This is a genomic window from Pseudoduganella flava, from assembly GCF_007830495.1.
Taxonomy (GTDB): Bacteria; Pseudomonadota; Gammaproteobacteria; order Burkholderiales; family Burkholderiaceae_D; genus Rugamonas; species Rugamonas flava.
This window is the reverse complement of sequence record NZ_VLKW01000007.1, coordinates 229,178-272,575: the sequence shown is the minus strand read 5'-3', so window position 1 is coordinate 272,575 and position 43,398 is coordinate 229,178. Positions and strand designations below refer to the sequence as shown.

Below are 43,398 nucleotides of genomic sequence, written 5' to 3'. Positions count from 1 at the left end.
GGCACCGACCTGGTGAACGTCGCGTTCACGGCCAAGGGTACGTACGCGATGACGGAGAACGTCGAGAACGCAACCGTCACGGCGGCCGCTTCGATCACCGTGAACGTCACGGGCAATGCGCTCGACAACGTCATCGTCGGCAACGATGCGGCCAATGCACTGACCGGCGGCGACGGCGACGACGTGCTGAACGGCGGCAAGGGCAGCGACACGTTGACGGGCGGCGCCGGCGACGACACGTTCTATGTCGATGCAGCGGGCGACAAGGTGCTCGACGACAGCGGCGTGGACACCGTGATCACCACGCTGGCCAGCTACACGCTGACGACGGGTATCGAGAACCTGAGCTACGACGGCAAGGCGGCATTTACCGGTACCGGCAATGCGCTCGCCAACGTCATCGCGGGTAACGCCGGCAACGATGTGCTGAGCGGTATGGATGGCGACGATGTGCTGGCTGGTGGCGCGGGCAACGACCGGCTCACCGGCGGCAATGGCGCCGACACCTTCGTGCTGGGCCAGGGCCTGGACACGGTAACCGACTTCAAGACCGGTGTCGACAAGCTGGCCATCGCACTGAAGATCGGCGACCGCGATACCGTCATCGAGGATGCCGAAACGAAGGCCGCGCCGGGCGGCTTCTCGGCCGACGCGGAATTGGTGGTCTTCACGCAGAACGTGACGAGCCTGACGACGGCGAATGCGGCCAAGGCGATCGGCAGCGCGGCGGGCGACTACGTGCAGGGCGAGACGGCACTGTTCGCGCTGCACAGCGGGACCACGACGGCGCTGTACCTGTTCACCAGCAGTGGTGTCGATGCCGTCGTCAGCGCGGGTGAGCTGACGCAGATCGCCACGGTGACGGGCGTGCCGACCGCGGCGGACTTCGCGTTCGTCGCATAACAGACGCGCAGCTGCCCGCCACAGCGGCCACGTAAAGCCGGCGCCCGCGCAAGCGGGGCCGGCTTTTTTCGTCCACCGTCCCGCTCAATCCAGCACGAACCGCTTCTGCGCCGGCAGGCAATGCCGGCGCAGGTCGTAGCGGTCGACGATCGTGGCGCGGGCGGCCGCGCGCAGGTGCGCCAGGTCGGCGCGCCGCTCCAGCGCGTCGGCCACGGTGTGCGCCAGCGCCTGGTGGTCGAAGAAGTCCGTCAGCAGGCCGTTCTCGCCGTGGCGGATCACTTCCTGCAGAGGCGCGGTGCGCGAGCCGACGATCAGGCAGCCCGTGCTCATCGCCTCCATCAGCGACCAGGACAGCACGAACGGATACGTCAGGTACGTGTACACGGCCGACACCTGCATCAGCTGCGTCAGCAGCGCGTGCGGCAGGCGGCCGACGAAGTGCACGCGGCGCATGTCCAGCCGTGCCGCCACCTCGTCGCGGAAGATTCCCTTCCACGTCTTGCCCTGCGGCGGCGCGGCGCCGTAGCTGACGCCGTCGCTGCCGACGATCACGATACGGGCGTTCGGGCGCAGCCGCTGCAGCTCTGGCAGCGCGCGCATGAAGATGTGGTAGCCTCGATAGGGTTCCAGCTGGCGCGAGACGAACGTCACCACCTCGTCGCCCGGTTTCATCGTGATGCCGGCCGAGGACAGCGACACGCGGGCGTTCGGGTCGGGGCGGAACCGCTCCGTGTCGATGCCGTCGTGGATCACCGAGATCCGCTCGCGGAACCAGTCCGGATGGCGGTCGCGCTGGAAGGTCGTCGGCGACAGCCCCGCATCCGCGGCGGACATCGCATGCAGCAGATGGGTATTGCGCAGCCGCAGGCGCTGCAGGCTGGCCAGGTCCGGCGCGCTGGAGAACTCGGGATCGAAGTGCGAGTCGCCCCCCTCGCCCTGGTAGTAGTACTCGGCGTAGATCAGCATGCGGGCGCGCGGGAACACGTCCTTCACGTACAGCGCTTCGCCCCAGCCGGGGTGGACGAACACGATGTCCGGCGTGAAGCCGTCCTGCTTGAGCCGCAGCAGTGCCGCGGCGGCGGATTCGCCGCGCAGCACCTTGCTGTACAGGTCCTTCAATTGCGGTGCCTGCTGCCGCGCGTCGGCCGGCACGCGCGCCTGGTGCACCACGTAGCGCACACCCGGCAGCGGCTCCGCCTTGTCCGTCATGCCCAGCGCGACGACATCGTGGCCGTCGGCCGCCAGGGCCGGCGCCAGGTAGCGGAACTGGCCGGGGAAATTCTGGTGAATGAACAGGATGCGTGCCACTTACTGCCCTTTCGCCGGAGCCTGCGCCGGTTGCCCGGTCTCCGCTTCATGCCGCGCGATCGCTTTCGCAAAGTCCGCGTTCAGCGCATTCGGCACGGCCATCGACAACTGGTAATGCTCGATCAGGAAGCTTTGTCCCGTGTTGCGCAGCACACCGCTGGCCTGGCACGTGCCCATCTGCGTGGTCAGCTGCTCGTCGAACCACACGTAGCGGCGGTCCGGCGAGAAGTACACGTTGCGGCGCTGCGCCGTGAAGCTCCATGCCTTGCCGCGCTCGAAGTAGGGCCGGGCCCACGTACGGAACTGGTCGCGCGTCCAGACTTCCGTCTTGTCCGTGCCGATGTACACGCCCTGCGGCGCCATCTTGTCGAAATAGGCGGGGCGGGCGTGGGCCGCATCGTCGTGCCAGCCGTCGACGAATGCGTTCACCCGCCGCGTGAACGCGGCCGCGTCCTCGTCGGCGGCCAGGGCAAGCGCGGGCACCGCGGCCGCGCACAGCAGGACAACTGCGCCTGAAATGGCAGGCAGTGACTTCATCGTATCCTCCGGTAGAGCAGAACGCGCAGAATACACCAGTGCCGGGGCGCCGGCCATGCTGCCTGTATAATCGGCGGCTTCACTGCTACCCTAGAGATCCATGGCTTCATCCAACGACAATGTCAGCATGGCGCTGTTCTGCGACTTCGAGAACGTCGCGCTCGGCGTCCGCGACGCGAACTACGAAAAATTCGACATCAAGCCCGTGCTGGAACGCCTGCTGCTCAAGGGTAGCATCGTGGTCAAGAAGGCTTACTGCGACTGGGATCGGTACAAGGCCTTCAAGAGCCCGATGCACGAGGCGAATTTCGAGCTGATCGAAATCCCGCACGTGCGCATGTCCGGCAAGAACTCGGCCGACATCCGCATGGTCGTCGACGCGCTCGATCTGTGCTACACGAAGTCCCACGTGAACACGTTCGTGATCATTTCCGGCGACTCAGATTTCTCGCCGCTGGTGTCGAAGCTGCGCGAGAACGCCAAGAAGGTGATCGGCGTCGGCGTGAAGGATTCCACGTCCGACCTGCTGGTGGCCAACTGCGACGAATTCATCTTCTACGACGACCTGGTGCGCGAGATCCGCCGCCAGCGCAAGGATGCGCGCGACCAGCAGCAGCCGAAGCGCTCGCCGGAAGAGGAGAAAAAGAAGCGCGAGGAGATGGACCGCCGCCGGGGCGAGGCCGTCGACATCGCCTTCGAGACGTTCGATGCGCTGATCGCCGAACGGGGCGACAGCGGCAAGATCTGGGCGTCCGTGCTGAAGGAGGCGATCAAGCGCCGCAAGCCGGACTTCAACGAGGCGTATTACGGCTTCCGCACGTTCGGCAACCTGCTCGAGGAAATGAAGGCGCGCGGACTGCTGGAGTTCGGCCGCGACGAGAAGTCCGGCGCCTACGTGTACCGGGGCAGCGTGGTGGCCGTGCCCGCGGCGGCGGGCGAATCGGTGGACAGCGATGTCGCCGAAGCACCGGCAGCGGACGCGCAGGACAGCCAGGACAAGCGCGAAGGCCGGCGTGGCCGCGGCAACCGGGGCGGCCGCAACCGCCGCGGCGGTGCCGCCGAGCCGGTCGAGGCGCTGGATCATGCGCAGCCGGTGACGGATATCGAGGCTGACGAAGTCGCCGTGGCGCTGGAAAGCGCGGCGGCGGACTACGCCAGCGAGCTGCAGTCGGCCGAGGCAGCGCTGCACGAGATGGCTCGCGACGTCCGCGAGGCGCGCCGCGCGCGCGACGCGGCGGCCGCGCAGCCCGCCCCGGAGGCTGACGCGGAAGAGGAAGCAGCGCCGGAACAGCAGGCCGAGCCCGCGGAAGGCGAAGCGGCGGCCGCAGCGCCCAAGCGCAGCCGGACGAGCGCCCGCAAGCCGGCGGCAGCGAAGAAGCCCCGCGCGAAGAAGACTGCTGCGGCTGATGCGGATGCCGCTGCCGATGTTGAAGCAAGTGCTGCGGAAGCTCCTGCCGCGGCGGCGGAACCGCAGGAGGAAGCCGCTGCGCCGGTGGAGCCGGCCGAATCGGCCCCTGGCGGTGACGACGAAGGCGCAACCGCCGCAAGCAAGCGCGCGAAGAAGCCGGGCACCCACAAGGCGCCCGCGCGCAGCAGGCTGCCGCGCAAGCCGAAGGCCAAGGCCGAAGGCTGATGCCTGGCGCGGAAGGCCTCCCAGGCCTTCCGCGATTTACTGCCGGTCGCTTTGCTGCCATACTTCACGGTATAGAAGAACATATGGCGGCACGTCCATGGCTATCCTGTCCGAAATCACCCTTTATCCGATCAAGTCCTGCGGCGGCATCGCGCTGCAATCGGCCACGCTGACGCGGGCGGGCCTGATGACCGAGCAGATCTACGACCGGGAATGGATGGTCGTCGATGCCGCCGGCATGTTCATGACGCAGCGCGAACACCCGAAGATGGCGCTGATCGCTCCCCGCCTGAAAGCCGATACGCTGGAGCTGCGCGCCCCCGGCATGCTGCGGCTCGAGATTCCACTCGGCCTGCCGGACCCCGTCACGGCGCCGACGCTGACGGTGCAGGTGTTCGACCACACGCTGAAAGCCTACGACTGCGACGAGCTGACGGCCGCTTGGTTCAGCAATTACCTCGGCGTGCCGTGCCGCCTGGTGCGCTTCCACCCGGACGTGCAGCGCCTGGCCAATCCGAAATGGACGGGCGACGTGGAAGCGCCCACGCTGTTCTCGGACGGCTACCCGGTGCTCGTGATCGGCGCCGAATCGCTGCGCGACCTGAACGAGCGGCTCGTGCGCGCCGGCCGGGAACCGTTGCCGATGAACCGCTTCCGGCCCAATCTCGTCGTCGACGGCATCGGCGCCTACGAAGAGGATTACGTGGACACGTTCCGCGCCGGCGCGGCGGTGCTGAAACCCGTCAAGCCGTGCCCGCGCTGCCCGATGCCGTCGATCGACCAGGCCACCGGCCAGTTCGGCCCCGACCCGATGGACATCCTGCAGGGCTACCGCGCCAAACCGGAAGTCGATGGCGGCATCTGCTTCGGCATGAACAACATCCTGCTCGAAGGCGACGGCCAGCAAGTGCGCGTGGGCCAGGACATCGACGCCGAACTGGCCTTCTGAGCTGCCGCCGATGACGCAATCCCTGCACAGCGACGCCGAGCGCGCCGCCGAACTGGCCGCGGAAAACCGCGCGCTGCGCGCCAGGATGGCCTACATGCTCGAACAGGCCGAGCGCAATCACGAGATCATGATGCGGCACCAGGCGTTCGACCTGGAGATCGTCGGCGCGACCAGCTTTCCCGATCTCGTCGGCAGCATCTTCCGCACGCTGCCGGCGATCTCGGAACTGGAGAGCGTCACGCTGGCGCTGGTGGACGAGGATGCGGACATCCGCACCGTGATGGAAAAGCTGGGCGTCGATTTCGCCGCCTTCCCGGACCTGCTGTTCGTCTCCGGCATCGACCAGCTGGGCTTCGAGGTCGGCGCCCGCTTCGCGCACGCGAGCGCGCCGAAGCCCGTGCTGGGCATGTTCGACGCGGCGCGGCACGGCCGCCAGTTCCCGCAGCCGGGCAAGCGCCTGCAAAGCGTGGCGATCGTGCCCCTGCTGCGCAACAAGCGCATCATCGGCAGCCTGAACCTGGGCAGCGTCGACCCGACACGCTTCACGCCCAGCCTGGGCACGGACTTCGTCGAACACATGGCATCGATCATCGCGATCTGCCTGGAGAACGTGATCAGCAACGAGATGCTGAAGTACATCGGCCTGACAGATTCGCTGACGGGCGTGTACAACCGCCGCTACATCGACCGCCGCCTGCTCGAGGAAATCTCGCGGGCCCGGCGCCAGCAATACGACATCTCGTTCATGTACATCGACATCGATCACTTCAAGCGTGTCAACGACACGCTGGGGCATGGCGGCGGCGACGAAGTGCTGCGCGAGGTCGCCAACCGCATCAAGGGCGAGCTGCGCCTGTCCGACGCGCTGGCGCGCTTCGGCGGCGAGGAATTCGTCGTGCTGCTGATCGATGCGGACCTGGACAGCGCGGCGTTCGTCGCGGAACGCATCCGCGCCGCCATCTCGGCATCGATGATCGCGCTGTCCGGCGGCCTGCAGGTGTCGATCACCGGCTCGGTGGGCGTTGCCAGCCTGTCCGGCACCGGTGAGGCAACGGCGGAGGCGGCCGCGAAGGAACTGATCGCGCATGCCGACGAGGCGCTGTACCAGGCCAAGTCCGGTGGGCGCAATCGGGTTGTCCGTTACAGCGCCGAATAACAACAGGGAGTTCCGACAATGACAAAACGAGTCCTGCGGCACGGTGCCGTGATGCTGGCGCTGCTGCCTGTGCTGGCAGTGGCGCAAACGAAGCCCGTCGCCGACCTGAACGCGTGCGAGAGGCCGGTCTGGCCGCGCGAGTCGCTACGCTTCGAGCAGCAGGGCGCCGTGACGATGGCCTTCCTGGTCGGTGAGGATAGAGCGATAAGGGAGGCGAAGATTGTCGAGACGAGCGGCTTCCCGCTGCTCGATGCCGCGGCGCGCGACGGTGTTGCGAAATGCCGCTTCAAGCCGGCGATGGTCGACGGTAAGCCGCAGGCAGCCTGGATGAAAATGCAGTACGTGTGGACGCTGGAAGGCGACACCATGTCGCCGGTGGACAAGGCTTACGCCGCCGCGCCACCGGAGCAGAAGAGCGGTGTGGCCGCTGCAGCCGATCTGGGTTTGCCGGATGCTATCGCCCTGCTGACCAGCGCCGCGGTGCGGGGCGACGCGGCCGCGCAATACTGGCAAGGCACCCGGTACGAGGCCGGCAAAGGGGTGCCGGCCAACCGGGTAGCCGCATTGTTCTGGTACCGTAAGGCTGCAACGTCCGGTGACCAGCGCGCCGCGGAGGCGCTGGCGCGGCTCGATACCACGGCGCAGCCCCCGGCGAAATAACGCCCGGGATGCCTCACGCCCTGGGCTGCAGCGCGATCACCGCCATGCCGCCCAGCGCCAGCACCGCGCCCAGCACATCCCAGCGCGTCAGCGCAATGCCGTCGATGACCCGCAGCCACAGCAACGCGACGGCGATGTACATTCCGCCATACGCCGCATAGGTACGTCCCGCCGCCGTCGGGTGCAACGTGAGCAGCCAGGCAAACAGCGCGAGCGATCCTGCCGCCGGCAGCAGCAGCCACGCGCTGCGCTCTTGCTTCAGCACGAGCCACGGCAGGTAGCAGCCGACGATTTCCGCCAGTGCCGTCACGGCGAACAGGCTGGCGATGCGCAACACTTCCATGTCAGCCCTGCAGACGGTGCTCGGCCCGCGCCACCGCTTGCGCGTTCCCGCGCAGGACGATGACGTCGCCGGCTTCCAGCATGGTGTCCGCCGATGCTTCCAGCCGGTCCTTGCCGCGCCGGATGGCGGCGATCTCCGCACCGTCCAGTTCCAGGTCGGCGACCGTCCTGCCGACCGCGCCCGACACATCCGTCAGCGTCACCGAATGCAGGCGCGCCGTGTCGGCGTCGTCGCCGACGTCGCTGATGCCGTGGAAGTAGCCGCGCAGCGATGCGTAGCGTTCCTCGCGCGCGGCCTGCACGCGGTGCACCACGCGGCGCAGCGGCACGCCGAGCATCACCAGCGCGTGCGAGGCGAGCATCAGGCTGCCCTCCATCAGTTCCGGCACCACTTCGGCCGCACCGGCCGCCTTCAGCCGGTCGAGGTCCGAATCGTCGTGGCTGCGCACGATCACCGGCAGCGTGGGCGCCAGCTCGTGAACCAGGTGCAGCACCTTCAGCGCCGAGTGCGTGCTCGCATAGGTGATCACGAGCGCGCTGGCGCGATAGATGCCGGCGGCAATCAGGCTTTCGCGCCGGCCCGCGTCGCCGTACGACACGCTGGCGCCGGCCGACTGCGCCTCCTGCACGCGGCTGGGATCGAGGTCGAGCGCGTGGTAGTCGATGCCTTCTTCCTGCAGCAGCGTGGCGAGGCTCTGGCCGCTGCGGCCGAAGCCCGCCACGATCACGTGCTTTTGTGTGGACATCGTGCGCGCTGCGATCTTCGTCAGGTTCAGCGACTGCATCATCCATTCGTTGCTGGAGAATTTCAGCACCAGCTTGTCGGACTGCTCGATCAGGAACGGCGCGGCCAGCATCGACAGCACCATCGATGCCAGCACCACCTGGATGACGAACGGATCGACGAGCTCCATGCCGCCGGCCACGTTCAGCAGCACGAAGCCGAATTCGCCCGCCTGCGCCAGCGCGAGGCCGGTGCGCATCGCGGTGCCGTCGGAAGCGCCGAACAGCTTGGCCAGGCCGGCGATCAGCGCGAACTTCATCAGCACGGGGAACACGAGCAGCACCAGCACGAGCCACCAGTTATCCAGCACGATGCGCACGTTCAGCAGCATGCCGACCGTGATGAAGAACAGCCCGAGCAGCACGTCGCGGAACGGCTTGATGTCTTCTTCCACCTGGTGCCGGTATTCCGTCTCGGAGATCAGCATGCCGGCGACAAACGCGCCCAGCGCAAGCGACAGGCCGGCGCGCTCGGTGATCCAGGCGGCGCCCAGGGTGACCAGCAGGAGGTTCAGCATGAACAGTTCCTGCGAGCGGCGCTTCACGACAATGGTGAACCAGCCGCGCATCAGCTTCTGGCCGAACACCAGCAGCACCGAGAGCACCAGCACGGCCTTCAGCGTGGCCCAGCCCAGCGTCACCAGCAGGTTGTCCGGGTTCTTCGTCAGCGCAGGGATCATGATCAGCAGGGGCACCACGGCCAGGTCCTGGAACAGCAGGATGCCGATGATCTTGCGGCCATGTTCCGATTCCAGCTCGAGCCGTTCGGTGAGCATCTTGACGACGATCGCGGTGGACGACATCGCCAGCGCGCCGCCCAGCGCGAACGTGGCCTGCCACGACAGGTGGATGAACGGCGGCAGCGCGCGTTCGATCAGGAAGCCGAACAACACGGTCGCGGCGATCGTCAGCACCACCTGGGCGAGCCCCAGGCCGAACACGTCGGCCCGCATCGACTTCAGCTTGGGGAGGGAGAATTCGAGGCCGATCGAGAACATCAGGAACACGACGCCGAATTCGGCCAGGCCGTGGGTGGCCTGGCTGTCGCTGGCAAGGCCCAGCGCGTGGGGACCGATCAGGATGCCGACGGCCAGATAACCGAGCATCGGCGGCAGATGCAGCATGCGGAAGGCGACGACGCCAAGCACCGCGCTGCCCAACAACAGCAGGGTCAGTTCAAGGGGAGAGAACACTATCGAGTCCCTGAGCCGGCCGCCGGATGGGCGTGGGACGCGTGCGCGTCCTTTTGTTCCTCAGTCCGTTTGTTCCTCATTCTGTAACATCTGGCAAGTTTTTTGCTTTCCCAATTCGGCTATACTTTCGGCATGAGTGTAACCCATGAAAAAACAATGCTGAAAGCTTTTGATGCAACAACCGCAAGCCGCGCGCTGGAACTGGCCCGCGAGGCACTGCAAATCGAGGCGGACGCGCTGACCGCCCTGCACGCGCGCCTGGCAACGGACGAGAGCGTGGGCAAGGCCGTTTCCCTGCTGCTGCAATGCAAGGGGCGCGTTGTCGTGTCCGGCATTGGCAAATCCGGCCACATCGGCCGCAAGATCGCCGCCACGCTGGCGTCGACCGGCACCCCGGCCCTGTTCGTGCACCCCGCCGAGGCGGCGCACGGCGACCTGGGCATGGTAACCCCGGAAGACGCGTTCATCGCGATCTCGTATTCCGGCGAGAGCACCGAGCTGATGGCGATCCTGCCCGTCGTGAAGCGCATGGGCGGCGTCGTCATCTCGATGACGGGCAAGCCCGAGTCGAGCCTGGCGAAACTGGCGGACGTGCACCTGGACGTCTCGGTGGCGAAGGAAGCCTGCCCGATGAACCTGGCGCCGACCGCGTCGACGACGGTCACGCTGGCGCTGGGCGACGCGATCGCCGTGGCGCTGTTGGACCTGCGCGGCTTCAAGGAAGAAGACTTCGCCCGCTCGCACCCGGGCGGCGCGCTGGGCCGGCGCCTGCTGACGCACGTGCGCGACATCATGCGCACCGGTGCGGCGATCCCCGCCGTCACGACCGACACGCGGCTGCCGGACGCACTGATGCAGATCACACAGAAGGGCATGGGCATGACGGCGGTCGTCGATGCACAATACCGGCCGGTGGGCGTGTTCACCGACGGCGACCTGCGCCGCATGATCGACAAGGTGCAGGACTTTTCCAAGGTCGTCATCGGCGACGTGATGCATGCGAACCCGCGCACGATCGGCCCGGAGAAGCTGGCCGTGGACGCCGTGGCAGTGATGGAAGAACACCGCATCAACCAGATGCTCGTCGTCGACGAAGACGGCAAGCTGGTGGGCGCGCTGCACATCCACGACCTGACCCGCGCGAAGGTGATCTGATGAGCCAGACCTACGATGTGGCCAACGTGGAGCGTGCCGCGAAGGTCAAGCTGTTCATCTTCGACGTGGACGGCGTGCTGACGGACGGCAGCCTGCACTACGGTGCCGAAGGCGAGGCGTTCAAGACGTTCAACGTGCAGGATGGCCTGGGCATCAAGCTGCTGCAGGAATCGGGCGTGCAGACGGCCATCATCAGCGCGCGCCGCTCGCCGCAGGTCACGGCCCGCGCGAAGGACCTGGGCATCGAATTCGTGCACCAGGGCGGCCATGACAAGCTGACACCGTTCAAGGCGCTGCTCGCGCAGCTGGGATTGACGGAGCAGCAGGTGGGCTTCATCGGCGACGACGTCGTCGACCTGCCGATCCTCGCGCGTGCCGGCTTCGCGGTGGGGGTGCCGAACGGCCGGCCCGAGGTGCTTGCGCGCGTCCATCACGTGACGCAGAACGCCGGCGGGCGCGGTGCGGTGCGCGAGGTGTGCGAGTTCGTGCTGCGCGCGCAAGGCAATTACGACCGTATCATGGCCCAGTTCCTCGTCTGAGCATAGGAGAGCCCATGCGCAACCAACGAATCGCCCACCGCTATCGCGTATCGATCGGCATGCTGCTCGCGCTGTTCGGCGCTCTCGGCAGCTTCTGGCTGCTGCAGCTGATGAACCGCGCCGGCGAAGAGATGGAGGCGGGCATCAAGATCGACGAGCCGGATTACATCGTCGCGGGCTTCTCGTTCGTGCGCATGACGAAGGACGGCCGGCCCAGCTACATCATCTCGGGCGACAAGCTGACGCACCGGCCGTCGGACGACTCGTCGCTGATCGACAAGCCGGTGGTGCGCAGCCTGTCGGGCGACAAGCCGCCGATGGACATCCGCGCCGAACGGGCGCGGGTCGACCAGGAGAACACGCGCGTGACCTTGCAGGAGAACGTGCGCATCAATCGCGCCGCGGAAGGCACGTCGCGCGAAATGGAAATGACGACGCAGGCGCTGACGATCTTCCCGGAAGAAGACCGGATGGAGACGGACAAGCCGGTGCACCTGCGAATGGGGAACGCCACGGTGACGGGCGCCGGCATGAAGGCCAACAACGCGACGCGCCAGGTGGCGCTGCAAGGGCGCGGCACGCTGGTGTATCCGCCCCGCGGACGCTGAAACTATAGGAACCGAATATGCAGAAAATCATACTGTCGGCAGTACTGCTGCTGGGCGTGGCAGGCTACGCCGCGGCCGAGAAGGCCGACTCGTTCAAGCCCACCCAGATCGACTACGACAAGCTCGACGTCGACGACGTGAAACAGGTCTACACCGCCACCGGTAACGTCGTGCTGACGCGCGGCACCCTGCTGATGAAGGCCGACAAGGCCGTCGTCACGTACAGCCCGGACGGCTACCAGGTCGCGACCCTGACGGGCGGCGGCAAGAAGGTCACGTTCCGCCAGAAGCGCGACGGCGAAGGCGACCAGTGGATGGAAGGCGAGGCCGACCGCATCGAATACGACGAGCGGGCCGAGCTCGTGAAGATGTTCTCGCGCGCGAAGATCCGCCGCCTGGAAGGCACGAAGCCGAGCGACGAAGTCGAGGGCGAATTCATTTCGTACGACAGCCGCAAGGAGTTCTTCAGCGTGCGTAACACGAACACGGGCGCCGACAAGCCGGGTGGCGGCCGCGGCACGATGGTGATCCAGCCGAAGCGCACCGAGCCTGCGCCGGCGCCGGCCACCCCGGCAGCGGAGAAATAACATGGCGGAGCAAAGCTGCGGCAGCACGCTGATCGTGCGTGGCCTGCAAAAGAGCTACGGCAAGCGCCAGGTCGTGCACGACGTGTCGCTGCAGGTCGAATGCGGCGAAGTCGTCGGCCTCCTGGGCCCGAACGGGGCGGGCAAGACGACGTCGTTCTACATGATCGTCGGCCTGGTCGCCTCGGATGCGGGCACGATCGACATCAGCGGCGTCGACATCTCGAGCCTGCCGATCCACAAGCGCGCGACCCTGGGCCTGTCCTACCTGCCGCAGGAAGCTTCGGTGTTCCGCAAGCTGACCGTGGAGGAAAACATCCGCGCCGTGCTGGAGATCCAGAAGATCGACGGCAAGCCGCTGACGAAGGCGCAGATCGACGAACGGCTGAACGAACTGCTGGCCGACCTGCAGATCGAGAAGCTGCGCGAGAACACGGCGCTGTCGCTGTCGGGCGGCGAACGCCGCCGCGTGGAGATCGCGCGCGCGCTGGCGACCAACCCGCGCTTCGTGCTGCTGGACGAACCGTTCGCCGGCGTCGACCCGATCGCCGTGATCGAAATCCAACGGATCGTGCGCTTCCTGAAGGAACGGCAGATCGGTGTGTTGATCACGGATCATAACGTGCGCGAAACGCTGGGCATCTGCGATCGCGCGTATATCATCAATCAGGGGAGCGTACTGGCATCGGGCCGGCCCGACGACATCATTGCCGACGAGTCAGTACGCCGCGTTTATCTGGGTGAACACTTCCGCATGTGACCGGCCATGAAACAGTCTTTGCAACTGCGAACGTCGCAGCATCTCGCGCTGACCCCGCAGTTGCAGCAGTCGATCCGCCTGCTGCAATTGTCCACGCTGGAGCTGCACCAGGAACTGGAACAACTGCTGACGGATAACCCGCTGCTGGAGCGGCTCGACGATCCGCTCGACCGTTCCGTGCGCCTGCTGGCCGACGGAGCAATCAACTCGACGCCCGCTACCCCGGAAGCGCCGGCCGAAGGGCCGCCGCAGGAAGGCGCCGCGCCGGCCGAGCCGGAACCGTACGAGGGCGGCGAGGGCGATGCGCCCGAAGGCGATCACGACTGGAGCGACGCCAGCCGCGGCAAGGGCCCGGACGACGACGACGCCCGCCCGCAGCTGGAAGCGAGCCACGGCAGCCTGCGCGACCATCTGATGGAACAGATGCGCGTCACGGTGCAGGAACCACGTGACCGTGCGCTGATGGAACTGATCATCGACGCGCTCGACGACAACGGTTATCTCGAAGAGAGCCTGGAAGAGATCCACGCGCGCTTGCCGGAAGAGCTGGAGATCGAGCTCGACGAGTTGCGCACGGCGCTGAAGCTGCTGCAGAATTTCGACCCAGTCGGCGTCGGCGCGCGCAACGCGTCCGAATGCCTGGCGCTGCAGATCCGGCGCATGCCGCACGTGCCGATGGTGACGCGCCGCATGGCGCTGTGCATCGTCGAGAAACACCTGCAGTGGTTCGCGCAGCGCGACTTCAACAAGCTGAAGAAAGCCCTCGATTGCGACGACGAAGACTTGCGCGAAGCGCAGGCCGTTATCCGCCAATGCAACCCGCACCCGGGCGCCGCGTTCGCGCGTGACGTGTCAGACTACGTGGTACCCGATGTGATCGTGAAGAAAGGCCGCACCGGCTGGATTGTCACGCTGAACAACGACGTGATGCCGCGCCTGCGTGTGAATGCCCTGTACGCCAGCCTGCTCAAGCAAGGCAAGGGCGAGGCGCAGATGAATGCTCAGCTGCAGGAAGCGAAGTGGCTGATCAAGAATATGCGTCAGCGTTTCGACACGATCCTGCGCGTCGCCCAGGCCATCGTCGAGCGGCAGAAGAACTTTTTCTCGCATGGCGCTGTGGCAATGAGACCCCTTGTGTTGCGCGAAATAGCTGATACACTGGGACTACACGAGAGCACTATCTCTCGGGTAACAACTCAAAAATATATGCTGACCCCGCATGGCATGTTTGAGTTGAAGTACTTTTTTGGCAGCCATGTCGCAACCGAAGCTGGTGGGGAAGCTTCCTCGACTGCGATCCGTGCGCTGATCGTGCAATTCACAGGAGCCGAAGACCCCAAGAACCCTTTATCCGACAGTAAGATTGCGGACATGCTGGGTGAACAAGGCATGGTGATTGCGCGACGAACTGTTGCCAAATATCGCGAAGCATTGAAAATCCCCCCAGTCAGCCTCCGCAAGTCCTTGTAGCAGTAGTGCTTGGGTTCCTCTGCGCCGCCGTTCTTTCAGGCGGAGCCCGTATGAACCTGCAATATCTTCTTTAGGAGTGTGTGTATGAATCTGACCATCAGTGGACACCATATCGACGTGACGCCGGCCATCCGCGAATACGTGCAGAACAAGCTGGAGCGCGTCAAGCGGCACTTCGATCATCTGATCGATGTTAGTGTGATCCTGAGTGTAGATAACCTCACCGAGAAAGAGAAAAGGCAGAAGGCGGAAATCAACCTGCGAATGTCCGGCAAGACCGTGTTCGTGGAAAGCGTTGCGCAAGACCTGTATGCGGCGATCGACACGCTGATCGACAAACTGGACCGCCAGGTCATGAAGCACAAGGATAAAGTGCAGAACCATAATCACGAAACCATCAAGCACCTCGCCGAAAGCGAGAACCCGGCGTCAGCGGCATAACGTCGGCAAGGCTGCAAGAACAAGGGCGCGTTGGCGCCCTTTGTTATTTCAACGCGCATTTTCCGCGCGCATTTTTCAACGCTCATTTTCGACGGTTGCTTGCGACCCACCTCGTTACCGTACCGCGCTTTGTGATCATCGCGTCCTTCGCTAGAATGGACGGCGATAACGACAACGATGCGAGACCCCATGAGCGAGAACGTGCACTGCAAGGTGAGGGGCGGTACCGGCTTCCTTACGCTCGACCGGCCCCAGGCGCTGAACTCGCTGTCGCTCGAGATGATCCGTGCGCTGACCGCCACGCTGCGGGCCTGGCGCGACGATCCCGCCATCGCGGCAGTGGTACTGCGCAGCAGCAGCGAGAAGGCGTTGTGCGCGGGCGGCGACATCCGCTTCTTCCATGCCGTCGGGCGCAGCACGCCGCAGGGCGGCAGCGCGCTGCTGGACGACTTCTTCAGCGAGGAATACGCGCTCAACCATCTCGTGCACTGCTATCCGAAACCGTATGTGGCGCTGATGGATGGCGTCGTCATGGGCGGCGGCATGGGCATTTCCCAGGCCGGGTCGCGCAGCGCCGTGCGCATCGTGACGAACCGCACGCGCATGGCGATGCCCGAAGTGAACATCGGCTTCTTCCCGGACGTGGGCGGCAGCTGGTTCCTGTCCCGCGCGCCAGGCAGGCTCGGGTTGTACCTGGCGTTGACTGGGCTGACGATCGGCGCGGCCGATGCGCTGTACTGCGGCCTGGCCGACCATTACGTGCCCGAGGCCGAGCTGCCGCTGCTGGCCGACCTGATCGGCTCGACGGCGGGCGCGGGCCTGCGCGAAGCGATCGCTACGTTTGCCCGGCCGTTGAAGGAAGAGGCGGGGCATGCGGAACTGCAGGCGCACCGCGCCCTGATCGACCGCCATTTCGGGCACCGTTCGGTGGTGGAGATCATCGCGTCGCTGCGCAGCGACGATCATCCTTTTGCGCGCAAGGCGCTGGCAGCGATGGAGCAGCGTTCGCCGTTGATGATGTGCGTGACGTTCGAGCTGCTGCAGCGCGCCGGCACGCTGCCGATCGCCGACTGCCTGCGGCTCGAACGCAACCTGGCGCGGCGCGCGTTCGAGCACGGCGAAGTGATCGAAGGCGTGCGCGCGCTGGCGATCGACAAGGACAATGCGCCGCGCTGGAATCCGCCGTCGCTCGCTGCCGTGACGGACGAGATGGTGGCGCGCTTCTTCGAACCCGCGTGGCCCGCCTGGGCGCATCCGCTGCGCGACCTGTGAGGCCACCATGGACCGCCGCTCCTTCCTGACCCTTGCCGCCGCCAGCCTCGCGCTGCCGGCGCGGGCATTCGACGTTTCAGCCGCATCGGCCGCCACCGATGCGCCCGTGGCCGATCACCACCAGCACCTGTTCAGCCATGCGATCGCGCGGCTGCTCGATACCGGCGCCGGCGGCCCGCCCGTCATCACGGCGCAGGATGTCGTCGCGTTGCTCGACGAGGCGGGCATCCGCCGCGCGCTGCTGCTGTCAGCGGCGTACGTGTGGGGCAGCCCGTCACGCCGCATCGAAGACGAGTACACGAAGGTGCGCGCCGAGAACGACTTCAATGGCGCGCAGGCCGCGCCGTACCCGGACCGGCTGCGCGCGTTCGGCAGCTTCAATCCGCTGAAGGACTATGCGCTCGACGAGCTGGCCCGCTGCGCCGACGTGCCGTCGCTGAAGGGGGGCATCAAGCTCCACTTCGGCAATTCCGACGTGCAGCTGGAGCTGCCCGAACATGCCGCGCGGCTGCGCCAGGTGTTCGCGGCCGCGAATGCGAAGAAGATGGCGATCGTCGTGCACCTGCGCGCTTCGGTGTCGAAACACCGGCCGTATGGGGCGGCGCAGGCGCGCGTCTTCCTCGACGAACTGCTGCCCGCCGCGCCGGACGTGCCGGTGCAGGTCGCGCACCTGGCCGGCACGGGGCCGGGCTACGGCGACGCGCCGGCGGACGAAGTGCTGGGTGTGCTGGCCGCGGCCGTGGCGGCAAAGGACGCGCGCACGCGCAAGCTGTGGTTCGATGTCGCGACGGTGGCCAATCCCGAGATCACGCCGGAACAGCAGGCGAAGGTGGCGCAGCGCATCCGCGAGATCGGCGTGGAGCGCATCCTGTTCGGATCGGACGCGGCAGCTGGCAAGAACCTGCGGCCGCGCGAGAGCTGGGCGGCGTTCAGGAAGCTGCCGTTGAAGGAAGAGGAGTTCGCGCGGATTGCGCGGAATGTGGCGCCGTATTTTCGCTGAGGACGAGGCGGGCCGGCGGGAGCCGCCGGCTGCGTGCGCGGCTGAACAAGGTGGGGAAAGCGCGGCGGACTACGGCCGCTCTCTATGCCGCAGCACCACCCGCTCCGACTCGTTGAAATGCCGCGCCAGGCGCTCGGCCATGTACACCGAGCGGTGCTGGCCGCCAGTGCAGCCGATGGCCACCGTCAGGTAGCTGCGGTTGTCCTTCTTGAAGGCGGGCAGCCATTTCTCGATGAACGCGCGGATGTCGCCGAACATCTCCTCGGCGCTCGGTTGCGCGTCGAGGAAGGCGATCACCGGCGCGTCGCGGCCATCGAGCGGGCGCAGTGCGTGGTCGTAATACGGGTTCGGAATCGCGCGCACGTCGAACACGAAGTCGGCGTCCTGCGGAACGCCGACCTTGAACGCGAACGACTCGAAGAACAGCGTCAACGGCGCGTTCTCGCTCTCGACGAGGTCCTTGATCCAGCCGCGCAGCTTGTTCGCCGAGATCTCCGACGTGTCGATCACGTGGCCCAGCTGTTCGATGGGCGCGAGGCGCTCGCGCTCTTCCTGGATGCATTCGATCAGCGTGCGCCGGCCGGCGGGGTTCTGGCCCGGGTGCAGCTCGTGCGACAGCGGGTGGCTGCGGCGCGTTTCCGAGAAGCGGGCCACGAGCGAGTGCGTGTTCGCGGTCAGGAACATGATCTTCACGTCGTGCCCGAGTTCGCGCAGCGTGCGTACGTCGCCGGGCAGGCTGGTCAGCGAGGCGGCGCTGCGGGCGTCGACGGCCACGGCCAGCGCCTCCGTCCCTTCCTCGGCCAGGGTCGACACGAGATTGGCCAGCAGGGCTGGCGGCAGATTGTCGACGCAATAGTAACCGGTGTCTTCGAGAACGTTCAGGGCCACCGATTTGCCCGAGCCGGAAATACCGGTAATGAGGACGATACGCATGGCGCGATGATACCTGAAAACGCCGCCGGCCCGCCCGCGCGCTCAGGTGCGCCAGAAACGGTCCAGCAGCGGCGTCACGCTGGTGCCGTGGATCACGATAGACAGCATGATGACGGCCGTCGTAATGCTGATCAGGTCGCGCGCCAGCTCCGTCGGCAGACCATGATTGATCGCGTACATCAGGTAATACAGCGAGCCGATGCCGCGTACGCCGAACCACGCGATGATCGCTTGCGCGCGCGGGCTGCCGCCGCCACCGAGCGCGATCAGTACGCTGGCGGGCCGCGCAATGAAGAACAGGAACAGCGCCGTGATCCAGCCGCGCCAGTCGTCCAGCCAGAACACGGTGGCGCCACCCAGCAGCAGCACGAGCGTCAGTTCCGACAGGCGTTCAAGGTGTTCCTTGAACAGCAGCGAATTCGCCGAGATGGTGTCCTGCGCGGGCAGCACGCCCTGGTCCGTGACGACCGTCCTGCCGCTGCGGGCGGCGAGCTTCAGCTCGGTCTGGCGCAGCGCCACGCCGGCCGCGAACACGGCCAGGAAGCCCCAGGCCGATGCCGCCACCGCGAGGCCGTAGGCGACGGCGATCAGGCCAAGGCCCATCAGGTCGTCCAGCACTTCGTGCTTGGGCCGGTGCAGGCGCAGTTCATGGCTCAGCCGCGCCAGCCCGGCGCCGCACGCGACGCCGATCGCGACGCCGCCGACCGTCCCCCACAGCAGTTCGACGGTGAACCAGCGCAGGCCGTTGTCGCCGAGGTCGTGCAGGCCGAGCAAGCCGAGGCCCAGCATCACGAACGGAAAGGCGCTGCCGTCGTTCATGCCGGCCTCGCAGCTGAGGGCGAAACGCAGCGGATCCTTGTCGCCCGCGTGGCGTAGTTGCACGTCGGACGCGAGCACCGGATCGGTGGGGGCGAGGATCGCACCGAGCAGCACGCCTGCGCCCAGCGGCATGCCCAGCAGGTAGTGGGCGAACAGCGCGATCAGCAGGATCGAGATCGCCATCGCGAACCAGGCCAACCGGATCGGCGCCATCCACCGCGCCAGCAGGAACGGCACGGGCATCTTGATACCGGCCGAAAAGAGCGAAATCAGCACGGCGACTTCCGTCAGTAACTCGAGCAGCGGGGCAGCCTCGTACAGATCGAACGAGAAAATCCGCAGCCCCATCGGCCCGAGCACAAGCCCGACGCCAAGGTAGATCATCGCGGAAGTGAACGGCAGATGAGCGATCGGCGTGCCCCACAAGCCACGGGCAAGCATCAGGCAGCCGATCAGCAGGAACCACTGGTAAGTTGCCATGGAAGAGCGCGCCTGGGCGCGCTACGAGTGATGGTGACCGCTGCATCATAGCGAGACATTGCCCATCGCGGCGCAAGGGTGCTCCACGACAACACATAGCGCCGAGCCTGTGTCCAGCTTGGAGGGAAGGCAGGGGGCCGCGCGTTGCACCGCTTCGAGCCTGCCGAACGGAGTTGCGCTGCGGGGCAGCGCCTGTCCCACCCCGAAAAGTGGACACGGGCTCGGCTTTGACACGCCTGACCCGCGTGAAGAAGCAATGGATGAGGCCGTGTCACTGGTGCCAGGCACCAGTGACACAAGCGCAGCAGTAGGGCGGATGGTTCGGGCTGATGTGGCCGTGTCCCCTGGTGCCAGGCACGAGGGGACATGTCTCCTCGTGCCTGGCACCAGGGGACATGAGCTCAACAGTAACTGGGTGGGTTTCGACGAGCATGCTCGTCGCCGACGAAGCGGTGCTCGCTTGCAAGCGAGCACTCCTTGGCAGCACTTCAATGAGTGGCGATCAATCGCCGCTCATTGCCTGACGCTGCCGCTCCATGAACTCCTGCAGCGTATCGATCCCCCGCAGCTGCAGAATCGTATTACGCACTGCGGCTTCCAGCAGCACGGCGATGTTGCGGCCGGCGGCGACGGGGATCACGACTTTGCGGATCGGCAGGCCCAGCACGTCTTCCGTCGGGAACTGGAACGGCAGGCGTTCCACTTCTTCTTCCAGCGCCGAGCGGCGCACGAGGTGGACGATCAGTTTCAGACGCATCTTGCGGCGCACGGCCGTCTCGCCGAAGATCGCCTTGATGTCCAGCAGGCCCAGGCCGCGCACTTCCAGCAGGTTCTGTAGCAGTGGCGGGCAGCGGCCTTCGATCATGTTCGGGGCGATGCGCGAGAACTCGACCGCGTCGTCGGCCACGAGGCCATGGCTGCGCGAGATCAGTTCCAGGCCCAGCTCGCTCTTGCCGAGGCCGGAATCGCCCGTGATCAGGACGCCCACGCCCAGCACGTCCATGAACACGCCGTGCATGATGATGCGCTGTGCCAGCTTCTTCGACAGGTACACGCGCAGGAAGTCGATCACCTGCGCGGCCGGCAGCGGTGTCGAGAACAGCGGGATGTTTTTTTCGTCGCAGATCGCGAGGATGTCCGGGGGCGTTTCCAACCCCTGGGCGATGATCAGCGCCGGCGGACCCCCGGCGATCAGTTCGCCGATGACGTGGGCGCGCGTCAGCGCCTTCAGCCGGTGGTAGTAATTGATTTCCTGGTGGCCGAACACCTGGATGCGGCCGGGGTGGATCGTGTTCAGGTGGCCGACCTGGTCGGCCGCCGAGGCCGCATCGCCCGAGATCGTCCGTTCGCCGCCCGGAAAACCGGCGAACCACCCCAGCTGCAACGTTTCCCGATTGTCGTCGTACAGGCGCTGGATCGTCAGTGGGGTTTGCAGCATGGGTTTTTGCCTAAGGAAACGATTGAAACCTTAGTTTAACCCGCCGCCTGCAAGCTAGGTTGCCAGTTCACGATGCGGCGGTACACGGAACGGGGATCGGGATCGGTCGCCAGCGCCTGGCGGAAAGTGTCGTCCGAGAACATCTCGGCGATCTCGGACAGGATCTCCAGATGCTGTTGCGTCACGTGATCCGGAATCAGCAGGAAGAACAGCAGGTTGACGGGCTTGCCGTCCGGCGACTCGAATGGAATCGGCTCGGCCAGCCGCACGAATGCCGCCAGCGGCGACTTCAGGCTCTTCGACCCCTTGATGCGACCATGCGGAACAGCAACGCCATGACCCAGGCCCGTCGAGCCCAGGCGTTCGCGGGCAAACAGATTGTCCGAAACGGTGGAGCGGGCGATGCCGCAGTTGTTCTCGAAGATCAGGCCTGCTTGCTCGAAAGCGCGCTTCTTGCTGGACACTTCCAGGTCCAGCTGAACGTTCTCGGGCGAAAGGATTTTACTCAGGTTGTTCATAACGCGACGTAATTGGTGCGGCGCACAAAGGTGGCTGGCGAGCAGAATTATAGGCCTGTTTGTGCGCCGTGTAACTCGAAATTGCTCGGGCCGGCATGTGCCGTGAGGAATGCTGGAGTGGCTCCAAAACTGATAGGAATTGCAACAACGGCGCCAGACGCTATTTCCACGTCAAAAGCCGGCAGAGCGCCGATTTTTTGCCCGGCGCGAACACGGTTTGGCCAATTATTGCGCGTTCCGGGCGAACGTGCCGCGTGCTATCTGCAGCTCAGCACAAAACCGGAATGCGCGCTTTGAGATGGCGCAATCATTGTCTTGCGTTGCGTAAATTCGACGGCCTTCCCGCCTTCGTGAAGTTGCTGCGCCAGGGGTTGATGTCGAGGCCGCCACGGCGGGTGTAGCGGGCATACACGGTCAGGTGCGAAGGCTTGCACTCGCGCAGGATGTCGACAAAGATCCGCTCGACGCATTGCTCGTGGAACTCGTTGTGCTCGCGGAAACCGATCAGGTATTTCAGCAGGCTTTCCTGGTCGATCTGCGGCCCCGCGTAGCTGATCTGCACGCTGCCCCAGTCGGGCTGGCCCGTCACCAGGCAGTTCGACTTCAGCAGGTGCGACACCAGCGTCTCCTCGACGGGCAATTCGTCGAAGTTCGCCTTCAGGATCGATGGTTGCGGCGAATAGTTGTCGACTTCGATATCGAGCCGGTCCAGCAGCAGGCCGTCCAGTTCGCCCATCTGCAGCTTGCCGAACTCTTCCTGCAACGTCAGCGTCACTTGCACGTTCGCGCCGACGGCCGCCGACAGGTCCTGCTGCAGCAGTTCCCGCAACGCCTCCGGACCGCCCAGGCGGGTCTGGTTGAACGAGTTCAGGTACAGCTTGAAGGACTTCGATTCGACGATGTTCGGCGAGTCCGCCGGCACCGTGATGCGGGCCACGGCCACCTGCGGCTTGCCGCGCATGTTCAGCCACGACAGTTCGTAGGCATTCCAGATGTCGACGCCGAAGAACGGCAACGTGCCGGCCAAGCCGAGCTCGTCCCGCTTGCCTTGCCGCGGGATCGGAAACAGCAATTCCGGCGCGTAGTCGGTGCGGTAAGCGGAGTTCTTGCCGAGCGGTGAATGTTCGGGGGAGTTGGACATGGCGGACCTTGCCTTTGAAACGGGAAAGCCCGCCATGGTAGCGGAAAAAACCAGCGGTGTCAGACACCGGTGTCTGACACCAGGGGTTACAGGAACAGCTTGTAGACGGGATTCTGCGTCTCGTCCCAGTAGCGATACCCCAGCGTGGCGAGGAAGCGGGCAAAGGCTTCCATCTCTTCCGGCGGCACCTGCAGGCCGATCAGGATGCGGCCCACGTCGCCGCCTTGCGAGCGGTAGTGGCACAGCGAGATGTTCCAGTTCGGCGCCATGCTGTCCAGGAAGCGCATCAGCGCGCCCGGGCGCTCGGGGAATTCGAAGCGGTACAACAGCTCGTCCTTCGCCAGCGTGCTCTTGCCGCCGACGAGGTGGCGCAGGTGCGTCTTGGCCAGTTCGTCGTGTGTCAGTTCCAGCGTCTTGAAGTCGTGTTCCTCGAAGCGCCGCGCCAGCGCGTTCGACTCGCCGCGGTCGGCGATCTGCACGCCGACGAACACGTGGGCCTGCTCCTTGTCGCTGATCCGGTAGTTGAACTCGGTGACGTTGCGCGGCCCGATCAGCGAGCAGAAGCGCTTGAAGCTGCCGCGCTGCTCGGCCATCGTGACGGCAAAGACGGCTTCGCGGAATTCGCCCAGCTCGGCGCGCTCGGCCACGAAGCGCAGCCGGTCGAAGTTCATGTTGGCGCCGGAAGCGATGGCGATCAGCGACTCGTTGCGCACCGGGTTCTTCGTCAGTGCCGCGCGCTCGATGTAGGCCTTGGCACCGGCAATGGCCAGCGCGCCCGAAGGTTCGAGGATCGAGCGGGTGTCAGTGAACACGTCCTTGATCGCCGCGCAGAGCGCATCCGTGTCGACGATGATCACCTCGTCCACGTACTGCTGCACCAGGCGGAACGTTTCCTCGCCGACCAGGCGCACGGCGGTGCCGTCGGCGAACAGGCCCACGTCCGGCAACGTCACGCGTTCGCCCGCCTTCAGGCTGCGCGCCATCGCGTCCGAATCCATCGTCTGCACGCCGATCACGCGGATGTCCGGGCGGATCTGCTTCACGTACGCCGCCACGCCCGAGATCAGGCCGCCGCCGCCGATCGACACGAAGATCGCATGGATCGGCGCCGCATGCTGGCGCAGGATCTCCATGCCGATCGTACCCTGGCCGGCGATGACGTCCGGGTCGTCGAACGGATGCACGAACGTCAGCTTCTGTTCCTTCTCCAGGGTCAGCGCGTGGTTGTAGGCATCCGTGTACGACTCGCCATGCAGCACCACTTCCACGCTGTCGCCGCCGCGCGCCTTCACCGCTTCGATCTTCAGCAGCGGCGTCGTCGTCGGCATCACGATGACGGCGCGGCAGCCCATGCGGGCCGCGGACAGCGCCACGCCTTGCGCGTGATTGCCGGCCGAAGCGCAGATGACGCCGCGCTTGCGCTGCGCATCCGTCAGGTGCGCCATCTTGTTGTAGGCGCCGCGAATCTTGAAGCTGAATACGTCCTGAATGTCCTCGCGCTTGAAGTAAATTCGGTTCTCATAGCGGGCCGACAAGGTCGGCGCCAGCTCCAGCGGCGTTTCACGGGCGACGTCGTAGACGCGCGCGGTCAGGATCTTCTTCAGGTAGTCGATAGTCATGGTCGTCAAGCAAAGTGGGGCCAGGGCGGCGGGTGGTTGATCGACGGTGGTAACCGCGGAGATGCGCGAAGGAGGGCAGGTGGCGCGGGGTGGGCGCGGCCGTTCATTCGTGCGGGATGCGTCAGGGTCGCTTCATTATAATGGGAAGCTCAAGCCACCCGCCAAATCTTCGATGATCGAATCTGCAATAGCCTGGCTGCTCGCCTTCCTGGCGGCGCCGGAAGTGGGGCTGACGTCGGTCTTCATCATCAGTTTCGTCTCCGCGACCCTCGTTCCGCTCGGCTCCGAGCCCGCCGTCTTCGCCGTCTGCAAGGCAAACGAAGACATGTTCTGGCCCGCCATCCTGGTCGCCACCTGCGGCAATACGCTGGGCGGCGCCGTCGATTACTGGATGGGGTACTACGCGAAGGAAGCCTTTGCGAAGGAGCGCTCCAGCCGCTGGTTCGCGTGGCTGTCGCATTACGGCGCGAAGACGATGCTGCTGTCGTGGGTGCCTGCCATCGGCGACCCGCTGTGCACATTGGGGGGCTGGCTGAAGCTGCCGTTCTGGCCCGCGATCGGCTATATGGCGATCGGCAAGTTCGCCCGCTACCTGACGATGACGGCGGCGCTGCTGTACGTGCCGGACGGCTTCTGGCGCTCGCTGGCCCATGCGCTTGGCGGCTGATCCGCCGCCCCAAACCCGTGGTTGAATAGTCACACTTTATTTTGCCTTCGCGGAATGCGCGCAATTTTTGCGTTGTTTTGGCTGAATCGGCCGTACGGCCGAGAGCGCAAACCCGGCGGCGGCCGAATGATATTTCATTGGTTGACGTTAACGGAACCTGGCAAAAATCAGGGGCTCTGGGGCGTTGTGCGCCGCAATACGCTAGAATGGACCCTCTTGGTGTCTTCTGTTTCCCCGCACAATGAACGCCCCAGCACAAATCCAGGCCCTGCTTGCCGAGACGCCCGACGGCCATGCGCCGACCCGTGTCCGTGAAATTCCGTACAACTACACGTCGTTCTCCGACCGCGAGATCGTCATCCGCCTGCTGGGCTCGGAGGCGTGGCAGCTGCTGGACGAGCTGCGCGGCGCCCGCCAGACGGGCCGCTCCGCGCGCATGCTGTACGAGGTGCTGGGCGATATCTGGGTGGTGCGCCGCAACCCGTACCTGCAGGACGACCTGCTGGACAATCCGAAGCGCCGCCAGGCACTGATCGACGCGCTGCATCACCGCCTGTCCGAAGTCGACAAGCGCCGGCTCGCCGTCGATGCGGACGAATCCGGCGAGGTGGCGGCAAAGCGCCGCGCCAACGTCGAGAAGCTGCTGGCCGCCGCCAACAAGGCCGTGGCCGACTTCGGCGAAGAGTTCCGCCAGATGTACGACCTGCGCAAGCGCGCCGTCAAGGTGCTGGGCCGCTACACGACGAAGCACAACATCCGCTTCGACGGCATGAAGCGCATCACGCACGTGACCGACGCCACCGACTGGCGCGTCGAGTATCCGTTCGTCGTGCTGACGCCCGATACGGAAGACGAGATCGCCGGCCTCGTGAAAGGCTGCATCGAACTGGGCCTGACGATCATCCCGCGCGGCGGCGGCACCGGCTACACGGGCGGCGCGATTCCGCTGTCGCCGCTGTCGGCCGTCATCAACACGGAAAAGCTGCTGGGCATCGGCCCTGTCGAAATGAAGGTGCTGCCGGGCGTGGACCGCGAGTACGCGACGATCTTCACCGAAGCGGGCGTCATCACGAACCAGGTCTCCGGCGCGGCCGAGAAGGCCGGCTTCGTGTTCGCCGTCGATCCCACCTCCGCGCACGCATCCTGCATCGGCGGGAACATCGCGATGAACGCGGGCGGCAAGAAGGCCGTGTTGTGGGGCACCGCGCTGGACAACCTGGCATCGTGGCGCATGGTCGACCCGAACGGCGACTGGCTCGACGTCACGCGCCTGGACCACAACCTGTCGAAGATCCACGATACGCCGCTGGCTCGCTTCAAGCTCGAATGGACGCACCCGAACGCGAAGGGCGAAGCGAAGGGCACGCCGTTCAAGACGGAGATCCTGGAGATCGAAGGCCGCAAGTTCCGCAAGGAAGGCCTGGGCAAGGACGTCACCGACAAATTCCTCGCCGGCCTGCCGGGCGTGCAGAAGGAAGGCTGCGATGGCCTGATCACGTCGGCGCGCTGGATCCTGCACAAGATGCCGAAGCACACGCGCACCGTGTGCCTCGAATTCTTCGGCCAGGCGCGCGATGCGATTCCGTCGATCGTCGAGATCAAGGACTACCTGGACGGCTTGCCGAAGCAGGGCCCGCAGTTCGAAACGCTGCGCCTCGCCGGCCTGGAACACCTGGATGAGCGCTACCTGCGCGCCGTCGGCTACGCCACCAAGTCGAAGCGCGGCGTGCTGCCGAAGATGGCGCTGTTCGGCGACATCGTCGGCGACGACGAGGATGCCGTCGCGATGGCCGCCTCCGAAGTGGTGCGCCTGGCGAACACCCGCGTCGGCGAAGGCTTCGTCGCCGTCAGCCCGGAAGCCCGCAAGAAATTCTGGCTGGACCGCGCCCGCACCGCCGCGATCGCGAAGCACACCAACGCGTTCAAGATCAACGAGGACGTCGTCATTCCGTTGAACCGGATGGGCGAATACACGGACGGCATCGAGCGCATCAACATCGAGCTGTCGATCAAGAACAAGCTGCAACTGGCGCAGGCGCTGCGCGAGTACGTCGAGGCGGGCAACCTCCCGATCGGCAAGAGCGACGACGCCACCGACGACAAGGTGGGCGATGCGGAGATGCTGGGCGACCGCCCGCAACAGGCGCTGGCGCTGATCGAGCAGGTGCAGGAGCGCTGGACCTTCCTGCTGGCGAACCTGGACAAGCCGCTGGCCGACGTGCGCGTCGACCTGGCGGGCCTGGGGCTCGGTGAGCTCGACCTGGCGTTTGCCGAGCGTCTCGGCCGCCAGCCGCAGGCAACGCTGTTCGACATCGTGCAGGACCGCACCGTGCGCGTCAGCTGGAAGCAGGAACTGCGCGCCCCGCTGCGCCAGATCTTCAACGGCGCCGCGTTCAAGCTGATCCTCGACGAGGCCCAGGCGATCCACAAGCGCATCCTGCGCGGCCGCGTGTTCGTGGCGCTGCACATGCACGCCGGCGACGGCAACGTGCACACGAACCTGCCGGTGAACTCGGACCATTATGAGATGCTGCAGGACGCGCACAAGGCCGTCGCGCGCATCATGCGGCTGGCCCGCTCGCTGAACGGCGTGATCTCGGGCGAGCACGGCATCGGCATCACGAAGCTGGAGTTCCTGACCGAGGACGAGATCGGGGACTTCCGCAAGTACAAGCAGCGCGTCGATCCGGAAGGCCGCTTCAACAAGGGCAAGCTCCTGAACTTGCCGGGCATGGAAGCGGACCTGTCGAACGCGTACACGCCGTCCTTCGGGCTGATGGGCCACGAGTCGCTGATCATGCAGCAAAGCGACATCGGCGAGATCGCCAACAGCGTCAAGGACTGCCTGCGCTGCGGCAAGTGCAAGCCGGTGTGCTCGACGCACGTGCCGCGCGCGAACATGCTGTACTCGCCGCGCGACAAGATCCTCGCGACGTCGTCGCTGATCGAAGCGTTCCTGTACGAAGAGCAGACCCGCCGCGGCATCTCGATCCGCCACTGGGAAGAGTTCGAGGACGTGGCCGATCACTGCACCGTATGCCACAAGTGCGTGACGCCGTGCCCCGTGAACATCGACTTCGGCGACGTGTCGATGAACATGCGGAACCTGCTGCGCAAGATGGACAAGCGCTCGTTCAACCCGGGCAAGGCGGCGTCGATGTTCTTCCTGAACGCGACCGATCCGGGCACGATCAATGCCGTGCGCTCGTCGATGATCGGCTGGGGCTACAAGGCCCAGCGCCTCGGCAACGAAGTGTTCAAGAAGGTGGCGCGCCAGCAGACCAAGGCACCGCCGCCGACGACGGGCAAGGCGCCGATCCGCGAGCAGGTGATCCACTTCGTCAACAAGAAGATGCCGGGGAACCTGCCGAAGAAGTCCGCGCGTGCGCTGCTGGACATCGAGGACAACAAGATGATCCCGATCATCCGCGATCCGCAGAAGACCAACGCCAACACGGAAGCGGTGTTCTACTTCCCGGGCTGCGGCTCGGAGCGGCTGTTCTCGCAAGTCGGTCTCGCCACCCAGGCCATGCTGTGGGAAGTGGGCGTGCAGACGGTGCTGCCGCCGGGCTACCTGTGCTGCGGCTATCCGCAGCGCGGCTCGGGCGACTACGAGAAGGCCGAGAAGATGATGACGGATAACCGCGTCCTCTTCCACCGGATGGCCAACACGCTGAACTACCTGGACATCAAGACGGTGCTCGTGTCGTGCGGTACCTGCTACGACCAGCTGGCCACGTACGAGTTCGAGAAGATCTTCCCTGGTTGCCGCATCATGGACATCCATGAATACCTGCTGGAGAAGGGCGTCAAACTGGAAGGCGTGACGGGCACGCGCTACATGTACCACGACCCGTGCCACACGCCGATGAAGCTGCAGGATCCGGTCAAGACGGTGAACGCGCTGGTCCAGACGCATGACAGCGTCAAGATCGAGAAGAACGACCGCTGCTGCGGCGAGTCGGGCACCCTGGCCGTCACGCGGCCGGACATCTCCACGCAGGTGCGCTTCCGCAAGGAGGAGGAGATGGTCAAGGGTTCGGACAAGCTGCGCGCCGACGGCTTCGACGGCAACGTCAAGATCCTGACGAGCTGCCCGTCCTGCCTGCAGGGCCTGTCGCGCTACAACGAGGACTCCGGCACGACGGCCGACTACATCGTCGTGGAAATCGCCAAGCACCTGCTGGGCGAGAACTGGCTGCCGGATTACGTGAAGCGCGCCAACGACGGCGGCATCGAGCGGGTGCTGGTGTAAGCCATGGAAAAAGCTGCCTGCGACCTGTGCAAGCTGCTGGCGGCACCCCCTGAGGGTGTCGTCATCTGGGCCGACGACGCGCTCACCGTCGTCGCCGTCGACGAACCGGGCTACCCCGGCTTCACGCGCGTCGTATGGAACGCGCACGTGAAGGAGATGACGGACCTGGCGCCGCATGAACGCGAGCGCGTGATGCGCGCCGTATGGGCCGTCGAACAGGCGCAGCGCGACGTGCTGGCGCCGCACAAGGTCAATGTCGCCAGCTTCGGCAACATGACGCCGCACGTGCACTGGCACGTGATCCCCCGCTATGCGGACGACATGCATTTCCCGAACCCTACCTGGGGCGCGCGCCAGCGCAGCATCGACACAAACAGTGATGCGGCGGCCGTCGCCGTACGCACCGCGCTGCTGCCCGAGCTGCATCGCACGATCAAAGAACGTCTGGAAGAATCACATCATGGCTAATCCTACCGCCATCACGCTGCACAACAAATCGCGCACCCTGGAGATCGCCTTCGACGACGGCGCGTCGTTCAACATTCCTTATGAGCTGTTGCGCGTGTATTCGCCGTCCGCCGAAGTGCAGGGCCATGGCCCCGGCCAGGAGACGCTGCAGGTCGGCAAGCGCGACGTCGGCATCACGGACCTCGAACCGGTCGGCCAATACGCGCTGAAGCCCATCTTCACGGACGGCCACGCATCGGGCCTGTACACGTGGCAGTACCTGTACGAACTCGGTGCGAACCTCGACGCCCGCTGGCACGACTACATCGGCCGCCTGCATGCCGCCGGCTTCTTCGGCGACACGGGCCGCGAACCGGGTGCCAAGCTGCACGGTGCGCAGGACCACCACCACCACGGCGGCTGCGGCCACCGCCACTAGCCAGACCGTTGCCTGAAAAATGGGGACAGGCCCCATTTTCCGGGCAATAAATCGCGGCGACAATTTCTCTACAGACTTGATAGTTGGTAACGTGTAACGTCACGGCTTTTTGTTCGTGAGGTTCCGATGTTTCCTGCCCGCCTGGCGGTCGCCGCACTGTCTGCCGCGGCGTTCAGCACCGCCGTCTGCGCAGGCGAGCGTTACGGCCGCCTGACGGTCGACGTGCTGATCGACGGGCCGGGCCAGAGCCGCGCGGGCCCCGATCACGCGACATACGTCACCGCGCAGTCCGTGCACATGGCGTTCACGCTGCTGGCGTCCAGCGCCGGCGACGCCATCCACTATTCCCCCACCAATGCCTGCAACGGCGAGTTCGCCGCGACGATCGACGACAGCGTCGCCGGCCTGTTCGTGGACGGCGGCGAGATGCGCCAGTTCGCGGGGCGCACAACCGCGCGCGTGAAAGGCGATGCGCTGCAGGTCTCCACGATGTGCAGGGGTACCGTCACGATCGACCGCGCCGGCAAGCTGTCTGCGCGCCTGGCGCTGCCGCGTATCGACGGCCACGTCGTCAACACGGAAGCGGGGCGGGTCGTCTACGCGTCCCGATCGGAAGTGCTGATCGACCAGCAGGCATGGAAGTGGGCCGTGGCGCAGTTGCAGGGCGCGGCGCGCGGCGGCGTCCAGCGCACGGTGCTGAAGGTGCCGGCCGGCGGCACGATGGGCGGCAAGGGCGAGCACCAGTTGAACGTGCAGGTGCGCTGGGCGTTTGCCCCGAAATGAGCCTCGGCGTGCCTGAATGGCATTGACGATGTCGTCAGTCGAGATTCATAAGACAATAATCTGTTGCTTTGAGGATACTCAACCGTCAGTTACTTATTGTGCGCGCCGTATTGCGGCAGGACAATAGCGAGTCCGTGACTTTCCGTTTGCAGGAAGAACCCATGCCTAAACTTTCCGTCCGCCTCACCCTGATGGCTTCGCTGTGCCTGTTCGCCGCCATGATCGCCATCGGCGCCGCGCTCGGTGTGTTCATGATCAAACGTTCCAACGAAGCGCTGTCGCTGGTGCAGGACATCGCGCTCGAGACCCAGGCGATCAACGAGGTGTACAAGGATACGACCCGCGCCCGCACCAGCCTCAATCGCGCCTATTCGGAGCTCAAGGATGGCGCGCAGGGCCCGTCCACGGGCGACGCGATGCAAAACGTGCAGAAATACCAGGACCGTATCCGCAAGGCGCTCGACGCGTTCGCCGCGGCCGCGCCGTCGCCGGGCAGCGATGTTCAGCTGCGCAAGGACCTGATCGACTCGGTCCGTCCCGTGATCGCCTCCGTCGACGAGGCGGCAGCGGCGCTGGCGAAGCAGGATACGGCGGCCTTTGCCGCGATTAGCAGCCGCAAGCTGGCACCGGAAGGGGCGAAGTTCTCGTCGCAGCTGGAAAAGTTCCAGAAGCAGAACAGCGAGCACGGCGAGGCGCTGATGGCCGAGCGTAACAGCGAATACCGGCTCGTGCTGTGGCTCGTCGGCATCGGCCTGGTGGCCGCGCTGGCGCTGGTTGTCGGCATGCACTTCTTCCTGCGCAGCCTCGTCATCGCACCGCTGGAGCGGGCCGTGGAGCTGCTCGACGGCGTCGCCCATGGTGACCTGACCGCCCGCGTCGATGCGCAGGGCGACAATGAAATCGGCCGCCTGATGCGCGGCATCGCGAAGATGCAGCAAAGCCTGATCGAAATGGTGTCGAACGTGCGCAATGGCGCGCAGGCGATCGGCACGGCGGCCAACGAAGTCGCCACCGGTAACCTGGACCTGTCGTCGCGCACCGAAAGCCAGGCCAGCTCGCTGCAGCAGACGGCGGCCACGATGGAAGAGCTGACCAGCACGGTGCAGACCACCGCGGAGAACACGCTGCAGGCGAAGGAACTGGTCGAAGCGACGTCGACCAAGGCCGCCGCGGGCGGTGCCGTGATGGGCCAGATGGCCGAGACGATGACGGCGATCGACGCCTCGTCGCGCAAGGTCGTCGACATCATCGGCGTCATCGATGGCATCGCGTTCCAGACCAACATCCTCGCGTTGAACGCGGCCGTCGAAGCGGCCCGTGCGGGCGAGCAGGGCCGCGGCTTCGCCGTGGTGGCGTCCGAAGTGCGCACGCTGGCACAGCGCAGCGCCGCGGCGGCGAAAGAGATCAAGGCGCTGATCGACGATTCCGTCAACAAGGTCGGCTCCGGCAGCATGCTGGCCGAGCAGGCCGCCCAGGCGATGAACGAGATGGTCACCAGCGTCGAGCGCGTGACGGGCATCGTCGTCGACATCGCCGAGGCAAGCCGCGAACAGAGCGACGGCATCGCCCAGGTGAACCAGTCGATCGCGCAGATGGACGAAGTCACGCAGCGCAATGCTGCCCTCGTCGAGGAAGCGGCGGCGACGACGCAATCCATGAAGGACGAGACGGATGCGCTGCTGCGCGCCGTCAGCGCGTTCAAGCTGTCGGGCGATACGGCCGGCGTCCGTGCCGCGGCACCGGTCGCGGTCAAGCCGGCAGCATCCGCCACGCGTGCGCCCGCTGTCGTGCAGCGCGCCGCCGCGAAGCCGGCCGTGACGCGCACTCAGCGTGCGGCGCCCGCGAAGGCACCTGCAGCGGACGAGTGGGAAGAGTTCTGATCCGCTCAGCGATGAATCACGAGGGGAGCCTGGCGCTCCCCTTTTTTTGGCGCTGTCACCCGAGCTTATGGATGGCCTCGGTTGCTCGGTTGATTTGCGGACTAGTTCACGGCGGGACGGCCGGCACCGTCCTGATGCCCAGCGCCGCGGCCAGCAACACGGCTGGCGTTGCGATGCTGCCGCCATCGAGCGCGTAACGCCAGCCGAGGTAGTTGACCAGGTAGCGGCTGGCCACGCCCCGGAAGGTCCGTAGCCACTGGTGCAGCCGGCTGTGGTAGGCATTCACGCCTTGCACATGATAGATACCACGCACCCGGATGCCGGCCCGAACGTTGACCGCCTCGTGGCGGATTCCGGTGGCGGCGGCGAAGCTGTGATACGCCGCCGCACCATCGGAGACCAGCACGGCGGAAGATGCCAGCGCCGGCCGCAACCAACGCTGCAATTTCGCTGTCGTGATCTGGCCGCGCCCTGCCACCCAGTCGCAGGTGCCGCCGCCGCGCTGGCGCGCCACGAGTAGGCAGTCGTGTTCGTTCGTAATGCCGCGCGAGTGCGCCACACCGCCCCGCCGGCGTGCCGGCCGGGTCAGATGGCGCGAGCCTTTCTGCGATTCGAGCAAATAAGTCTCGTCCGCCTCGACGATGTGTTTCAGCTCCTCGGGCCGGTCATTGCGCGCCTCCGTCAGGAACCGGTGGCGCCAGCGAAAACTCGTGTTGCGGTGGATGCCAGTGCCGGTGGCGGCGGCGCGCACAGTGCGCGAGTCGAGCATGCTTTGCAAATACGGCAGCCAGGCGTCGCGCCGGCGCAGGAATGCCAGCGGCGTGTTGGTCAGCGCGTTGAAGCTGCGCTGGCATTCCCGACAGCGGTAGCGTTGCAACCCGCTGACGATGCCGTGCCGGTACAGCCGCGCATCCCCGCAGTGGGGGCAGCACGTGACAGGCCGCAGCTGGGCGATCAGTTGCAGGCATTGCGCCAGCGCCGCGCAGTTGTCGAGCAACGCCCGCAAGCCCGCGCGTTGCGCATCGGTCAGTGCGGGCAGCCAACTGCGGACGTGTGCGCAGGCCTTTGCATAGCGTTTGGTCTCCATCGCTTCTCCCGTTGTCTGTTGGTATGACAACGGATGAGCCGAATGGTTCCATCAGCTCGGGTGACAGCGCCCTTTTTTTCGTCTGTTGGGGACGCGGCAGCGCGCGTCAGGCGCGGCGAAGGGTAGTGCGGATCACGAGCGCAAACGCCGAAGAGGCACGGCGTCGGCTGACGCGGCGCACTGCTCGGCTTGCTGGAAGGACAGGGGGGAGTCGGGGCGGCCGCGGACGCAGCCTGCCCGGCAGAGGGCGAGAAACGCCGTCAGTTGGCCATCCGGTGGCGCAGCACGAATTCTTCGTAGCGGCGCTGCTCGCGTTCCCAGATGTAGCGGAAAGCGGCGCGGGCGGCCGGCGGCAGCGTACGGATCGCTTCTGCGTTAAAGCTCATCGGTGCGGGCGGCTTGTCGCCTTGCGCGCGGCGCGCTTGCGCGTCCGTCGCATCGATCATCTCGCGCGTTGCCTCATCGATCTCCGGGAAATAAATATCCTTGGGGAGTTGATGTTGGAGCTGCTGCATGGTCTTCCTCCGTAGCGGAACTATTACTGAGTTACTTGAACATTTGCACGGTTTTACATACCGGCCTGCTCGCTTAACGCAGCCTTACGAAAGGCGGTTGACACGATTTTGAAAAAGTGTTGGAAATTGCGAATTAGACAAGCAAGTCCGCTGCGGCGCCCCTGTCGGAATGACGCTTGTATAATGCCCGCAGATCAACCCGCCCATCGCGCATTTACTAATGACCAACACCACCCACTTCGGTTACAAAACCGTCAACGAGGACGAGAAAGTTAAGGAAGTTGCCAAGGTCTTCCATTCCGTCGCCGCCAAGTACGACGTGATGAACGACCTGATGTCCGGCGGCCTGCACCGGATCTGGAAGGCGTTCACGATCGCCAACGCGGCGGTGCGTCCCGGCATGAAGGTGCTGGACATCGCCGGCGGCACGGGCGACCTGGCCAAGGCGTTCGCGAAGCAGGCGGGGCCGACGGGCGAGGTCTGGCTTACCGACATCAACGAATCGATGCTGCGCGTTGGGCGCGACCGTCTCTTGAACAAGGGCCTCGTGACCCCCACGTTGTTGTGCGATGCGGAGAAGCTGCCGTTCCCGGACAATTATTTCGACCGCGTCAGCGTGGCGTTCGGCCTGCGCAACATGACGCACAAGGACGCGGCGCTGGCCGAGATGCGGCGGGTGCTGAAACCGGGCGGCAAGCTGCTCGTGCTGGAATTCTCGAAGGTGGCCGAGCCGTTGCAAAAACCGTATGACGTGTATTCGTTCTCGGTGCTGCCATGGCTGGGCAAGAAGATCGCGAACGACTCGGAAAGCTACCGCTATCTGGCGGAATCGATCCGCATGCATCCGGACCAGGAAACGCTGAAGACGATGATGCAGGCGGCGGGACTGGAGCGGGTCCAGTATTACAACCTGACGGCGGGTGTGGCCGCTTTGCACACCGGTATCAAACTGTAGAACTCAACGCTAGGACTCTCCCATGAAACTGAAAAAACTCCTGGTCGGCGCCACGCTGGCGCTGGCCGCCCTCTCGATGACGGCGGAACTGGCCGCGCGCCCGATGGGTGGCGGAAAGTCGTTCGGACGGCAGTCGCAGAGCGTGAGCCGGATGGCCCCGCGTCCCGCGCCGACGGCCACGCCGCAACAGCAGGCCACGCGCCCGGCCGCACAGCCGGCGCCGACGCCCGCGCCGGCACCCCGCCCGAGCCCGTGGAAGGGCATCCTGGGCGGCGCGCTGCTGGGCCTGGGCCTGGGCGCACTGCTGTCGCACTTCGGCCTGGGCGGCGCGATGGCCAGCGCCATCGGTACGCTGCTGACGTTCGCACTGATCGCCGGCGCCGTGTACTTCATCTTCCGCCTGATCAAGGGCAAGTCGCAAATGCCGGTACCGAAGCCCGTGAACGCGTATTCGGGCGGCTTCGGCAATAACGACAGCTACGGCGCGCCGCAAGGCGGCAGCTCGACGCCGGAAATCGGCTCGCGGCTGCAGCAGCCGACCAACCTGCCGCCGCTGCAGCCCGTGATGGGCGGTAGCGAGCAGCCGGCCGCCGCTGCGCCGCACCAACCGTGGGGCGTGCCGGCCGACTTCGACAGCGAAGCGTTCCTGCGCCACGCGAAGAGCAACTTCATCCGCCTGCAGGCCGCCTGGGACAAGGGCGACGTCAGCGACATCCGCGAATTCACGACGCCCGAAGTGTTTGCCGAGCTGAAGATGCAGATCCAGGAGCGCGCCGGCAAGGCCGACTACACGGACGTCGTGCACATCGATGCCGAACTGCTGGGCATCGAGAACAACGGCACCGACTACCTGGCGTCCGTGCAGTTCACCGGCCGCATCAAGCCAGCGGCGGATGCGCTGCCGGAGCCGTTCAACGAGGTGTGGAACCTCGTCAAACCCGTCAACGGCAACGCCGGCTGGCTTCTTGGCGGCATTCAGCAACTTGCTTAAACCGCGTGTGCAGGGTTAATCCCCTGCAAACTGGTAAGATCGAGACCGCCCGGGTTTTCTGGGCGGTTTTGTTTTTTTCGCCTCCACACAATATGTTCCCATTTCCTTCCACGCTGCCGACGCTGTCGCTGCCGGCGGCTGCCACGATCAACCACCTGCTGGCGCAGGAGCCCTGGGCGCGGGCCGAGCTGAAGCAGTATGCGGGCAAGGTGGCCCGCATCGATGCGTCGCCGGCCGAGCTGCGCCTGCGCGTCGCTGCCGACGGCATGGTCGAGGCGGCCGGCGCCGAACAGGCCGCCGCGGTGACGATCCGCCTGAAGCTGTCGGACCTGCCGCTGATCGCGCAGAACCGCGAGCGGGCGTTTTCCTATGTGCAGATCGAAGGCGACGCGGAATTCGCCAATGCGATCTCGCGGCTGTCGCAGTCGCTGCGCTGGGAAGCCGAGCACGACCTGGAGAAGGTGATGGGTCCGGTCGCCGCCGTGCGCCTGGTGGCGGGCGCGAAGTCGGTGCTGCAGTCGCTCAAGGACGGGCACCGCAAGCTGTCGGAGAACGTGGCCGAGTACTTCCTGGAAGAGAATCCCCTGCTGGTGCGCCCCGTCACGACCGAGGCGTTCGCCGGCGACGTGACGCGCCTGCGCGACGACGTGGAACGCTTCGCCAAGCGCCTGGAGCGTCTCGAACAAAAATTCAAGCAACACAGCGGCCCCGCCGCCTGAAGCGGACGCTCAACACGAAAAACTCGATGATCCTGAAATTCCTTCGTCTGCTTAAAATCCTGCGCGTGCTGGTCAAATATGGCCTCGACGAAATCGCGATTTCCGGCTTCGACAAGCCGGGCATCAACCGCTTCCTCGATACCGCCTTCTTCTGGCGCGATATCTCGACGCCCCGCGCGATCCGCCTGCGCTTGGCGCTGGAAGAGCTGGGGCCGATCTTCGTCAAGCTGGGGCAGGTGCTGTCGACACGCAGCGACCTGATGCCGCCGGACATCGTGGCCGAGCTGTCGAAGCTGCAGGACCGCGTGCCGCCGTTTGATTCCGAGCTGGCGATCGCCCAGATCGAGCGCTCGCTGGGCGCCCATCCTGACCAGCTGTTCGCCCGCTTCGAGCGCGTGCCTGTGGCGTCAGCGTCGATCGCGCAGGTGCACTTCGCGGCGCTGCCGGACGGCACCCAGGTGGCCGTCAAGGTGCTGCGCCCCGGCATGAAAAAGCTGATCGACGAAGACGTGGCCCTGATGAACCTGGCCGCGGATTTCATCAACCGGCTGTGGAAGGACGCGCACCGGCTGAAGATGAAGGAAGTCGTGTACGAGTTCGACAAGTACCTGCACGACGAGCTGGACCTGATGCGCGAAGCCGCGAACGCCGCGCAACTGCGCCGCAACTTCGCCGATTCGAACTTGCTGCTGGTGCCGGAAATGTACTGGGACTATTGTTCGCCCAGCGTCATCACGATGGAGCGGATGCACGGCATTCCCGTGTCGCACATCGACCGGCTTGTCGAGGCCGGCGTGGACCTGAAAAAGCTGGGCAGCGACGGCGTCGAGATCTTCTTCACGCAAGTGTTCCGCGACGGCTTCTTCCATGCGGACATGCATCCGGGGAATATCCTCGTGTCGATCGATCCCGCCACGTTCGGCCGCTATATCGCGCTCGATTTCGGCATCGTCGGCACGCTGAACGACTACGACAAGGATTACCTGTCGCAGAACTTCCTCGCGTTCTTCCGGCGCGACTACAAGCGGGTGGCCGAGGCGCACATCGAGTCGGGCTGGGCGCCGAAGAACACCCGCGTGGACGAGCTGGAATCGGCCGTGCGCGCCTGCTGCGAGCCGATCTTCGACCGGCCGCTGAAAGACATCTCGTTCGGCCAGATTTTGCTACGCTTGTTCCAGACGTCGCGCCGCTTCAACGTCGAGGTGCAACCCCAGCTGGTGCTGCTGCAGAAGACGCTGCTGAACATCGAAGGCATGGGCCGCGTGCTCGACCCGGACCTGGACCTGTGGAAGACGGCCAAGCCGCACCTGGAGCGCTGGGTGTCCGAGCAGGTCGGCTGGCGCGGGCTGGTGGAGCGGCTGAAGGCGGAAGCGCCGCGCTATTCGCACATCTTGCCGCAACTGCCGCGCCTGACGCATCAGGCATTGATCGCGATGGGCGAGCGCGACCCGAGTACCAACGAGCTGCTGCGGCAGCTGGCCGAGGAACAGCGCCGCACGAACCGGCTGCTGTCCTTCTTTGTGTTTTTTGTCGGCGCGTTCGTGGCCGGAGCCGTCGGCTTCCAGGCTTACCTGCGTTGGCGCGGAGTGATGTAAATGCCCGAATTCGAACACCGCGATCCACAGACCCCGGCCTTCTGGGACGAGCGCTTCACCCAGCATTTCACGCCGTGGGACAAGGGCGGCATTCCGGAGCGCCTGCGCCGCCTCGTGGCCGCCCACGATGCCGCCGCGGACGCGACCGTGGTGTCCCCGGTCGCGCTGGTGCCGGGCGCCGGCTCCGCCTACGAGCTCGACCTGATGTGCGAAGCGGGCTGGGACGCGACGGCGATCGACTTCGCCCCGGTCGCGGTGGCGCGGGCCCGGAAGGTCGTCAAGCGCTGGCCGGAGCGGATCGTGGAAGCCGACTTCTTCACGTACGCACCGCCCAAGCCGCTCACCGTGATCTACGAGCGCGCCTTCCTGTGTGCGCTGCCGCCGGACCTGTGGCCGCGCGTTGCCGAGCGCTGGGCTGCATTGCTGTCGCCCGGCGGCCTGCTGGCCGGCTACTTCTTCCTCGGCAGCGGCGAAAAGGGCCCGCCGTTCCCCATCGAGCGCGAGCGCCTGGAAACGCTGCTGGCGCCATACTTCACCCGCGAGGCGGACGAAGCCGTGACGGACTCGCTGCCCGTGTTCAAGGGCGGCGAGCGGTGGATGGAGTGGCGGCGGAAATAACGCTGAAGAGCCAGCAAAAGCGTTTGAACCCGAGGCGACTGCCGGGGTCAGACCCGCCGGGTCTGACCCCAGGGTTTGCATTAGGGTTCTGCATGGGCCGCCGGCCTGCGTGCAGATGTTGACTTCTGTTATCCCAAAATCCCTTGGTCCCCGCAAAAACGCTTTATAATTCAGGGTTTTTGATGTTTTTTGCGGAGTAACCCATGCCTATCTACGCTTACCGCTGCGAGGACTGTGGCTTTGCCAAGGATGTGCTGCAAAAGGTCTCGGACCCGCAGCTCACGGATTGCCCATCCTGCGGCAAGTCCACCTTCAAGAAGCAACTGACCGCTGCCGGCTTCCAGCTGAAAGGCACCGGCTGGTATGTGACCGACTTCAGGGGCGGCAACGCGCCTGCCACCGGCGTGTCCGCGGCTGGCGCGAAGGCCGATGCGCCGGCGGCCGCGCCGAGCACTCCCACGCCGACGTCGACGTCCGGCGATTCGAAGTAACGGGCGCCGATGAACACGATACGAAAGTACTTCCTGACGGGTCTGCTGATCCTGGTGCCGCTGGCGATCACGGCCTGGGTACTGAACATCATCATCAGCACGCTGGACCAGTCGCTGCTGTTCGTTCCCGAACGCTGGCAGCCGCATACGCTGATCGGCTTCGACATCCCCGGGTTCGGCGCCATCCTCACCATCGTCATCGTGTTCGTCGTCGGCCTGCTGGCCAACAACCTGATCGGCAACTACATCGTGCGGCTGTGGGAAAAGCTGCTGCACCGTATCCCCGTCGTCAGCTCGCTGTACGGCAGCGTGAAGCAGGTGTCGGACACGCTGTTCTCGTCGTCCGGCAACGCCTTCCGCAAGGCCGTGCTGATTCCGTACCCGCACGCCCAGTCGTACACGATCGCCTTCCTGACCGGCGTGCCCGGTGGCGACGTGAAAAACCACCTGGTGGGAGACTATGTGAGCGTGTACGTGCCGACGACGCCGAACCCGACTTCCGGCTTCTTCCTGATGATGGCGCGCGAAAACGTGGTGGAGCTCGACATGACCGTCGACGCCGCCCTGAAATACATTGTGTCGATGGGCGTCGTTGCCCCCGAATGAACCCGCGTCACAGCTCAATTCAACCTGAACGAGAAATAAAATCATGTCTATGCGTACTCACTACTGCGGGCTCACCACCGAAGCGCTGCTGGGCCAAACCGTCAGCCTGTGCGGCTGGGTGCACCGTCGCCGCGACCACGGCGGCGTGATCTTCATCGACCTGCGCGACCGCGAAGGCCTGGTGCAGATCGTCTGCAATCCGGAGCAGGCGGACGTGTTCAAAACGGCCGAGTCCGTCCGTAACGAGTACTGCCTGCGCGTGACCGGCGTCGTCAAGGATCGCCTGGCCGGCACCATCAACAACAACCTGAAGTCGGGCAAGATCGAAGTTGTCTGCTCGCAGCTCGAAGTGCTGAACCCGTCCGTGGCCGTGCCGTTCCAGCTGGACGACGACAACCTGTCCGAAACCACCCGCCTGACGCACCGCGTGCTGGACCTGCGCCGCCCGCAGATGCAGAACAACCTGCGCCTGCGCTACAAGGTGACGATGGAAGTGCGCAAGTACCTCGACGCGCTGGGCTTCATCGACATCGAGACGCCGACCCTGACCAAGTCCACGCCGGAAGGCGCGCGCGACTACCTGGTGCCGTCGCGTGTGAACGCCGGCCAGTTCTTCGCGCTGCCCCAGTCGCCGCAGCTGTTCAAGCAGCTCCTGATGGTGGCGAACTTCGACCGCTACTACCAGATCACCAAGTGCTTCCGCGACGAAGACCTGCGCGCCGACCGCCAGCCGGAATTCACGCAGATCGACTGCGAGACGTCGTTCCTGAACGAGCAGGAAATCCGTGACCTGTTCGAGGACATGATCCGCAAGGTCTTCAAGAACACGCTGGAGATCGACCTGCCGAACCCGTTCCCGGTGATGGACTTCGCCGAAGCGATGGGCCTGTACGGCTCGGACAAGCCGGACATGCGCGTCAAGCTGCGGTTCACCGAACTGACGGACGTGATGAAGGACGTCGAGTTCAAGGTGTTCTCGGGCGCCGCGAACATGCCGAACGGCCGCGTGGTCGGCCTGCGCGTACCGAAGGGCGCCGACATGCCGCGTTCGGAAATCGATGCGTACACCCAGTTCGTCGCCATCTACGGCGCCAAGGGTCTCGCCTACATCAAGGTCAATGAGAAGGCCAAGGGCCGCGAAGGCCTGCAGTCGCCGATCGTGAAGAACCTTTCCGACGACGTGCTGAACACGATCCTGGAGCGCACCGGTGCCCAGGACGGCGACCTGATCTTCTTCGGCGCTGACAAGGCGAAGGTTGTCAACGACGCGATCGGCGCGCTGCGCGTGAAGATCGGCCACTCCGAGTTCGGCAAGAAGAACGGCCTGTTCGACGACGTTTGGGCACCGCTGTGGGTCATCGACTTCCCGATGTTCGAGTACGACGAGGAAGACGACCGCTGGACCGCGACGCACCACCCGTTCACGGCACCGAAGGACGGCCACGAAGACATGCTGGAAACGAACCCGGGCGCCTGCATCGCCAAGGCGTACGACATGGTCCTGAACGGCTGGGAACTGGGCGGCGGCTCGATCCGTATCCACCGCGAGGACGTGCAGTCGAAGGTGTTCCGCGCGCTGAAGATCGGTGCCGAGGAAGCACGCCTGAAGTTCGGCTTCCTGCTGGACGCGCTGCAATACGGCGCGCCGCCGCACGGCGGCCTGGCATTCGGCCTGGACCGCATCGTGACGCTGATGACGAAGTCGGACTCGATCCGCGACGTGATCGCGTTCCCGAAGACGCAGCGCGCGCAGGACCTGCTGACGCACGCGCCGTCGGAAGTGGACGAGAAGCAGCTGCGCGAGCTGCACATCCGCCTGCGTGCGGCCGAGCCGAAGGTGGCTGGCTAAGCGGTAGCGAGAAGGGCGCGGCAAGCGCCCTTTTTTCTTGGTTCGTTTTTTTGTTGGCGAGCCGGATGATTCGATGCAACCCCAAGTGCAAACCCTGGGGTCAGACCCGACGGGTCTGACCCCGGCTCTCCGCCGTTGGGGTAAGCGCACGCCGGCGGCCCATTACGTATGGACAAACCCCACAAAATCCCCGAATCCGTCCTGGTCGTCATCCACACGTCCAACCTGGACGTGCTGCTGATCGAGCGCGCCGACAAGGCCGGCTACTGGCAGTCGGTGACGGGCTCGCTCGATGCCGTCGACGAGCCGCTGCTGACGACGGCCACGCGCGAGCTGTTCGAGGAAACCGGCATCGTCGCCGATGGCGAGCGCATCGCGCTGCGCGACTGGCACCTGTCCAACGTCTACGAGATCTACCCCGTCTGGCGGCACCGCTACGCGCCCGGCGTCACGCACAACACGGAGCACGTGTTCAGCGTGGAAGTACCGCGCGACGTGCCCATCATGCTGTCGCCGCGCGAGCATACGGCGCACGTGTGGCTGCCGTGGCTCGAAGCGGCCGACAAGTGCTTTTCGCCGTCGAACGCGGAAGCGATCCTGCAGCTGCCGCGGATGCTGGGTCGCTAGCGCGGGCGGGGCCGGCGCTGGCGCCGGAACTGCGCCATCAGCAGCGCCACGCCGGCCACGCCGGCCAGCGGCAGGCTGCCCGGTTCCGGCAGTTCGATGACGGCCGGGCTGCCCTGCGTGCCGTACAGCCGGAACGCCATGTCGCCGACGACCGATGAGCCGCCATAACCGCCGTGGTTGCTGAACTGGGCCATCCGCCCATCGCCGCCGTCGACGGCCAGCAGGGCCGTCTGCGCCAGTTCCACGGTGCGGCCCGCCATGCCGATCCAGTAGATCGTGCCGGCCAACATCGTGAAGCCGTCGAAGTCGGCATGCTTGCGCACGTTGCCCGCGCTGGCGCCCGCGTCGTCGATCGTCGACACGGCCGAGCCGAACTGGCCCACCACGTCGCCGGGGCGGCCATTGCGGTCCGCCCAGATGGTGATCGCGACGGGCGTGCCGAGCCCGCCGAAGCGCCCGGACGAGTAGATGTCGATGCCGTCGACAAAACTGTCGGTGGCGAACGAGACGTTCTCGGCGAAATGCTGCGACGTGCGGATGTTGCGGTATTCATTGCCCTGTGCCGCGGCGCCCAGCGCGGCCGGGCTCCAGTCCAGCAGCAGCGGCGATGCCGTGGCGGTGGCGGCCAGGGTT

The 43,398-nt window shown here is 65.5% G+C and carries 41 protein-coding genes and 1 pseudogene (1 of these 42 running past the window's edge); 29 read left to right on the top strand and 13 right to left on the bottom strand.

Annotated features, from left to right (window positions below; genetic code table 11):
- Positions 1 to 903 (top strand): annotated as a pseudogene (locus IP92_RS19105) (hypothetical protein); the annotation flags it as partial.
- 84 nt (positions 904 to 987) lie between these two features.
- Here the strand turns inward: IP92_RS19105 and IP92_RS19100 are convergent.
- Positions 988 to 2,211, bottom strand: coding sequence for a glycosyltransferase (locus IP92_RS19100; protein WP_145877964.1), 1,224 nt, complete (start codon positions 2,209 to 2,211; stop codon positions 988 to 990).
- Positions 2,212 to 2,748, bottom strand: coding sequence for a nuclear transport factor 2 family protein (locus tag IP92_RS19095; protein WP_145877962.1), 537 nt, complete (start codon positions 2,746 to 2,748; stop codon positions 2,212 to 2,214). It abuts the gene before it with no gap.
- A 100-nt stretch (positions 2,749 to 2,848) separates the two neighbouring features.
- On the opposite strand from IP92_RS19095, the gene IP92_RS19090 reads away from it, so the two are divergent.
- The 4 genes from IP92_RS19090 to IP92_RS30515 all read left to right on the top strand — a co-directional run bounded on the left by IP92_RS19090 (position 2,849) and on the right by IP92_RS30515 (position 7,146).
- Positions 2,849 to 4,381: an NYN domain-containing protein gene (locus tag IP92_RS19090; RefSeq protein WP_145877960.1), complete on the top strand. Its 1,533-nt coding sequence runs from the start codon at positions 2,849 to 2,851 to the stop codon at positions 4,379 to 4,381.
- Between the two features lie 97 nt (positions 4,382 to 4,478).
- Entirely contained in the window at positions 4,479 to 5,330 is an 852-nt protein-coding gene (locus IP92_RS19085; RefSeq protein ID WP_145877958.1) for an MOSC domain-containing protein, read from the top strand.
- 10 nt (positions 5,331 to 5,340) lie between these two features.
- Positions 5,341 to 6,486 (top strand): GGDEF domain-containing protein, encoded by a 1,146-nt coding sequence (locus tag IP92_RS19080; RefSeq protein ID WP_145877956.1) that lies wholly within the window; start codon positions 5,341 to 5,343, stop codon positions 6,484 to 6,486.
- Positions 6,487 to 6,504: 18 nt separating this feature from the next.
- Positions 6,505 to 7,146, top strand: coding sequence for an energy transducer TonB (locus IP92_RS30515; protein WP_229418854.1), 642 nt, complete (start codon positions 6,505 to 6,507; stop codon positions 7,144 to 7,146).
- 13 nt (positions 7,147 to 7,159) lie between these two features.
- Here the strand turns inward: IP92_RS30515 and IP92_RS19070 are convergent, their stop codons facing one another.
- Both IP92_RS19070 and IP92_RS19065 read right to left on the bottom strand, forming a co-directional pair.
- Positions 7,160 to 7,489, bottom strand: a complete 330-nt coding sequence (locus tag IP92_RS19070; protein WP_145877954.1) for a YnfA family protein — start codon at positions 7,487 to 7,489, stop codon at positions 7,160 to 7,162.
- 1 nt (position 7,490) lies between these two features.
- Entirely contained in the window at positions 7,491 to 9,464 is a 1,974-nt protein-coding gene (locus IP92_RS19065) for a monovalent cation:proton antiporter family protein (protein WP_145877952.1), read from the bottom strand.
- Positions 9,465 to 9,596: 132 nt separating this feature from the next.
- Between IP92_RS19065 and IP92_RS19060 the strand changes: the two genes are divergently transcribed.
- From IP92_RS19060 to IP92_RS19020, 9 genes are all read left to right on the top strand, one after another.
- Positions 9,597 to 10,619 (top strand): KpsF/GutQ family sugar-phosphate isomerase, encoded by a 1,023-nt coding sequence (locus IP92_RS19060; RefSeq protein ID WP_199271794.1) that lies wholly within the window; start codon positions 9,597 to 9,599, stop codon positions 10,617 to 10,619.
- Positions 10,619 to 11,158: a KdsC family phosphatase gene (locus tag IP92_RS19055; RefSeq protein WP_145877949.1), complete on the top strand. Its 540-nt coding sequence runs from the start codon at positions 10,619 to 10,621 to the stop codon at positions 11,156 to 11,158. Before IP92_RS19060 ends, IP92_RS19055 begins: the two co-directional genes overlap by 1 nt.
- Positions 11,159 to 11,172: 14 nt before the next feature.
- The gene (gene lptC, locus IP92_RS19050; protein WP_145877948.1) at positions 11,173 to 11,766 is read left to right on the top strand and encodes an LPS export ABC transporter periplasmic protein LptC; all 594 of its coding nucleotides are present in this window, start codon (positions 11,173 to 11,175) and stop codon (positions 11,764 to 11,766) included.
- Positions 11,767 to 11,783: 17 nt separating this feature from the next.
- The gene (gene lptA, locus IP92_RS19045) at positions 11,784 to 12,353 is read left to right on the top strand and encodes a lipopolysaccharide transport periplasmic protein LptA (RefSeq protein WP_145877946.1); all 570 of its coding nucleotides are present in this window, start codon (positions 11,784 to 11,786) and stop codon (positions 12,351 to 12,353) included.
- Between the two features lies 1 nt (position 12,354).
- On the top strand, positions 12,355 to 13,110 hold the full coding sequence (gene lptB / locus IP92_RS19040; protein ID WP_145877943.1) for an LPS export ABC transporter ATP-binding protein: 756 nt from the start codon (positions 12,355 to 12,357) through the stop codon (positions 13,108 to 13,110).
- Between the two features lie 6 nt (positions 13,111 to 13,116).
- The gene (locus IP92_RS19035; protein ID WP_145877940.1) at positions 13,117 to 14,580 is read left to right on the top strand and encodes an RNA polymerase factor sigma-54; all 1,464 of its coding nucleotides are present in this window, start codon (positions 13,117 to 13,119) and stop codon (positions 14,578 to 14,580) included.
- An 84-nt stretch (positions 14,581 to 14,664) separates the two neighbouring features.
- Complete coding sequence (hpf, locus tag IP92_RS19030; RefSeq protein WP_145877938.1) at positions 14,665 to 15,021, top strand: ribosome hibernation-promoting factor, HPF/YfiA family; 357 nt, start codon at positions 14,665 to 14,667, stop codon at positions 15,019 to 15,021.
- Between the two features lie 189 nt (positions 15,022 to 15,210).
- A complete protein-coding gene (locus IP92_RS19025; protein ID WP_145877936.1) occupies positions 15,211 to 16,293 on the top strand; it encodes an enoyl-CoA hydratase/isomerase family protein in 1,083 nt (360 codons plus the stop codon).
- Positions 16,294 to 16,300: 7 nt separating this feature from the next.
- Positions 16,301 to 17,293, top strand: a complete 993-nt coding sequence (locus IP92_RS19020; RefSeq protein ID WP_145877934.1) for an amidohydrolase family protein — start codon at positions 16,301 to 16,303, stop codon at positions 17,291 to 17,293.
- Between the two features lie 69 nt (positions 17,294 to 17,362).
- Here the strand turns inward: IP92_RS19020 and rapZ are convergent, their stop codons facing one another.
- From rapZ to ilvA, 6 genes are all read right to left on the bottom strand, one after another.
- A complete protein-coding gene (gene rapZ, locus IP92_RS19015) occupies positions 17,363 to 18,226 on the bottom strand; it encodes an RNase adapter RapZ (RefSeq protein WP_145877932.1) in 864 nt (287 codons plus the stop codon).
- Positions 18,227 to 18,268: 42 nt separating this feature from the next.
- Positions 18,269 to 19,525 carry a cation:proton antiporter gene (locus IP92_RS19010; RefSeq protein ID WP_145877930.1) on the bottom strand — a complete coding sequence of 419 codons (1,257 nt, stop codon included), beginning with the start codon at positions 19,523 to 19,525 and terminating at the stop codon, positions 18,269 to 18,271.
- Positions 19,526 to 20,027: 502 nt separating this feature from the next.
- Positions 20,028 to 20,963 carry an HPr(Ser) kinase/phosphatase gene (gene hprK / locus IP92_RS19005; RefSeq protein WP_145877928.1) on the bottom strand — a complete coding sequence of 312 codons (936 nt, stop codon included), beginning with the start codon at positions 20,961 to 20,963 and terminating at the stop codon, positions 20,028 to 20,030.
- A 35-nt stretch (positions 20,964 to 20,998) separates the two neighbouring features.
- Positions 20,999 to 21,481, bottom strand: a complete 483-nt coding sequence (locus IP92_RS19000; RefSeq protein WP_145877927.1) for a PTS sugar transporter subunit IIA — start codon at positions 21,479 to 21,481, stop codon at positions 20,999 to 21,001.
- A 307-nt stretch (positions 21,482 to 21,788) separates the two neighbouring features.
- Positions 21,789 to 22,622 carry an NADPH-dependent 7-cyano-7-deazaguanine reductase QueF gene (queF, locus tag IP92_RS18995; protein ID WP_145877924.1) on the bottom strand — a complete coding sequence of 278 codons (834 nt, stop codon included), beginning with the start codon at positions 22,620 to 22,622 and terminating at the stop codon, positions 21,789 to 21,791.
- A gap of 86 nt (positions 22,623 to 22,708) precedes the next feature.
- Positions 22,709 to 24,241, bottom strand: a complete 1,533-nt coding sequence (gene ilvA, locus IP92_RS18990) for a threonine ammonia-lyase, biosynthetic (protein ID WP_145877922.1) — start codon at positions 24,239 to 24,241, stop codon at positions 22,709 to 22,711.
- Between the two features lie 172 nt (positions 24,242 to 24,413).
- Here ilvA and IP92_RS18985 point away from each other — a divergent pair, with 172 nt between their 5' ends.
- The 6 genes from IP92_RS18985 (at position 24,414) to IP92_RS18960 (ending at position 32,712) form a co-directional block, all read left to right on the top strand.
- Positions 24,414 to 24,908 carry a YqaA family protein gene (locus IP92_RS18985; protein ID WP_145877919.1) on the top strand — a complete coding sequence of 165 codons (495 nt, stop codon included), beginning with the start codon at positions 24,414 to 24,416 and terminating at the stop codon, positions 24,906 to 24,908.
- A gap of 241 nt (positions 24,909 to 25,149) precedes the next feature.
- On the top strand, positions 25,150 to 29,163 hold the full coding sequence (locus IP92_RS18980) for a DUF3683 domain-containing protein (RefSeq protein WP_145877917.1): 4,014 nt from the start codon (positions 25,150 to 25,152) through the stop codon (positions 29,161 to 29,163).
- A 3-nt stretch (positions 29,164 to 29,166) separates the two neighbouring features.
- Positions 29,167 to 29,631 carry an HIT family protein gene (locus IP92_RS18975; RefSeq protein ID WP_145877915.1) on the top strand — a complete coding sequence of 155 codons (465 nt, stop codon included), beginning with the start codon at positions 29,167 to 29,169 and terminating at the stop codon, positions 29,629 to 29,631.
- Positions 29,624 to 30,049, top strand: a complete 426-nt coding sequence (locus tag IP92_RS18970; RefSeq protein ID WP_199271795.1) for a gamma-butyrobetaine hydroxylase family protein — start codon at positions 29,624 to 29,626, stop codon at positions 30,047 to 30,049. Before IP92_RS18975 ends, IP92_RS18970 begins: the two co-directional genes overlap by 8 nt.
- A 126-nt stretch (positions 30,050 to 30,175) precedes the next feature.
- On the top strand, positions 30,176 to 30,832 hold the full coding sequence (locus tag IP92_RS18965; protein WP_145877913.1) for a hypothetical protein: 657 nt from the start codon (positions 30,176 to 30,178) through the stop codon (positions 30,830 to 30,832).
- Between the two features lie 161 nt (positions 30,833 to 30,993).
- Positions 30,994 to 32,712 (top strand): methyl-accepting chemotaxis protein, encoded by a 1,719-nt coding sequence (locus IP92_RS18960; RefSeq protein ID WP_145877912.1) that lies wholly within the window; start codon positions 30,994 to 30,996, stop codon positions 32,710 to 32,712.
- A gap of 106 nt (positions 32,713 to 32,818) precedes the next feature.
- On the opposite strand, the gene IP92_RS18955 is transcribed toward IP92_RS18960, so the two are convergent.
- Together IP92_RS18955 and IP92_RS18950 are read right to left on the bottom strand one after the other, a co-directional pair.
- Entirely contained in the window at positions 32,819 to 33,799 is a 981-nt protein-coding gene (locus tag IP92_RS18955; protein WP_145877910.1) for an IS1595 family transposase, read from the bottom strand.
- Between the two features lie 260 nt (positions 33,800 to 34,059).
- Positions 34,060 to 34,314 carry a hypothetical protein gene (locus tag IP92_RS18950; RefSeq protein ID WP_145877908.1) on the bottom strand — a complete coding sequence of 85 codons (255 nt, stop codon included), beginning with the start codon at positions 34,312 to 34,314 and terminating at the stop codon, positions 34,060 to 34,062.
- Positions 34,315 to 34,534: 220 nt separating this feature from the next.
- On the opposite strand from IP92_RS18950, the gene ubiE reads away from it, so the two are divergent.
- From ubiE to nudB, 9 genes are all read left to right on the top strand, one after another.
- Positions 34,535 to 35,269: a bifunctional demethylmenaquinone methyltransferase/2-methoxy-6-polyprenyl-1,4-benzoquinol methylase UbiE gene (gene ubiE / locus IP92_RS18945; RefSeq protein ID WP_145877906.1), complete on the top strand. Its 735-nt coding sequence runs from the start codon at positions 34,535 to 34,537 to the stop codon at positions 35,267 to 35,269.
- Between the two features lie 22 nt (positions 35,270 to 35,291).
- On the top strand, positions 35,292 to 36,260 hold the full coding sequence (locus IP92_RS18940; protein ID WP_145877904.1) for a Tim44 domain-containing protein: 969 nt from the start codon (positions 35,292 to 35,294) through the stop codon (positions 36,258 to 36,260).
- A 92-nt stretch (positions 36,261 to 36,352) separates the two neighbouring features.
- The gene (locus tag IP92_RS18935; protein ID WP_145877901.1) at positions 36,353 to 36,979 is read left to right on the top strand and encodes a ubiquinone biosynthesis accessory factor UbiJ; all 627 of its coding nucleotides are present in this window, start codon (positions 36,353 to 36,355) and stop codon (positions 36,977 to 36,979) included.
- Between the two features lie 26 nt (positions 36,980 to 37,005).
- The gene (ubiB, locus tag IP92_RS18930; protein ID WP_145877898.1) at positions 37,006 to 38,574 is read left to right on the top strand and encodes a ubiquinone biosynthesis regulatory protein kinase UbiB; all 1,569 of its coding nucleotides are present in this window, start codon (positions 37,006 to 37,008) and stop codon (positions 38,572 to 38,574) included.
- Positions 38,575 to 39,192 carry a methyltransferase domain-containing protein gene (locus IP92_RS18925; RefSeq protein ID WP_145877896.1) on the top strand — a complete coding sequence of 206 codons (618 nt, stop codon included), beginning with the start codon at positions 38,575 to 38,577 and terminating at the stop codon, positions 39,190 to 39,192.
- A gap of 203 nt (positions 39,193 to 39,395) precedes the next feature.
- Positions 39,396 to 39,683, top strand: coding sequence for an FmdB family zinc ribbon protein (locus IP92_RS18920; RefSeq protein ID WP_145877894.1), 288 nt, complete (start codon positions 39,396 to 39,398; stop codon positions 39,681 to 39,683).
- Positions 39,684 to 39,701: 18 nt separating this feature from the next.
- On the top strand, positions 39,702 to 40,289 hold the full coding sequence (locus IP92_RS18915; RefSeq protein WP_145878163.1) for a DUF502 domain-containing protein: 588 nt from the start codon (positions 39,702 to 39,704) through the stop codon (positions 40,287 to 40,289).
- A gap of 43 nt (positions 40,290 to 40,332) precedes the next feature.
- Positions 40,333 to 42,138, top strand: a complete 1,806-nt coding sequence (aspS, locus tag IP92_RS18910) for an aspartate--tRNA ligase (protein ID WP_199271796.1) — start codon at positions 40,333 to 40,335, stop codon at positions 42,136 to 42,138.
- 168 nt (positions 42,139 to 42,306) lie between these two features.
- Positions 42,307 to 42,765: a dihydroneopterin triphosphate diphosphatase gene (nudB, locus tag IP92_RS18905; RefSeq protein ID WP_145877892.1), complete on the top strand. Its 459-nt coding sequence runs from the start codon at positions 42,307 to 42,309 to the stop codon at positions 42,763 to 42,765.
- On the opposite strand, the gene IP92_RS18900 is transcribed toward nudB, so the two are convergent.
- Positions 42,762 to 43,398, bottom strand: the 3' portion of a protein-coding gene (locus tag IP92_RS18900) for a hypothetical protein (RefSeq protein ID WP_145877890.1). 74 nt of this gene lie beyond the right edge of the window; the window shows 637 of its 711 coding nt (coding positions 75–711); the start codon falls outside the window, past its right edge; it ends in the stop codon at positions 42,762 to 42,764. The two genes, nudB and IP92_RS18900, sit on opposite strands and share 4 nt — an antisense overlap.

Coding starts and splice junctions, on each gene's coding strand:
- IP92_RS19060 (WP_199271794.1), top strand. CDS start 9,597: ATGAGTGTAACCCATGAAAAAACAATGCTGAAAGCTTTTGATGCAACA.
- aspS (WP_199271796.1), top strand. CDS start 40,333: ATGTCTATGCGTACTCACTACTGCGGGCTCACCACCGAAGCGCTGCTG.
- IP92_RS19080 (WP_145877956.1), top strand. CDS start 5,341: ATGACGCAATCCCTGCACAGCGACGCCGAGCGCGCCGCCGAACTGGCC.
- ilvA (WP_145877922.1), bottom strand. CDS start 24,241: ATGACTATCGACTACCTGAAGAAGATCCTGACCGCGCGCGTCTACGAC.
- nudB (WP_145877892.1), top strand. CDS start 42,307: ATGGACAAACCCCACAAAATCCCCGAATCCGTCCTGGTCGTCATCCAC.
- lptA (WP_145877946.1), top strand. CDS start 11,784: ATGCAGAAAATCATACTGTCGGCAGTACTGCTGCTGGGCGTGGCAGGC.
- hpf (WP_145877938.1), top strand. CDS start 14,665: ATGAATCTGACCATCAGTGGACACCATATCGACGTGACGCCGGCCATC.
- IP92_RS19020 (WP_145877934.1), top strand. CDS start 16,301: ATGGACCGCCGCTCCTTCCTGACCCTTGCCGCCGCCAGCCTCGCGCTG.
- IP92_RS18965 (WP_145877913.1), top strand. CDS start 30,176: ATGTTTCCTGCCCGCCTGGCGGTCGCCGCACTGTCTGCCGCGGCGTTC.
- IP92_RS18985 (WP_145877919.1), top strand. CDS start 24,414: ATGATCGAATCTGCAATAGCCTGGCTGCTCGCCTTCCTGGCGGCGCCG.
- IP92_RS18920 (WP_145877894.1), top strand. CDS start 39,396: ATGCCTATCTACGCTTACCGCTGCGAGGACTGTGGCTTTGCCAAGGAT.
- IP92_RS19090 (WP_145877960.1), top strand. CDS start 2,849: ATGGCTTCATCCAACGACAATGTCAGCATGGCGCTGTTCTGCGACTTC.
- IP92_RS19035 (WP_145877940.1), top strand. CDS start 13,117: ATGAAACAGTCTTTGCAACTGCGAACGTCGCAGCATCTCGCGCTGACC.
- hprK (WP_145877928.1), bottom strand. CDS start 20,963: ATGCTGCAAACCCCACTGACGATCCAGCGCCTGTACGACGACAATCGG.
- IP92_RS30515 (WP_229418854.1), top strand. CDS start 6,505: ATGACAAAACGAGTCCTGCGGCACGGTGCCGTGATGCTGGCGCTGCTG.
- IP92_RS18975 (WP_145877915.1), top strand. CDS start 29,167: ATGGAAAAAGCTGCCTGCGACCTGTGCAAGCTGCTGGCGGCACCCCCT.
- IP92_RS19025 (WP_145877936.1), top strand. CDS start 15,211: ATGAGCGAGAACGTGCACTGCAAGGTGAGGGGCGGTACCGGCTTCCTT.
- IP92_RS19095 (WP_145877962.1), bottom strand. CDS start 2,748: ATGAAGTCACTGCCTGCCATTTCAGGCGCAGTTGTCCTGCTGTGCGCG.
- ubiE (WP_145877906.1), top strand. CDS start 34,535: ATGACCAACACCACCCACTTCGGTTACAAAACCGTCAACGAGGACGAG.
- IP92_RS18955 (WP_145877910.1), bottom strand. CDS start 33,799: ATGGAGACCAAACGCTATGCAAAGGCCTGCGCACACGTCCGCAGTTGG.
- IP92_RS18980 (WP_145877917.1), top strand. CDS start 25,150: ATGAACGCCCCAGCACAAATCCAGGCCCTGCTTGCCGAGACGCCCGAC.
- queF (WP_145877924.1), bottom strand. CDS start 22,622: ATGTCCAACTCCCCCGAACATTCACCGCTCGGCAAGAACTCCGCTTAC.
- IP92_RS18940 (WP_145877904.1), top strand. CDS start 35,292: ATGAAACTGAAAAAACTCCTGGTCGGCGCCACGCTGGCGCTGGCCGCC.
- IP92_RS18970 (WP_199271795.1), top strand. CDS start 29,624: ATGGCTAATCCTACCGCCATCACGCTGCACAACAAATCGCGCACCCTG.
- IP92_RS19085 (WP_145877958.1), top strand. CDS start 4,479: ATGGCTATCCTGTCCGAAATCACCCTTTATCCGATCAAGTCCTGCGGC.
- IP92_RS19000 (WP_145877927.1), bottom strand. CDS start 21,481: ATGAACAACCTGAGTAAAATCCTTTCGCCCGAGAACGTTCAGCTGGAC.
- rapZ (WP_145877932.1), bottom strand. CDS start 18,226: ATGCGTATCGTCCTCATTACCGGTATTTCCGGCTCGGGCAAATCGGTG.
- IP92_RS18950 (WP_145877908.1), bottom strand. CDS start 34,314: ATGCAGCAGCTCCAACATCAACTCCCCAAGGATATTTATTTCCCGGAG.
- IP92_RS18935 (WP_145877901.1), top strand. CDS start 36,353: ATGTTCCCATTTCCTTCCACGCTGCCGACGCTGTCGCTGCCGGCGGCT.
- IP92_RS18960 (WP_145877912.1), top strand. CDS start 30,994: ATGCCTAAACTTTCCGTCCGCCTCACCCTGATGGCTTCGCTGTGCCTG.
- lptB (WP_145877943.1), top strand. CDS start 12,355: ATGGCGGAGCAAAGCTGCGGCAGCACGCTGATCGTGCGTGGCCTGCAA.
- lptC (WP_145877948.1), top strand. CDS start 11,173: ATGCGCAACCAACGAATCGCCCACCGCTATCGCGTATCGATCGGCATG.
- IP92_RS18925 (WP_145877896.1), top strand. CDS start 38,575: ATGCCCGAATTCGAACACCGCGATCCACAGACCCCGGCCTTCTGGGAC.
- IP92_RS19010 (WP_145877930.1), bottom strand. CDS start 19,525: ATGGCAACTTACCAGTGGTTCCTGCTGATCGGCTGCCTGATGCTTGCC.
- IP92_RS19070 (WP_145877954.1), bottom strand. CDS start 7,489: ATGGAAGTGTTGCGCATCGCCAGCCTGTTCGCCGTGACGGCACTGGCG.
- ubiB (WP_145877898.1), top strand. CDS start 37,006: ATGATCCTGAAATTCCTTCGTCTGCTTAAAATCCTGCGCGTGCTGGTC.
- IP92_RS19055 (WP_145877949.1), top strand. CDS start 10,619: ATGAGCCAGACCTACGATGTGGCCAACGTGGAGCGTGCCGCGAAGGTC.